Source organism: Streptomyces sp. SYP-A7185, assembly GCF_046103685.1.
GTDB lineage: Bacteria > Actinomycetota > Actinomycetes > Streptomycetales > Streptomycetaceae > Streptomyces.
In genome coordinates this window covers 4,577,679-4,632,848 of sequence record NZ_CP122310.1, presented here as the reverse complement: position 1 = coordinate 4,632,848, position 55,170 = coordinate 4,577,679, and the positions used below count along the sequence as shown (strand labels likewise).

53 protein-coding genes, 1 tRNA gene and 1 pseudogene (2 of these 55 running past the window's edge) are annotated in these 55,170 nt (G+C 71.2%); 31 read left to right on the top strand and 24 right to left on the bottom strand.

All coding sequences use genetic code 11. From position 1 onward, the window contains the following. Positions 1–1,867, top strand: the 3' portion of a protein-coding gene (locus tag QBL25_RS20200) for a phosphotransferase (RefSeq protein WP_409058439.1). The gene continues 101 nt to the left of window position 1, outside the view; 1,867 of the gene's 1,968 nt are visible here — the last part of the coding sequence; its start codon lies beyond the left edge, outside the window; it ends in the stop codon at positions 1,865–1,867. 76 nt (positions 1,868–1,943) lie between these two features. Here QBL25_RS20200 and QBL25_RS20195 read toward each other — a convergent pair whose 3' ends face one another. Together QBL25_RS20195 and QBL25_RS20190 are read right to left on the bottom strand one after the other, a co-directional pair. After that, on the bottom strand, positions 1,944–2,690 hold the full coding sequence (locus QBL25_RS20195) for an ABC transporter permease (RefSeq protein ID WP_409058438.1): 747 nt from the start codon (positions 2,688–2,690) through the stop codon (positions 1,944–1,946). Next, complete coding sequence (locus tag QBL25_RS20190; protein WP_409058437.1) at positions 2,683–3,669, bottom strand: ABC transporter ATP-binding protein; 987 nt, start codon at positions 3,667–3,669, stop codon at positions 2,683–2,685. The genes QBL25_RS20195 and QBL25_RS20190 overlap by 8 nt, the downstream gene beginning before the upstream one ends. 126 nt (positions 3,670–3,795) lie before the next feature. Here QBL25_RS20190 and QBL25_RS20185 point away from each other — a divergent pair, with 126 nt between their 5' ends. Next, positions 3,796–4,605: a TetR/AcrR family transcriptional regulator gene (locus QBL25_RS20185; RefSeq protein ID WP_409058436.1), complete on the top strand. Its 810-nt coding sequence runs from the start codon at positions 3,796–3,798 to the stop codon at positions 4,603–4,605. Between the two features lie 172 nt (positions 4,606–4,777). Here QBL25_RS20185 and QBL25_RS20180 read toward each other — a convergent pair whose 3' ends face one another. After that, complete coding sequence (locus QBL25_RS20180; protein ID WP_409062721.1) at positions 4,778–5,404, bottom strand: TetR/AcrR family transcriptional regulator; 627 nt, start codon at positions 5,402–5,404, stop codon at positions 4,778–4,780. 263 nt (positions 5,405–5,667) lie between these two features. Between QBL25_RS20180 and QBL25_RS20175 the strand changes: the two genes are divergently transcribed. The 3 genes from QBL25_RS20175 (at position 5,668) to QBL25_RS20165 (ending at position 9,146) form a co-directional block, all read left to right on the top strand. Beyond that, positions 5,668–7,770, top strand: a complete 2,103-nt coding sequence (locus QBL25_RS20175; protein ID WP_409058435.1) for a HelD family protein — start codon at positions 5,668–5,670, stop codon at positions 7,768–7,770. A gap of 128 nt (positions 7,771–7,898) precedes the next feature. Further along, complete coding sequence (locus QBL25_RS20170; protein WP_409058434.1) at positions 7,899–8,282, top strand: ArsR/SmtB family transcription factor; 384 nt, start codon at positions 7,899–7,901, stop codon at positions 8,280–8,282. Positions 8,283–8,288: 6 nt separating this feature from the next. Continuing rightward, a complete protein-coding gene (locus QBL25_RS20165) occupies positions 8,289–9,146 on the top strand; it encodes an SRPBCC family protein (RefSeq protein WP_409058433.1) in 858 nt (285 codons plus the stop codon). Between the two features lie 90 nt (positions 9,147–9,236). Here QBL25_RS20165 and QBL25_RS20160 read toward each other — a convergent pair whose 3' ends face one another. Together QBL25_RS20160 and QBL25_RS20155 are read right to left on the bottom strand one after the other, a co-directional pair. Then, on the bottom strand, positions 9,237–10,712 hold the full coding sequence (locus QBL25_RS20160) for a peptidoglycan D,D-transpeptidase FtsI family protein (protein WP_409058432.1): 1,476 nt from the start codon (positions 10,710–10,712) through the stop codon (positions 9,237–9,239). A 238-nt stretch (positions 10,713–10,950) separates the two neighbouring features. Continuing rightward, on the bottom strand, positions 10,951–11,889 hold the full coding sequence (locus tag QBL25_RS20155; RefSeq protein WP_409058431.1) for an NAD(P)-dependent oxidoreductase: 939 nt from the start codon (positions 11,887–11,889) through the stop codon (positions 10,951–10,953). Positions 11,890–12,020: 131 nt separating this feature from the next. Between QBL25_RS20155 and QBL25_RS20150 the strand changes: the two genes are divergently transcribed. Together QBL25_RS20150 and QBL25_RS20145 are read left to right on the top strand one after the other, a co-directional pair. Further along, complete coding sequence (locus tag QBL25_RS20150; protein ID WP_409062720.1) at positions 12,021–13,160, top strand: helix-turn-helix domain-containing protein; 1,140 nt, start codon at positions 12,021–12,023, stop codon at positions 13,158–13,160. A gap of 49 nt (positions 13,161–13,209) precedes the next feature. Next, positions 13,210–13,671 (top strand): pyridoxamine 5'-phosphate oxidase family protein, encoded by a 462-nt coding sequence (locus QBL25_RS20145; protein WP_409058430.1) that lies wholly within the window; start codon positions 13,210–13,212, stop codon positions 13,669–13,671. A 79-nt stretch (positions 13,672–13,750) separates the two neighbouring features. Here QBL25_RS20145 and QBL25_RS20140 read toward each other — a convergent pair whose 3' ends face one another. From QBL25_RS20140 to QBL25_RS20130, 3 genes and pseudogenes are all read right to left on the bottom strand, one after another. Next, positions 13,751–14,167 (bottom strand): VOC family protein, encoded by a 417-nt coding sequence (locus QBL25_RS20140; protein WP_409058429.1) that lies wholly within the window; start codon positions 14,165–14,167, stop codon positions 13,751–13,753. Positions 14,168–14,177: 10 nt separating this feature from the next. Beyond that, positions 14,178–14,597: a helix-turn-helix transcriptional regulator gene (locus QBL25_RS20135; RefSeq protein ID WP_409062719.1), complete on the bottom strand. Its 420-nt coding sequence runs from the start codon at positions 14,595–14,597 to the stop codon at positions 14,178–14,180. 273 nt (positions 14,598–14,870) lie between these two features. Next, positions 14,871–15,347: pseudogene (locus tag QBL25_RS20130) on the bottom strand (hypothetical protein); the annotation flags it as partial. Between the two features lie 334 nt (positions 15,348–15,681). Here QBL25_RS20130 and QBL25_RS20125 point away from each other — a divergent pair. The 3 genes from QBL25_RS20125 (at position 15,682) to QBL25_RS20115 (ending at position 17,399) form a co-directional block, all read left to right on the top strand. Next, positions 15,682–16,215 (top strand): helix-turn-helix domain-containing protein, encoded by a 534-nt coding sequence (locus QBL25_RS20125; RefSeq protein ID WP_409058428.1) that lies wholly within the window; start codon positions 15,682–15,684, stop codon positions 16,213–16,215. Positions 16,216–16,314: 99 nt separating this feature from the next. Beyond that, on the top strand, positions 16,315–16,911 hold the full coding sequence (locus QBL25_RS20120; RefSeq protein WP_409058427.1) for a hypothetical protein: 597 nt from the start codon (positions 16,315–16,317) through the stop codon (positions 16,909–16,911). A 152-nt stretch (positions 16,912–17,063) separates the two neighbouring features. Next, complete coding sequence (locus tag QBL25_RS20115) at positions 17,064–17,399, top strand: DUF2516 family protein (RefSeq protein ID WP_409058426.1); 336 nt, start codon at positions 17,064–17,066, stop codon at positions 17,397–17,399. Positions 17,400–17,557: 158 nt separating this feature from the next. Here the strand turns inward: QBL25_RS20115 and QBL25_RS20110 are convergent, their stop codons facing one another. The 3 genes from QBL25_RS20110 to QBL25_RS20100 all read right to left on the bottom strand — a co-directional run bounded on the left by QBL25_RS20110 (position 17,558) and on the right by QBL25_RS20100 (position 21,834). Beyond that, positions 17,558–18,994 carry a SpoIIE family protein phosphatase gene (locus QBL25_RS20110; protein WP_409058425.1) on the bottom strand — a complete coding sequence of 479 codons (1,437 nt, stop codon included), beginning with the start codon at positions 18,992–18,994 and terminating at the stop codon, positions 17,558–17,560. Between the two features lie 664 nt (positions 18,995–19,658). Next, on the bottom strand, positions 19,659–20,684 hold the full coding sequence (locus tag QBL25_RS20105; protein ID WP_409058424.1) for an NlpC/P60 family protein: 1,026 nt from the start codon (positions 20,682–20,684) through the stop codon (positions 19,659–19,661). A 352-nt stretch (positions 20,685–21,036) separates the two neighbouring features. Beyond that, positions 21,037–21,834, bottom strand: coding sequence for a class I SAM-dependent methyltransferase (locus QBL25_RS20100; RefSeq protein WP_409058423.1), 798 nt, complete (start codon positions 21,832–21,834; stop codon positions 21,037–21,039). A 297-nt stretch (positions 21,835–22,131) separates the two neighbouring features. On the opposite strand from QBL25_RS20100, the gene mshA reads away from it, so the two are divergent. From mshA to QBL25_RS20080, 4 genes are all read left to right on the top strand, one after another. Beyond that, the gene (gene mshA / locus QBL25_RS20095) at positions 22,132–23,478 is read left to right on the top strand and encodes a D-inositol-3-phosphate glycosyltransferase (RefSeq protein ID WP_409058422.1); all 1,347 of its coding nucleotides are present in this window, start codon (positions 22,132–22,134) and stop codon (positions 23,476–23,478) included. A 67-nt stretch (positions 23,479–23,545) separates the two neighbouring features. Next, complete coding sequence (locus QBL25_RS20090) at positions 23,546–24,034, top strand: YbjN domain-containing protein (protein ID WP_409062718.1); 489 nt, start codon at positions 23,546–23,548, stop codon at positions 24,032–24,034. 218 nt (positions 24,035–24,252) lie between these two features. Then, a complete protein-coding gene (locus QBL25_RS20085; RefSeq protein ID WP_409058421.1) occupies positions 24,253–25,971 on the top strand; it encodes a glycoside hydrolase family 55 protein in 1,719 nt (572 codons plus the stop codon). 153 nt (positions 25,972–26,124) lie between these two features. After that, the gene (locus QBL25_RS20080) at positions 26,125–26,340 is read left to right on the top strand and encodes a hypothetical protein (RefSeq protein WP_409058420.1); all 216 of its coding nucleotides are present in this window, start codon (positions 26,125–26,127) and stop codon (positions 26,338–26,340) included. Positions 26,341–26,442: 102 nt separating this feature from the next. Here the strand turns inward: QBL25_RS20080 and QBL25_RS20075 are convergent, their stop codons facing one another. Next, positions 26,443–27,204: a phosphoglyceromutase gene (locus QBL25_RS20075; RefSeq protein WP_409058419.1), complete on the bottom strand. Its 762-nt coding sequence runs from the start codon at positions 27,202–27,204 to the stop codon at positions 26,443–26,445. Positions 27,205–27,391: 187 nt separating this feature from the next. Between QBL25_RS20075 and QBL25_RS20070 the strand changes: the two genes are divergently transcribed. Continuing rightward, positions 27,392–28,690 carry an MDR family MFS transporter gene (locus QBL25_RS20070; RefSeq protein WP_409058418.1) on the top strand — a complete coding sequence of 433 codons (1,299 nt, stop codon included), beginning with the start codon at positions 27,392–27,394 and terminating at the stop codon, positions 28,688–28,690. A gap of 49 nt (positions 28,691–28,739) precedes the next feature. On the opposite strand, the gene QBL25_RS20065 is transcribed toward QBL25_RS20070, so the two are convergent. Beyond that, positions 28,740–30,731, bottom strand: coding sequence for a YncE family protein (locus tag QBL25_RS20065; protein WP_409058417.1), 1,992 nt, complete (start codon positions 30,729–30,731; stop codon positions 28,740–28,742). A gap of 259 nt (positions 30,732–30,990) precedes the next feature. Between QBL25_RS20065 and QBL25_RS20060 the strand changes: the two genes are divergently transcribed. Beyond that, positions 30,991–31,149, top strand: a complete 159-nt coding sequence (locus tag QBL25_RS20060) for a hypothetical protein (protein ID WP_409058416.1) — start codon at positions 30,991–30,993, stop codon at positions 31,147–31,149. A 142-nt stretch (positions 31,150–31,291) separates the two neighbouring features. On the opposite strand, the gene phoU is transcribed toward QBL25_RS20060, so the two are convergent. After that, positions 31,292–31,972: a phosphate signaling complex protein PhoU gene (phoU, locus tag QBL25_RS20055; RefSeq protein WP_409062717.1), complete on the bottom strand. Its 681-nt coding sequence runs from the start codon at positions 31,970–31,972 to the stop codon at positions 31,292–31,294. Between the two features lie 283 nt (positions 31,973–32,255). Here phoU and QBL25_RS20050 point away from each other — a divergent pair, with 283 nt between their 5' ends. Then, on the top strand, positions 32,256–33,515 hold the full coding sequence (locus QBL25_RS20050) for a sensor histidine kinase (protein WP_409058415.1): 1,260 nt from the start codon (positions 32,256–32,258) through the stop codon (positions 33,513–33,515). Next, positions 33,512–34,192: a response regulator transcription factor gene (locus tag QBL25_RS20045; RefSeq protein WP_018527980.1), complete on the top strand. Its 681-nt coding sequence runs from the start codon at positions 33,512–33,514 to the stop codon at positions 34,190–34,192. Before QBL25_RS20050 ends, QBL25_RS20045 begins: the two co-directional genes overlap by 4 nt. A 107-nt stretch (positions 34,193–34,299) precedes the next feature. Here QBL25_RS20045 and QBL25_RS20040 read toward each other — a convergent pair whose 3' ends face one another. Next, positions 34,300–35,013, bottom strand: coding sequence for a DUF461 domain-containing protein (locus QBL25_RS20040; protein ID WP_409058414.1), 714 nt, complete (start codon positions 35,011–35,013; stop codon positions 34,300–34,302). Positions 35,014–35,681: 668 nt separating this feature from the next. Between QBL25_RS20040 and QBL25_RS20035 the strand changes: the two genes are divergently transcribed. The 7 genes from QBL25_RS20035 (at position 35,682) to QBL25_RS20005 (ending at position 42,799) form a co-directional block, all read left to right on the top strand. Beyond that, positions 35,682–36,164, top strand: a complete 483-nt coding sequence (locus QBL25_RS20035; protein ID WP_003953493.1) for a CarD family transcriptional regulator — start codon at positions 35,682–35,684, stop codon at positions 36,162–36,164. 359 nt (positions 36,165–36,523) lie between these two features. Next, entirely contained in the window at positions 36,524–37,252 is a 729-nt protein-coding gene (gene ispD / locus QBL25_RS20030) for a 2-C-methyl-D-erythritol 4-phosphate cytidylyltransferase (protein ID WP_409058413.1), read from the top strand. Further along, entirely contained in the window at positions 37,242–37,748 is a 507-nt protein-coding gene (gene ispF / locus QBL25_RS20025; protein WP_409058412.1) for a 2-C-methyl-D-erythritol 2,4-cyclodiphosphate synthase, read from the top strand. The genes ispD and ispF overlap by 11 nt, the downstream gene beginning before the upstream one ends. 226 nt (positions 37,749–37,974) lie before the next feature. Beyond that, on the top strand, positions 37,975–38,379 hold the full coding sequence (locus tag QBL25_RS20020; RefSeq protein WP_409058411.1) for a PPOX class F420-dependent oxidoreductase: 405 nt from the start codon (positions 37,975–37,977) through the stop codon (positions 38,377–38,379). 110 nt (positions 38,380–38,489) lie between these two features. After that, entirely contained in the window at positions 38,490–39,890 is a 1,401-nt protein-coding gene (gene cysS / locus QBL25_RS20015; protein ID WP_409058410.1) for a cysteine--tRNA ligase, read from the top strand. Positions 39,891–40,024: 134 nt separating this feature from the next. Then, the gene (gene rlmB / locus QBL25_RS20010; RefSeq protein ID WP_409058409.1) at positions 40,025–40,984 is read left to right on the top strand and encodes a 23S rRNA (guanosine(2251)-2'-O)-methyltransferase RlmB; all 960 of its coding nucleotides are present in this window, start codon (positions 40,025–40,027) and stop codon (positions 40,982–40,984) included. Positions 40,985–41,152: 168 nt separating this feature from the next. Continuing rightward, positions 41,153–42,799: a DoxX family protein gene (locus tag QBL25_RS20005; protein ID WP_409058408.1), complete on the top strand. Its 1,647-nt coding sequence runs from the start codon at positions 41,153–41,155 to the stop codon at positions 42,797–42,799. A gap of 141 nt (positions 42,800–42,940) precedes the next feature. Here QBL25_RS20005 and QBL25_RS20000 read toward each other — a convergent pair whose 3' ends face one another. The 3 genes from QBL25_RS20000 to QBL25_RS19990 form a co-directional block, all read right to left on the bottom strand. Next, positions 42,941–43,672, bottom strand: coding sequence for an NDP-sugar synthase (locus tag QBL25_RS20000; RefSeq protein WP_409058407.1), 732 nt, complete (start codon positions 43,670–43,672; stop codon positions 42,941–42,943). Positions 43,673–43,698: 26 nt separating this feature from the next. Continuing rightward, positions 43,699–44,157 carry a hypothetical protein gene (locus tag QBL25_RS19995; protein WP_409058406.1) on the bottom strand — a complete coding sequence of 153 codons (459 nt, stop codon included), beginning with the start codon at positions 44,155–44,157 and terminating at the stop codon, positions 43,699–43,701. Positions 44,158–44,369: 212 nt separating this feature from the next. Next, on the bottom strand, positions 44,370–45,506 hold the full coding sequence (locus QBL25_RS19990; RefSeq protein WP_409058405.1) for an ABC transporter ATP-binding protein: 1,137 nt from the start codon (positions 45,504–45,506) through the stop codon (positions 44,370–44,372). 198 nt (positions 45,507–45,704) lie between these two features. Here QBL25_RS19990 and QBL25_RS19985 point away from each other — a divergent pair. Both QBL25_RS19985 and QBL25_RS19980 read left to right on the top strand, forming a co-directional pair. Beyond that, a tRNA-Thr gene (locus QBL25_RS19985) sits at positions 45,705–45,778 on the top strand. A 130-nt stretch (positions 45,779–45,908) separates the two neighbouring features. After that, positions 45,909–46,253, top strand: a complete 345-nt coding sequence (locus QBL25_RS19980; RefSeq protein WP_409058404.1) for a hypothetical protein — start codon at positions 45,909–45,911, stop codon at positions 46,251–46,253. Here the strand turns inward: QBL25_RS19980 and QBL25_RS19975 are convergent. Then, positions 46,250–47,644, bottom strand: coding sequence for an NAD(P)/FAD-dependent oxidoreductase (locus QBL25_RS19975; RefSeq protein ID WP_409058403.1), 1,395 nt, complete (start codon positions 47,642–47,644; stop codon positions 46,250–46,252). The genes QBL25_RS19980 and QBL25_RS19975 overlap by 4 nt on opposite strands. Before the next feature lie 119 nt (positions 47,645–47,763). On the opposite strand from QBL25_RS19975, the gene QBL25_RS19970 reads away from it, so the two are divergent. After that, on the top strand, positions 47,764–48,522 hold the full coding sequence (locus QBL25_RS19970) for a DsbA family protein (RefSeq protein WP_409058402.1): 759 nt from the start codon (positions 47,764–47,766) through the stop codon (positions 48,520–48,522). Here the strand turns inward: QBL25_RS19970 and QBL25_RS19965 are convergent. Then, positions 48,500–49,207, bottom strand: coding sequence for a rhomboid-like protein (locus QBL25_RS19965; protein WP_409058401.1), 708 nt, complete (start codon positions 49,205–49,207; stop codon positions 48,500–48,502). The genes QBL25_RS19970 and QBL25_RS19965 overlap by 23 nt on opposite strands. 7 nt (positions 49,208–49,214) lie before the next feature. Here QBL25_RS19965 and QBL25_RS19960 point away from each other — a divergent pair, with 7 nt between their 5' ends. Further along, positions 49,215–50,156 (top strand): aminoglycoside phosphotransferase family protein, encoded by a 942-nt coding sequence (locus QBL25_RS19960; RefSeq protein WP_409058400.1) that lies wholly within the window; start codon positions 49,215–49,217, stop codon positions 50,154–50,156. A 106-nt stretch (positions 50,157–50,262) separates the two neighbouring features. Continuing rightward, on the top strand, positions 50,263–50,748 hold the full coding sequence (locus QBL25_RS19955) for a GNAT family N-acetyltransferase (protein ID WP_409058399.1): 486 nt from the start codon (positions 50,263–50,265) through the stop codon (positions 50,746–50,748). On the opposite strand, the gene QBL25_RS19950 is transcribed toward QBL25_RS19955, so the two are convergent. After that, positions 50,738–51,790 (bottom strand): zinc-binding dehydrogenase, encoded by a 1,053-nt coding sequence (locus QBL25_RS19950; protein ID WP_409058398.1) that lies wholly within the window; start codon positions 51,788–51,790, stop codon positions 50,738–50,740. The genes QBL25_RS19955 and QBL25_RS19950 overlap by 11 nt on opposite strands. Positions 51,791–51,891: 101 nt before the next feature. Next, entirely contained in the window at positions 51,892–53,064 is a 1,173-nt protein-coding gene (locus tag QBL25_RS19945; RefSeq protein ID WP_409058397.1) for an NAD(P)-binding protein, read from the bottom strand. Positions 53,065–53,486: 422 nt separating this feature from the next. Here QBL25_RS19945 and QBL25_RS19940 point away from each other — a divergent pair, with 422 nt between their 5' ends. Beyond that, entirely contained in the window at positions 53,487–54,185 is a 699-nt protein-coding gene (locus QBL25_RS19940; RefSeq protein WP_409058396.1) for a pentapeptide repeat-containing protein, read from the top strand. A gap of 149 nt (positions 54,186–54,334) precedes the next feature. Here the strand turns inward: QBL25_RS19940 and QBL25_RS19935 are convergent, their stop codons facing one another. Together QBL25_RS19935 and QBL25_RS19930 are read right to left on the bottom strand one after the other, a co-directional pair. Further along, entirely contained in the window at positions 54,335–54,832 is a 498-nt protein-coding gene (locus QBL25_RS19935; RefSeq protein WP_409062716.1) for a hypothetical protein, read from the bottom strand. Between the two features lie 35 nt (positions 54,833–54,867). Beyond that, a protein-coding gene (locus QBL25_RS19930; protein WP_409058395.1) for a response regulator crosses the window boundary here: on the bottom strand, positions 54,868–55,170 show its 3' portion. The gene runs 357 nt beyond the window's last position; 303 of the gene's 660 nt are visible here — the last part of the coding sequence; the start codon falls outside the window, past its right edge; it ends in the stop codon at positions 54,868–54,870.

The window sequence follows — 55,170 nt, the reverse complement described above, 5'->3', positions numbered from 1 at the left end:
GGCGCTGCGCTACACGGTCGGCGTACCCCTGGAGCGGTTCTGCGAGGACGGCAAACCGGTCGACTCCGGACAGATCAGGTCCCTGGCCGAGCTGGTGGCGCAGCTGGTCCTGGTGCGCAAGGAGTCGCTGCCGACCCCTGCCGGCGCCTGGCCGCACGACGAGAAGGACAGCGGAGGGTTCCTGCGGGAACTCGCCCGGCACCTGCACGAGCGAGACGTGCAGTCCAATTGGGCTGAATTCGGCGGATTGTTTGGCGCCTTCGGGATCGCACCCGACGCGCTGGTCCAGTGCGCGGCACGCGCGCCCTCGATGGCCAGGCGCCCGTACAGCCTTCTGAACACGGATCTGCGCCGGGCCACCGTCCTCATCACGTGCGACCGGGAGCAGCCGGTCAGCCTGGACTGGTCCCAGGCGACGTACGGTGACCCCGCCTACGACCTGGCGTCGCATCTGGTGCGTATGCGCTATCCCGAATTCCAGTGGCAGGAGGTCGTCGAGGCCTGGGTGTTCGCCATGCGCAAGAGGAGACCCGCGGCCGTCACCAGGGTCGGGAAGGACGTCTGGAACTACATCGCCCTGGAACAGGTCCGTGCCGTCCATCTCGAAGTGATGCGAGCGGCCCGCTCGCTCGGGGACACGCTCGACAGCACGCGGCTCGGCACGGCCGCCGAATCCGTGCGCCAATGCCTGCACGCGGCGGAGAACGTCCTTGGCCTCACGGTCCTGCCTGAGGTGAGCGCGGTCGAGCAGGCGCTCTTCCGCTGGCAGGCGGCCCGCATCGAGCGCCGGCACGCGGCAGCGGCGGTCAGCGGACCGCCGATCGTGACCGCTGTCTCCTGGCAGCCCGACGACCGCGTGCCCGAACGTCCCGACTTCCCCCGGACCGCGGTTCTCCAGGCCCTGGCGGCCGAGGGCGCGGCACAGCAGCACCGGGTGTTCAAGGGCACGGCCCACCTCAACACGGTGGTGCGGGTGGACGGCGTGGAACATCCCGTCGTGGTGCGGCGGAAGGCAGGCGGTGTGCCCCGCCGCGAGGGCGGATTCCTCAGCGAACACGCCGTACTCGCCGCCATCGAGAAGTCACGGGCCGGGGTCAGCGCGCCGAGGATCCTGGCCCTCGGCTCCAGCGACCGGGGCGGCCCGTTCGCGGTCCACTCCTACGAAGGCCCGCTCGGTGGCGAGCAGCCGCCGAACCACCCGGTCCACGGTCTCTCGCCCAGCGAGGCGGACAGCCTCGTGGACCAGCTCCACGCACTGACCCGGGTCGACTGCCGGGGGCTCGATCCCGCCGCGCCGAAGACCGACTTCTACGGCTGCCTCAGCAGGGAACTGGTCCGCTTCGTGCACTCGCTGCCCAAGGAGACCCAGCGGCAGGCCAGGTCCCGGGGGCTTCCGAACGGATGGCGGCTTCAGGAGATCCTCGAAAGGCACGTGACCACGGCGCGCACCCCGGTGCTCCTCCACGGCGACCTCAATCCCTGGAACCTCGTGCGGTCCGAGTCCGGCGGGCGGCTCACCATGATCGACTGGGAGCTGGCGATGATCGGAGATCCCCTCTACGACCTGGTGCGTCATCTGCACCTCACGCCCACACGGGTCGAGATCCGGCAGCGCATGTTCGCGCGGTGGGCCCGCGTGCTGGCGCCCGAGTACACCCGGGGCTGGGAGAAGGACTGGCCGGTGTACCGCTGGATCGAACTCGTCCGGTCGGCCTACGTGGACCTGGACCGGCTCGCGACCGGAGCCGCCCTGGACAGCCCGAACGTACGGCGCGCGGTCGATTCGTACGCGATGACGCTGGACGCGGCGAAGGCCTCGCTGGGGCTGCACCGGGCGCATTCGGCCCTCAAGCGGTCCGCCTCCTGAAGTCTCAAGCGGTCCGCCACCTGAAGCCTCACGCCGTACGCCACCTGAAGCCTCACGCCGTACGCCACCTGAAATCTCACGCCGTACGCCACCTGAAGAGGGCGCCTGAGGCTGCCACCGAGGCTGCCAGGATTCCTGTGCACCAGGTCAGGGCCACCCACGGGGTCGTGCCCGCTGGTTGGTCGAGGAGCAGGGCCCTGAGGGTTTCGATCACCTGGGTCACCGGTTGGTTGTCGGCGATCGGGCGGAGCCATGTGGGCATGGTCGATGTGGGGACGAAGGCGCTGCTCGGGTAGGGCAGGAAGCTCACGAAGAACGTGAAGCCGCCGGCCGCCTCGGGGGACTTGGCCAGGAGGCCCACCGCCGCCGAGAGCCAGGACAGGGCCAGGATGAAGGCCAGGAGGATGCCCGCTGCCGCCGCCCAGCCGGGCAGGGTCGCCGAGGGGCGGAAGCCGATCGCGAAGGCCAGGGCCAGGACCAGGGTCGTCGCGATCAGGTTGCGGGCCACCGAGGCGAAGACGTGGCCCGTCAGGATCTGGGTGCCGCCGATGTCCAGGGACCGGAAGCGGTCGATGATGCCGCCCTTCAGGTCCTCCGTCACGGCCACCGCCGTGTTCGCCGAGCCGAAGCCTGCGCAGAGCAGGAGCACTCCGGGGACCACGTACGTCACGTACGCGCGGGTGTCCGTCTTGATCGCGCCGCCGAAGAAATAGACGAAGATCAGGAGCAGCATCACCGGGAGGGCCATCGCCGTGATCAGGGCGTCCACGTTGCGGCGGCTGATGCGGATCGCGCGGCCGGTCATGATCAGGGCTTCAGACATGGGTCAGTCCCGGGGTGGTGGGGGCCGGCCCGGGGGCCGGGGTGCTCGTGAGGCTCAGGAACACGTCGTCCAGCGTGGCCGTGCGGATCGTGAACGCCGCGAAGTCCGTGCGGCCGGGGTCCAGTTCGTCCAGCAGGGCCCGTACGTCCGGCGCCGTGCCGTCCGTCGGGAAACCGAGCGTCAGGGTCTCCGGGGCGTGGTGCGTGGCCCGGTCGGTCAGGCGCAGGTAGGCCTCGCGGGTGGTGAGCGTCGCCTCCAGACGGTGGCCGGACGCCAGCGACTTCAGGGTCGACGGTGAGCCCTCCGCCGCGATGACCCCCTCGTGCAACACCGCGATCCGGTCGGCCAGTTGGTCCGCCTCCTCCAGGTACTGGGTCGTCAGGAAGACCGTCGTGCCCTGTGCCGTGAGGTCGCGCACCACCTCCCACATCTCCTGGCGGCTGCGCGGGTCGAGGCCCGTCGTCGGCTCGTCCAGGAAGATGACCTCCGGCTCGCCCACCAGGCCCGCCGCGAGGTCGACGCGGCGGCGCATGCCTCCCGAGTACGTGCGGACCAGGCGGTCGGCCGCTCGCGTGAGGTCGAAGCGGGCCAGGAGTTCGGCGGCCCGTGCGCGGGCCGCGGCGCGGGGGAGGCCCGCGAGCCGCGCCATCATGCGGAGGTTCTCCGCGCCGGTCTGCGTCTCGTCGACCGCCGCGAACTGTCCCGTGAGGCTGATCGCGCGCCGGACCTCGCGACGCCCCGTACGGATGTCGTGGCCCGCCACCCGTGCCGAGCCCGCGTCGGGCGTGGTGAGCGTGGTGAGGATGCGGACGGCGGTCGTCTTGCCGGCGCCGTTCGGGCCGAGGAGCGCGAAGACCGTGCCGGGCGGGACGTGCAGGTCGATGCCCCGGAGCACGGGGACGGGGGCGGCTCGGCCGCCGGGGCGGCCGTAGGTCTTGGTGAGGGCCGTCGCCTCGATGGCCGCCGGTGGAAAGGGCATGAGGGCTTCTCCGTCTCGTGGCCGCCTCGTCACTGCGTAAGTATTACGCATGGTTGTGTAAGCCTTACGCAGAACTACGATGTGCGTCAAGCACGGCAGCTCAGGAGGAGGAGGCGACGGCGGATCATGGCGGCGGACGGTGAGGGCGCGCAGGACGACGGCGTGAGCAAGGGGTTTGGGGGGCGCGGCGACGTGGGCGGTTCGGGGCTCTCCGCGACTCTCGAAACCGCCTGGGGGCTGCGCGAGCGGCCGTCGAAGGGTCCCAAGCCCGGCCTGAGCCTCGACCGCATCGTCGACGCGGGCATCGCCGTCGCGGCCGCGGAGGGCATCGGCGCGGTCACCATGGGGCGGGTCGCCAAGGCGCTGGGCGCCTCGCCGATGTCCCTCTACCGGTACGTCTCCGCCCGGGACGAGCTGTACGTCCTCATGCAGGACGCGGCGACCGGGGCTCCGCCCGAGATGCCCGCCGACGTCACGGGGTGGCGGGCGCGGCTGGAGTGGTGGGCGCGGGCCCAGCGCGATCTCTTCCGCCGCAACCTGTGGCTCGTACGCATGCCCGTCACGTCACCGCCCGCGTCCCCCCACTACCTGGAGTGGATGGAGCAGGGCCTCGCCGCGCTCGACGGGAGTGGCCTCGAAGAGGGCCGGAAGATCTCCGTGCTCATGCTGGTGGGCGGCTTCGTGCGCAACGAGGTCTCGCTCATGGCCGACCTGGACCACGCCATGCGGGCGGGGGGCCAGGAACCCGACGAGGCGATGCGGCGTTACGCGCGCACCGTCGACGCCCTGACCTCCGACGCCCCCGAGAGGTTCCCGGCGCTGCGGCGGATGCTCGCGGCGGGCGTCCTCGACGTCGCTGACGCAGAGGACACGGAGTTCGACTTCGGGATCGAGCGGGTGCTGGACGGGGTGGCGGTGCTGGTGGGGGATCGGTGAGGTGGGGGTGCGGGGCCGCCGGGGTGGGGGATCGGTGAGGTGGGGGTGTGGGGCCGTCGGGGTGTGGGATCGCTGACGTGGGGGCGCAGGGCCGACGAGGTGGGGGATCGGTGAGGTGGGTGTGCGGGGCCGACGAGGTGGGGGATCGGTGAGGTGGGGGCGGCCCGCGTTCTTAGGCGTACCGCGCGAGCCCCGACCGTAGTTGGCTGAAGGCTCTGTTCGTCGCCGCCACCGCGTCAGGCCACACCGTCTCGGCGCTTTCGCCCGCGTCGATGCGGCGCCAGTTCTCCAGGGCGAGGATGCGCTGTACGGCGATGATCTGGCCGGCGGCCAGGCGTGCGGGCAAGGGGTCCGGCTCCGGGGTCGGCCGGCCGCTGGCCGGCTTGGCTGCTGCCGCCGCCTCGCTCAGGGCCTCGCCCAGGGCCGCCTCCGACCGCTCCTGGTACGCGTACAGCCGGGCCACCAGTGACGGCGTCCCGTACAGCAGGCGGTGGAAGGCCAGTACGTGGACGTTGTCGCACAGGCCGGTCACCGGGTCCTGGCGCTCCAGGCCGTCGAGGAAGTTGCGCTGGAGGGCGTCCAGGGGGGAGCGCCTCGCGGGGCGCGCGGCCACCACTCTCGCCGCCTCGTCGACGTGATCGGCGAACCGGTGCAGTACGAGGTCCTCCTTGGCCGGGAAGTACCGGAACAGGGTCGGCTTGGAGATCTCGGCGGCTGCCGCCACCTCCGCGACGGACACCTTCTCGAAGCCCTTCTCCAGGAAGAGCGCGATGGCCGCGTCGGAGACCGCTTGGTACATCCGCTGCCGCTTGCGTTCGCGGAGGCCGGGGGTGGGGGCGTCTGCTTTCGCGCGGGTCTCCGCAGCCGCAGCCGCAGCCGCAGCCGCAGCCGCAGCCGCAGCCGCTTCCGTTCCCGCTCCCGTTCCCGCGCCTGCTTCCGCGCCCGCTTCTTCGTCCGTCATGGCGGGAGCCTATCGCACGTCTGAGTCGTGGTAACGAATCTGACCTAGTCATGGAATTAACCAGGCAACAAATTTAACTCGGTTACATTATTCTCGACGTCATGACGCGACCCGACGAAGCCCTCGCCCAGGAACGCCGCTTTCACGACACCTGCCGTACCGCCCTCACCGGCATGGTCGACGGCGCCGAGCAGCAGGTCGTCAACGGCGCCGACGTCTCCGCGTCCGGCGCCGACGCCGAAGTCCTCGGCTACCAGTTCCGCAGCCACGCCAAAGCGATGCGCGAACTCCCCGACGCGCCCCTCTTCTTCGGCCGTCTCGACTTCGCCGCCGACGGCCCGGCAGCCGCCGAAGCCGGTGATCACCGCGGGCAGAGCTACCACATCGGCCGTCTCCGCATCACCGAACACCCCTCGGCCCCGCCCCTCGTCGTCGACTGGCGCGCCCCCGTCTCCCGCGCCTTCTACCAGGCCGGATCCCGCGAACCCCAGGGCGTCGCCGTCCGCCGCCGCTTCGGCTGGGCCCCCGGCAGCAAGGGCGATTCCGACGACCTGACAGGACTGGAGGACGAACCCCTCACACCCCTCACACCCCTCGCACCCCTCACACTCACCTCGGCAGCCGAATCGCACACCCCGGTCCAGGGAGTCGGCGGCAGCCGCATCCTCGCCGGGGAGATCGAGCGCCCCCGCGTCGGCCCGATGCGCGACATCGCCGCCACCATCCAGCCCGAGCAGGACGACCTCGTCCGCGGCGAACTCACCGCCTCCGTCTGCGTCCAGGGCGCCCCCGGCACCGGCAAGACGGCGGTCGGCCTGCACCGCGCCGCGTATCTGCTCTACACCCACCCCCAGCGCGTACAGCGCACCGGGCTTCTCATCCTCGGCCCCAACCGCACCTTCCTCCGTTACATCGCCGAAGTGCTCCCCTCCCTCGGCGAGACCGGCGTCCGCCAGTCCACCGTCGCGGACGAGATCGCCCGGCCCACCGCTCCGGTGCGGGCCCGTGACGACGCGGCCGCGGCCGCCGTCAAGCACGACGCCCGTATGGCGGAGGTCCTGCGCCGCGCGCTCTACTCGCGCGTCACGGCGCCCACCGACTCCATCGCTGTGCCGGACGGTTCGTACACCTGGCGGGTCGCCCTCGACGACCTGGAGCGGATCATCGCGGACGTGCGCGCCGAGGAGCCTCCCTACGCCGTCGGCCGCGAGCGCGTGCGCACCCGGGCCGTCCGGCACATCCGGGAGCAGGCCGAGCGCCGCGCGGGCACCGCGAACAACGCCTGGCTCCAGAAGATCTCCCGGGCCCGTTCCGTCTCCGCCTTCGTCGACGCGGCCTGGCCCAAGGTCAAGCCGGAGGAGGTGCTCGCCGAGCTGCTCGCCGACCCGGCCGCCCTCGCCGCCGCGGCCGACGGCATCCTCGACGCGGGCGAGCGGCGCGCGATCGGCTGGGTCAAGCCGCCGCGTTCGTACAAGTCGGCGAAGTGGTCCGCGGCCGACCTCGTGCTGCTCGACGAGATCGACGGGCTGCTTGAGCGGCCCGACGGGTACGGGCACATCGTCGTCGACGAGGCCCAGGACCTCTCCCCGATGGAGGCCCGCGTCATCGCCCGCCGCGCCGGCTTCGGCTCGCTCACCGTCCTCGGCGACCTCGCCCAGGGCACCACCCCGTGGGCCGCCCGCGACTGGCCCGGGCTCCTCGCCCACCTGGGCAAACCCGACGCCACCGTCACACCCCTGACCACCGGTTTCCGCGTCCCGAAGGCCATCGTGGGGCTCGCCAACCGCGTCCTCGCCTCGCTCGACGTCGACGTACCGCCGGCGCGTTCGCTGCGTACGGACGGTGAGTTGCGGATCCGGCAGGTACGGGACGTGGCCGCCGCCACCGTCGAGGCGGTGCGGGGCGCGCTGGCCCGCGAGGGCTCGGTCGGCGTCATCGCCGCCGACAACGACACCGGTCGGCTGCGCGCCGCCCTCGCCGCGGCCGGCGTCGAGAGCGCGGGGCCGGACGACCTGGGCGCGCGCGTGACGGTACTGCCCGCGTCCATGGCGAAGGGCCTGGAGTACGACCACGTGGTGGCCGTCGAACCCGCCGCCATCGCGGAGGCGGAGAGCCGCGGGCCGAGTCGCCTCTACGTGGTCCTGACCAGGGCGGTATCGCGGCTCGACGTGCTGCATGTGAGGCCCTTGCCGTGGGAGGTCTGACTGAAGGCCGAAGGCCGAAGGTCGAAGGCTGGGGGCTGGGGATGGGGGTTGCGGGCTGAGGGCTCAGTGGCGGTGGGACTGGGTGTATGCCGTTGCGGTTATATATCCATGGGAGTATGTTCGGGGGCATGCCCATACCGTTCGACGTCCTCGCCGAGCCGAGCCGCCGGAAGATCCTCGATCTGCTGGTCGAGCGTCCCCATCTGGTCGGCGAGATCACCGAGCGGCTCGGTCTGAGCCAGCCCGGCACGTCCAAGCACCTGCGGGTGCTGCGCGACGCGGGTCTCGTACGGGTGCGGCAGGACGCGCAGCGCCGGTGGTACGAGCTGCGGCCCGAGCCCCTCGCCGAGCTCGACGCATGGCTCGCGCACTACCGGCACCTCTGGACGGACCGACTCGACGCGCTCGAAAGGCATCTCGCGGCGGCCGAACCGCATCTCGCGGCGGACGAACGATACGTCGCGGTGGATGAACGGCGCCTCGCGGTGGATCCTGATGACCATGGACGGTGACCCCTCATGAACCCGCACTCCGACACCCTGAGTCCCGACGAGGACGGCGGCCACAGCGTCCTGCGGATGGAGCGCCGTCTCGCGCACCCGCCCGCCGAGGTCTGGGCCGCGATCACCCGGCCGGAGCACCTCGCCCAGTGGTTCCCCTCCGAGGTGACGCTGGAGCTGCGGCCCGGCGGCGCGATGGGCTTCCACTTCCCCGGTGACGAGGGCCCCGGCATGACCGGCGAGGTCACCGACGTGGACGAGCCCCGGCTCTTCGCCTTCACCTGGGGCGACGACCACCTGCGCTGGGAGATCACCCCGGACGGCCCCGACGGCCGCGGCTCGCTCCTGACCCTCGTCCACACCTTCGGCGACCGTTTCGGCGCCCCGAGCTTCGCCGCGGGCTGGCAGCTGTGCGTCTCGGCGCTCGGCCAGTTCCTCGACGGCGGGCGGGCCGAGGTGAGCCGGGACGCGGGCGAGCTGCACGAGGCGTATCTGGAGCAGTTCGACCTGGGCCACGGGCAGATCACCGAGGACGGCATCCGCTTCGAGCGCCAGCTCGTGCGGTCCGCGGACGCGGTGTGGGCCGAACTCTGCTCCGGCGAGGTTCCGTTGGAGGGCGACACCGCGCCCGACGGCTTCCTGGCGGACGGCGTGTCCGCAGGTCCGGTCACCGCGCTGCGGGAGCCGGTGGCCCTCACGTACGCCGTGCATCCCAAGGGGGAGGTGCGCTGGGAGTTCGGCGAGGGCACGGGGTACGGCACCCGGCTCGTCCTCACGCAGACCGGCCCCTTCGACGGCGCGAGGGCCAGGGACGAGGCGCTCGCCCACTGGCACGCCCGCATCGAACGACTGGCGGGCCGGCTCCTGGAGGACTGACGGGCCGGCGGCCCCCGGCGGAAGAGACCGGGAGCCCGCGGCCGACCTCAGTCGTTCGGGATCGGAAGTCGTTCGGGATCGGGGCCGACCTCAGTCGTTCAGGACCGCCTCCATGACCGCCTTCGCGATCGGCGCGCCCAGCTTGCCGCCCGCGATCTCCGAGCGCGGGATGTTCATGTCCTTCGGGTCGACGAAGACCGCGACCGCGACCGGCGACGAGCCGTCGTCCTGCTTGGCGTACGAGACGAACCAGGCGTACGGCCGCTCGTCGTTGACGTTCGAGCCGTGCTGGGCGGTGCCGGTCTTGCCACCCACCGTCACGCCGTCGATCTGCGCCTTGTTCGCCGTGCCCTTCTCGACGGTGTTCTCCATCATCTCCTGCACCTTGCCCGCGGTGTCCTCGGAGACGGCCTGGCCCAGCTCCTGCGGCTTGGCCTTCTCGATCGTCGTGAGGTCCGGGCCGCGCAGCTCCTCCACCATGTAGGGCTTCATCACCTTGCCGTCGTTGGCGAGGCCCGCCGCGACCATCGCCATCTGGAGCGGCGTGCTGGTCACGCTGCCCTGGCCCATGCCGGTCAGGGCGGTCTGCGGCTTGTCGAGGCCGTCCGGGTAGACGCTCGCGTTCGAGCGCACCGGGATGAACTGCTGCTTGTTGAAGCCGAACTTCTCCGCCGTCTCGCGCATGTCGTCGTCACCGACCTTGAGCGCGGCGTCGAGGAAGACGTTGTTGCACGACCACTGCATGCCGACCTTCAGGGAGGCCTTGTCGCAGGGGGCGCCCGGCACATCGTTGCCGATCGTCGTCGAGCTGAGCGGCAGCTTGTAGGGGGTCTTGGCGCCGGTGGGCTCGTCGATGTCGTCGATCACGCCGTGTTCGAGGGCGGCCGCCGCGGTGAGGATCTTGAAGGTGGACCCGGGCGGGTAGATCTCGCGCAGCGCCCGGTTGGAGAGCGGCTGGTTCTTGTCCTTCCGGAGCTTGGTGAACTCCTTGCTCTCCTTCTGCGAGATCCCGGCGAAGACGGAGGGGTCGTACGAGGGGGTGCTCGCCATCGCGAGGACCTTGCCGGAGCGCGGGTCGAGCGCGACGACCGCGCCCCGGGCATTGAGATCCACCAGGCCCTGGTAGGCGGCCCGTTGGGCCTTGGCGTCGATGGTCGTGATGACGTCGCCGCCCTTGCGCTTCTCGCCGGTCAGCATGTCCAGGGTGCGGCGGATGAAGAGGCGGTCGTCGTCGCCGCTGAGGACGTCGTTCTCGACGCCCTCCAGGAAGGTCGCGCCCTGGGCCTGCGAGAAGTAGCCGGTCACCGGCGCGTACATGGGGCCGTTCTTGAAGACCCGCTGGTACTTGAAGTCGGTGCCGCTGACTTCCTTGGAGCCGGTGATCGGCTTGCCGCCGACGATGATGTCGCCGCGGGGGTGGGAGAAGGCCTCGATCTGGACGCGCCGGTTCTTGTCGTGCTTCGCCAGCGACTCGCCCTCGGCGAACTGCACCCAGGTCGCCCGCAGGAGCAGGGCGAGCGTGAGCACCCCGCAGAAGAGAGCTATGTGGCGCAACGGCTTGTTCATCCGGTCCCCCCAAGACCCATCACGTACCGAGAACCATCACGTACCGAGATCACGTACCGAGATCACGTACCGAGACCCATCACGGACACGACCCCAGGCTGCCATCAGGTTGCCACGACGCACCCCAGGATGTGGCGACGCTTCATCATGCGCCCGGGTTCATGGTTCTTCTCCCCTTTGTTGCCGAACGGTCACACGCGAGGGGGGCCCGGCTGCCGCCCGCCGGGGTGCGCGGCCGTCATGCGCCGGCACCCTCCCGTTGCTGCCCGCGGAGGACCTCGATCACGCTTGCATAGCTGTCGGAGCCATATCCGGCGGCGCTCGTCCGCTCCATGGTGGCCTTCAGGAGCCGGGGCAGCGCATTGTCGATGCCCCGGTCGTCCGCCGCGTGGATGAGGTGCCCGATCGCCGCGATCTGTACGTCGACGGTGGCGTCGTCCCCCGGGTAGTGCCCGGCGTCCACCTGGGCCGCGTAGGTCTCCAGGAATCCGGCGACCGCGTGCCGCAGCCAGCGGACGGCGACCGGGGTGAAGTCCGTGGCCCGGGTCGCCTCCGCGCCGACCAGGGCGGTGCCGTGCAGCCAGCCGGTGAACGTGGACCACATCAGGCCGAGCAGCGCGGCGTCGTAGAGCGAGGCGCGGCCCGTCTCCTCACCCAGGTAAAGCGGGTCGCCGAGGGCGGCGAGCGTGGGGCGGTGCGTCTCGAACACCTCGGCGGAGCCGCTGTAGAGGAACATCATCTCGGGGTTGCCGACCCCCGGCGGCGTGGTCATGATCGCCCCGTCGAGGTAGCCGAGCCCCAGGGAAGCGGCCCACTTCGCCGCGTCGGCAGCCTGCTCCGGGGAGCCGGAGACGACGTTGACGAGGGACTTTCCGGTGAGGGAGCCGGGATGGGCCTCGACCACGGGGTCGAGGACGGCGTGCAGGGCGGTGTCGTCGAGCACGCAGGCCACGATCAAGGGGCTGGCGGCGACGGCCTCTTCGGGGGTGGCGGCGAGGCGGGCGCCCCGGGCGGTGAGGGGGGCGGCCTTGGCGGGGGAGCGGTTCCAGACGGTGGTGGGGTGGCCGGCCTCCAGGAGGGTGGCGGCGAGGGCGGCGCCCATGTTGCCGAGACCGATGACGGTGACGGGGGTCTTCTCGGTGTTCTGCGGGGCGGAGGTGCTGTTCTCTGCGTTCATGTGGACCACGCTCGCAGCGGGCGGCGGCGCTGGACAGTGACAGGGATGACGGTGACCGCCAAATTCCTGCCACGCGCTGAAACGGTTCGGGCGCGGCTTACGCTCGGCGTATGAGCGCTGGTTCCGTGGCCTTGGTCGTGACCGAGGAGATAGCCATCCCGTCCTGGGATCTGTACGAACTGAGCATCCCTTGCACGGTGTTCGGCAAGCCGCAGCCGGACCTGTCGGACCACTGGTACGACTTCCGGCTGTGCAGGGCGTACGAGGGTGAAGGCGAGGGCGGTGACGCGCGTGGCGGTGGCGCGGACGGTGACGCGCGTGGCGGTGGCGGTGGCGAGGGCGGGGCGGGGAGCTTCGGTCTGACAGTGCGTACGCCGCACGGCCTGGACGACCTCGTCGGGGCGGACACGGTCATCGTCACGTCCGTGCCGGACGCCTGCGTGGAGGAGGGCCGCCCGCTGCCGGACGGCTTGGCGGCGGCGCTGCGTCGCGCCCACGAGGCGGGTGCCCGCATGGTCTCCCTGTGCACCGGCGCCTTCGCGCTGGCCGAGGCGGGGCTGCTCGACGGGCGCAGGGCCACCGCGCACTGGATGCATACGGCCCAACTGGCGGCGCGCTACCCGAAGGTGGAGGTCGACGACTCCGTCCTGTACGTGGACGACGGCGACGTCCTGACCAGCGCGGGCGTCAGCGCGGGCCTGGACCTGTGCCTGCATCTGGTCCGCCGGGACCTGGGCGCGCACGTGGCCAACCAGCTGGCCCGCCGCATGGTCGTCCCCGCCCACCGCCCGGGCGGCCAGGCCCAGTTCATCGACCTCTCCGTGCCCGCGACGGACGACGAGGGGCTCGGGCCCGTACTCGACTGGGCGCGTGCCCGCCTCGACCGGCCGCTGACGGTCGACGACCTGGCCCGGCGCGCGGCGATGAGTCCGCGCACCCTCTACCGCAGGCTCCAGGCGGCCACCGGCGCGACGCCGCTCCAGTGGCTCCTGAACCAGCGCCTGGCGCGTGCGCAGAGCCTCCTCGAATCGACGTCGGCCCCGATCGACAAGATCGCCGAACTGAGCGGCCTCGGCACGGCGAACAACCTCCGGCACCACTTCCTCAAGCAGGTGGGGGTGTCGCCGGGGGACTACCGGCGGGCGTTCGGTGCGGGTGCGGGTGCGGGTGTCGGCGTGGGCGAACGCGTCGGTGCTGGTGCTGGTGCTGGTGCTGGCGTCGGTGGCGGCCGCGACGCGTTCGCCGGCACCGGAGTCGGTCGCGAGGAGTAGGTCCCGGGCCCCATGCGCGGTGCGGAAGCGCTGGCTAGGGTCGGTGATCATGCGGAACACGGAGAGCGTCCGACGCGAGGGCCCCGAGCGCAGGCGCGCGACGCTGGAGCGCCTCGACCGGGAGCGGGACATCTGGCTGTCGACGGCTCACCCGGAGCACGGGCCGCACCAAGTACCCCTGTGGTTCCGCTGGGACGGCCGGGCGGTGTGGCTGTGCACCGGCGGGACCTCCGTGACGGTCCGCAACGCGCGCGAGGAGCCCCGGGTGCGCCTCGCACTGCCGGACACCTTTGACGTGGTGCTCGTCCAGGGCGAGGCGGAGTGCTTTCCGGCGGGCGAGGTACCGGCGGACGCCGCGGACGGGTTCGCGACCAAGTTCGGCTGGGACCCGCGCGCGGAGGACGGCTCCTACGTGTACCTGCGCGTGACACCGCGGACGGTGCGCGCCTGGCGCGGCGAGCACGAGCTGAGCGGCAGGCTCCTCATGCGTGACGGGGCATGGCTGACGTAAGGCTTGCCACGCCCCGGCCGCCGCCTCCCTCTGCTTCCCTTTCCCCAGAGGTTCCAGAGGTTCCAGAGGGGCCGGGCCCCTACTTCTCCCGCGGCTGGTTGAACCGCAGCATGTTCCCGGACGGGTCGCGGAAGGCGCAGTCGCGGACGCCGTACGGCTGGTCCATCGGCTCCTGGAGCACTTCGCCGCCCGCGGCGCGGATCCGCTCAAAGACGCCGTCCACGTCGGTGGTCCGGAAGATGACACCGCGCAGCATGCCCTTGGCCATGAGCTCGGCCACGGCCTGCCGGTCGGCGGCGGAGGCGTTCGGGTCGGCGAGCGGGGGTTCGAGGACGATCTCCACGTCGGGCTGGGAGGGCGAGGCGACGGTCACCCAGCGCATGCCCTCGAAACCGACGTCGTTGCGCACTTCGAGACCGAGCACGTCGCGGTAGAAGGCGAGGGCCTTGTCGTGGTCGTCGACGGCGATGAAGCACTGTGCGAGGTTGATTTCCATGGGTCCGACGCTACGTACCCGCGTCGGGTTTCGCTTCTCCGTTCCTGACCGGCCTGGTGTGGATCTTGGCGACGCAGGCAGGGATGGCGGCACCGTCGCCGTGGTCGCGGGCGCGGTACGCGCTGGGGCTCTCGCCGACCAGCTCGGTGAAGCGCGAGCTGAAGGAACCGAGCGACGTACAGCCGACCGCCATGCAGACCTCCGTCACCGACAGATCCCCGCGCCGCAGCAGCGCCTTGGCCCGCTCGATGCGGCGGGTCATGAGATAGCTGTACGGCGTCTCGCCGTAGGCGGCGCGGAAGCTGCGCGAGAAGTGCCCCGGCGACATCAGGGCGGCCCTGGCCAGCGCCGGGACGTCCAGGGGCTCCGCGTAGTCGCGGTCCATCCGGTCGCGGGCCTGGCGCAGGCGGACGAGGTCGGGAAGGGACACAGACGCAGACACACGAGAAACGTTACCGACCGCCGCGGACAAGCGGCGGCCGGCGACGCGGGCGGAGGCCTGGAGGGAGAGGGAAGGTCAGGCCGCCGGGCAGAGCGCGGCGGTGGTGGCGGCCCGGGCCGGGGCGGGGGACATGGCCGTCTGCACGGGGCGGGAGGTGCGGGGAGAGGCAGCGGCCTTCGTCACCGTCGGACGCGCCGTCGCAGGCACACGCGCCGTCGCTGTCGCACGCGCCGTTGTGGTCGTCACCGTCACCGTCACCGGCACCGTCTTCGTCGCCGTCCTCGCCACTGGCACCGCCGCCATGGTCTGCGAGCGGTGGGTGCGGGCGAAGACGACCAGGCGCAGCACCGCGAACCGGGCGACACCGGCGAGCGCGGATGCCGAGAGGTAGACGACCTGTTCGAGCAGCGCGCCGGGCGAGGCGACCAGCTGCTGGAGGACCAGCATCGCCAGGCAGGTCACCGCGTACGCGTCCGCCGCCGACCCGGCGGACTGCGCGTGCTGACGCCCGGTCGCCCGGCCGCCCGCACCGAAGGTGAAGCGGGCGTGCAGCTCGGTGGCCAGGAGAGTGGAAACCACGGTGATCAGAGCGTTGGCGATGGCCCAGGGGAGCCAGGTGGCAAGGCCCGCCACGGCGAAGCTGGAGGCGACCCCCACCCCGCCGCCGCAGAGCACGAAGCGGGCGAAGGAGGTGAAGGCGCCGGGTGCCGCCGACCGCCGATCCTGTGCTGTCCGCATGATCCGGCCCCTTCCTCTTCTTCCGCTTCCGGTTAATTCGGTTTCCTCGACCGGTTCCGGCGGCTCTACTGACTGACTGATGCGGCCCCGTGAACTCGTCGCGCCCAGCTGCTTCTTGAGCAGTTCCTGTGCGGTGATGCCATCGTGGCACACGAGTGGTGCCATGTCGAGTTCTTTATGGCGTCACGCGTGGTGCGATGTGGCGCGGTGTGGCGCCATGTGTGTCCTGCGTGGCGCCAGGCGTGCGGCCGCGAGGGGGTGACGATCAGTGGCGTGGCGCACTTTTGCAAGCAGGCGCTTGCAATAGTTAGCAAGGGGCGTGCAGTATCGACGCATGGCATCACTCAACGTCGGCAATCTCGGTGAGTACCTGCGGGAGCAGCGGCGCAACGCCCAGCTCTCGCTCAGGCAGCTCGCCGACGCCGCCGGAGTGTCCAATCCGTATCTGAGCCAGATCGAGCGCGGCCTGCGAAAGCCGAGCGCCGACGTGCTGCAACAGGTGGCCAAGGCGCTGCGGATCTCCGCCGAGACGCTGTATGTCCGGGCCGGGATCCTCGACGAGAAGGAGCGGGACGAGCTGGAGACGCGCGCCGTCATCCTCGCCGACCCCTCCATCAACGAGCGGCAGAAGCAGGTCCTGTTGCAGATCTACGAGTCGTTCAGAAAAGAGAACGGCTTCGAGGTCTCGGAGTACGCCGACGACTCGTCGTACGCGGATGACACCGCGTACGCGGACGAATCGGCGTTCGTGGACGACAAGGCTTACGCGGACGAGGGCTTGTCCGCGGATGACCTGGACGCCACCGCTGACGGCCCCCGCACGGCCGACGGCAGTGATGCCCGTACCAAGGACCACCCCTCAAGCTGACCGCGCTTGAGCAAGCCGTATGAGCTTGAACAAGCTGACCGCGCTTGAGCACGCTGACCGAACTGACCGAGCTGACGCGAATCCGGGAGGACCATCGCCATGGCCATCAAGGACGACCTGCGCAACACCCTCACCGACACCACCCCCGCCTACTTCGTCGTCGGCACCGCCGACCTGGCCTTCCAGCAGGCGAAGAAGGTTCCGGGCGCCATCGAGCAGCTGATCGCCGAGGCCCCGGCCCGTTTCGACGCCGTGCGCAACACCGACACCAAGGCCGTCCAGGACAAGGCCGTCGCCCGTGCCAAGGAGGCGCAGGAGACCATCCAGGCCAGGTTCTCCGAGCTGTTCGGCACGCTCGACACGGACCTGAAGAAGCTGAGCGAGAGCGCCCAGGGCCTCGCCCTCAGCTCCGTCGGTGTCGCCGCCGAGTACGCCGTGAAGGCGCGCGAGAAGTACGAAGAGGTCGCCGAGCACGGCGAGCAGGCCGTGCGCACCTGGCGCGGCGAGGCCGCCGAGGAGATCACCGAGCTCGCCGTGGCCGTCGAGCCGGAGCCGGCCACCGCCGACTCGGGCACGTCGGAGACCGCCACCTCCACGGCCACGCCCGAGGCCGCGGCCTCGGCGAAGAAGCCCGCAGCCAAGAAGGCCCCGGCCCGCAAGCCGGCGGCGAAGAAGACCACGCCGCCCGCCAAGTAGGCGCGTGGCAGGGCGCTTGTCACGGGGACGGGCCGGGCACTCTCGAAGTGCCCGGCCCGTTCTCCGGGTAGCGGGTACGGTGTCCGCGTACTGAAGAGCTTCGACGATGTGTATGGCTTCAAAAGCCGAGACTGGTGGTGGACGTTGTGCTGATGCAGGGGTTCGCGAACTTTATGTGGCTGCTGTCGTTGGCGCTGATCGTCTTCAGCGGCTTCGCGCTCGCCGACGCGGCCATCCGTCGTGAGGACGCCTATCGCGCGGCGGACAAGAAGACCAAGCCGTTCTGGCTGATCATCCTCGGGCTCGCCTTCATCGTGAACCTGATCTTCAACATCCTGTCGTTCCTGCCGATCATCGGGCTCATCGCGACCATCGTCTACATGGTCGACGTCCGGCCCGCGCTGCGGCAGATCACCGGCGGGGGCGGCGGCGGACGCCGCGGCTCCAGCAGCGACGGTCCGTACGGGCCGTACAACGGCGGCCGCTAGAGACGGCGGGCCCCGCCCAGTTCAAGGACTCCGCGGTCCCGTCCAGTTCAAGTGCTCCGCGGCCCCGGCCCCGTCCAAGGACCCCCGGCCTCGGCCCCGTCCAAGGACCCCGGCCCCGGCCCCGTCCAAGGACCGCCGGCCCGGCCCCGCTCAAAGACTCAGGTCCAGGTCCCGGTTCCGGTCCAGTCCCGGTCAAGGAGCAGCACGGCCACGTCGTCGGTCAGATCGCCGCCGTTGAGCTCGCGCGCCTCGTTCACCGCGGCCTCCAGGAGCTCGTCGCCCCGCAGGCCCGCGGCGATCTGGCGGCGCAGCATCGCCACCATGCCGTCCTGGCCCAGGCGCTGGTTGCCCTGGCCGATGCGGCCCTCGATCAGGCCGTCCGTGTAGAGCATCAGGCTCCACTTGCCGCCCAGCTCCACCTGGCGGCGCGGCCAGCGGGCGTTCGGCAGGAGCCCGAGCGCCGGGCCGTTGTTCTCGTACGGCAGCAGCTCGGCGAGGTGGCCGTCGCGCGCGATCAGCGGTGACGGGTGGCCCGCCAGGCAGAGTCCGGCCCGGCGGCCGTCCGGGGCGATGTCGACCGTGCAGAGCGTCGCGAAGATCTCGTCGTCGGCGCGCTCGTGCTCCAGGACCTTTTGCAGCGTGCCGAGCAGCTCGTCGCCGCACAGGCCCGCGAAGGTCAGCGTCCGCCAGGCGATGCGCAGCTCGACGCCGAGGGCCGCTTCGTCCGGGCCGTGGCCGCAGACGTCGCCGATCATGACGTGCACGGAGCCGTCGGGGGTGCGCACCGTGTCGTAGAAGTCGCCGCCGAGCAGGGCCCGTGACCGTCCCGGGCGGTAGCGCGCGGCGAACCGCAGCGGCGAACCGTCCAGGAGCGGCGTCGGCAGCAGGCCGCGCTCCAGCCGGGCGTTCTCCTGGGCCCGCAGCCGCGACTCCGTCAGCTGGCGCTGGGCGGCGTCCGCGCGCTTGCGCTCCACGGCGTACCGGATGGCGCGGCTGAGCAGCCGCCCGTCCAGCTCGTCGCGGAAGAGGTAGTCCTGGGCGCCGACGCGCACGGCCTCCGCGCCGCCCTCGGTGTCGCCGCTCGCGGTGAGCGCGAGGACGGCGTGCCGGGGCGCGAGGCGCAGGACGTGCTTGAGCGTGGCGAGCTCGTCCTCGTCCTCCTCCGGGGAGGCGGCGGGGACGGCCAGGGCCAGGTCGAGCAGGATGCAGTGCACGTCGTCGGTGAGCAGCCGCTCGGCCTCGGTGAGGTTGCGGGCGGTGCGGACCCGGATGGGCTTTCCCGCGGAGTCGAGCATCTGCGGGACGGTCAAGGAGCCCACCGGATCGTCCTCGATCACCAGGAGGCTGAGGCCGGGGCCGCTCGCCTGCTGGCCGGTGTCCCGGGCTTCCGGGTCGGTGTCCCTGACGTCCGGGTCGGTGTCGCCGGCCGGCCGACCGGTGTCCTTGGACGTCGGCAGGTGCCCTACGGGTGCGGGTACGACTTCGGGAGCCTGCACGGGCGCCGGTGCAGGCGTCTGGGTCGGCGTGGGCAGAGCGTGAGCCTGACCGCCTTCCGCGGCCGGGATCGCTCTCTGCCGCGGTATGGGTACGGGCATGGCTTCGGTTTCCTTCCCTCCCCCCGAGGGCATGGTGGATCGACGGTCGAACGCTCCACCGACGGGGACCATAGCGTTAGCCGAGGCCCGATTGGAATGGCGCTCGGCAAAGAGCCAGCGTCATATGCCGCATCTAGGACCGCAATTGGGCACGACTACCCCTGACAGGGATGACGAACATCACGCCCGGAGGGTTGAGCGGCGGGCCGAGGGTGCGGTGGGTCACATGACGTGGCCCACAGGTCGACTCCCGGACCCCGGGCACGTCCCCGAAACCGCCCCGGCGGCAGTCGGAAGCCGCGCCGGAGGCACCTGGAACCCGTGCCGGCGGGCACCTGGAACCCGTGCCGGCGGGCACCTGGAACCCGTGCCGGCGGGCACCCGGAACCCGCGCCGAAGGCGCCTGGAGACCACCCCGTCGGCGCCCGGAACCCGCTCCGGAGGCGCTCGGAGACCGCCCCGGCAGCACCCGGAGACCACCCCGGCAACGCCCGGAGGCCGTCCCCGAGGCGCCCGAAAACCGCCCCGGCGACGCCCGGGAGGCCCCCGGAACCCACCCCGGCGGCGCCCGGAAACCACCCCCGTCGCCGCCCGGGGGCCCCGGAAACCGCCCCGGCGGCCCCCGGAAGCCGCCCCGGCGGCCCCCGGCAACCGCCCCGAACGCCTACTTGTCCGGCCGGACGACCCCCAGGATCTGCATCGATCCCGCGCCCGCGACGGTCACGTCACGTCCCGGTCGCGGCGCGTGCACGATGGCGCCGTCGCCCACGTACAGCCCGACGTGGCTGGCGTCCGCGTGGTAGATGATCAGGTCGCCGGGGCGCATGTTCTTGATGTCGACGCGCGGGAGCTGCTTCCACTGCTCCTGTGACGTACGCGGAATTCCCTTGCCGGCGGCGGCCCAGGCCTTGGAGGTGAGGCCGGAGCAGTCGTACGACGAGGGGCCCTCGGCGCCCCAGACGTACGGCTTGCCGATCTGGGCGGTGGCGAACTCGATGGCCTTCTTGCCCGGCCCGGTCGCCTTGCCCTTCACGTCCTTCAGGACGCCCGAACTCACCCACGCCGACTGCTTCTTGAGCTGGGCCTCTTCCTCCAGCTTCCGGAGCCGCTCGCGCTCCTTCTTCTCGAGGCCCGATTCCATCTTCTCGGCGTCCGCGATCTTCTTCTTGATCTTCTTCTTCGACTCGGCCTTCGCCTTGCGGTTGGCCTCGAGCTTTTTCCACTGGGCGGTGGCGTCCTTGGCGTAGATCCGCAGGTCCTCCTGCGTCCGCTCCATGTCCGTCATCATGCCCTTGGCGGCTTTCTGGCCCTGCCGCATCCGTCCGGCGCCGTCCAAAAACTCCTGGGGGTCGTCGCTCAGCATCAACTGGGCCTCGGAGGAGACCCCGCCGCTGCGGTACTGGGCGCGGGCGGCTGCCGCCGCTTGCGACTTGAGCTTGTCCAGCTTCCGCTGGCCCTCGGTGATGGACCGGGCCAGCTTCACGATCTGCTTGGACTGCTTCTCGCTCTTCTCCTCCGCCGCGTTGTACGCGTCCGTGGCGACGCCCGCGTCGTGGTAGAGCTTCTCGATCTCCTTGCGCACGTCCTCAAGGGACTTGTTCTTGCCGGGCGTTGGCTTCGCCGGACTCGCGTAGGCCGCGCCCGGCGCGCTCAGCACCACTGCCGCGCAGATCAGCGCCAGGCCAGCCACAGTCGAACTCCGCTTGCCGGTCACGTCCGCCTCCCCCAAAGCTGATTTACCGTCAGTAACTTACGGTTGCCCGGGGATGGTGCCATGCCGACGCGCAATGCGACAGAGCGCCACGGCAACTCCGATCCCCACCCGTCCCCTGTGACGAACGGCACTCGTAGATCGTTCCCTCCGCGGCACACCGCACGGGGAGTTCACCCACCGGTGTCCCCCGCATTCACCCGCCGGTGTCCCCCCGCATTCACCCGCCGGTGCGCGGCGCATTCACCTGCCGGCGGCCGACCCGTTCACCCGCCGGAGGCCCACGCGTTCTTCCGGCGGCACCCCGTGCCTGCCTCCGAACGGCCTCCGCTCACCTCTGAAGCGGGGCCAACGCTTCCCACGGCAGGGTCACTTCGCCCTGCCGCCACCGTGCGGGGCGGTCCGCCACCGGCCAGTCCGCGGTCAGGGTCCGTACCGCCCTGATCCAGCGCTGCCGGGCGCCGTACGAGGCGTAGGGCGCGGCAGCCGCCCAGGCCCGGTCGAAGTCGCGCAGGAACGCGTGCACCGGCTCGCCCGGAACGTTCCGGTGGATCAGCGCCTTGGGCAGGCGCTCGGCGAGGTCGGACGGCCGGTCGAGCGAGCCGAGGCGGGTCGCGAAGGTCACCGTGCGCGGCCCTTGTGGTCCCAGCGCCACCCAGACGTGGCGCCGTCCGATCTCGTCGCACGTCCCCTCCACGAGCAGCCCGCCGGGTGCCAGCCGCCCGCACAGCCGCTCCCACACGGCGGCGACCTGCTCCTCGTCGTACTGCCTGAGCACGTTCGCGGCCCTGATCAGCAGGGGCCTGCCCGGCAGCGGGACCTCGAAGCCGCCGTGCCGGAAGGAGAGCCCCTCGCGCTCGTACGGCCGCGCGGCCTCGACCCGCGCCGGATCGATCTCGACGCCGACCACGCGCGCGTGCGGGGCGGCGGTCCTGAGACGGGCCAGCAGTTCGACGGCCGTCCAGGGGGCGGCCCCGTAACCGAGGTCGACGGCGACGGGCTCGGGGGAGCGGCGCAGCCGGGCCCCGTGCGTGGCGGCGATCCAGCGGTCCATGCGGCGCAGCCGGTTGGGGTTGGTGGTCCCGCGCGTCACCGTTCCCACGGGGCGGGAAGGGGTGCGGGAGGCCATGGGGAAAGGGTATGCGCCGTGGGGGAGGGGGTACGCGTCGAGCCGTGTGACGCGGCGGGAACCGTGTGAGGCCACGGGGGCCATGCGAGGCCACGGGAGCCGCGTGAGGCATAGGCGCCCCCTGAGGCAAACGCGTCGCCTGAGGCATAGGCGTCGCCTGAGGTAATCGGTTGAGACGCAACCAGTAATGATTTGGCAAAGAGGAAATGGAGCTGCTCCTTCCGATGTTCTCCCTCTGGAGGACCGTGCACGCCCTCCCTTAAGCCATGCCCGCGCGCGCACAAGGAGGACCGCCACGTGAGCCAGTACGTGACCAGGCTCGGCCGTCGCTCGCCGGCAGTGCCCAGCAGGCTGCGGCTCCCCGGCTCCCACCGGCGCCCCCGCCGGGTCGCCATGCTCAGCGTGCACACGTCCCCGCTGCACCAGCCCGGCACGGGCGACGCGGGCGGCATGAACGTCTACATCGTGGAGCTGGCCAAGCGCCTCGCGGCCATCAACATCGAGGTCGAGATCTTCACGCGCTCCACGACGGGCGCCCTGCCGCCCACCGTGGAACTCGCTCCGGGCGTCCTCGTGCGCCACGTCGACGCGGGTCCGTACGAAGGCCTGGCGAAGGAGGAGCTGCCCGCCCAGCTCTGCGCCTTCACGCACGGCGTGATGCAGGCCTGGGCGGGCCACCGCCCCGGCCACTACGACCTGGTCCACTCCCACTACTGGCTCAGCGGTCACGTCGGCTGGCTCGCCGCCGAGCGCTGGGGCGTGCCGCTGGTGCACGCCATGCACACGATGGCCAAGGTCAAGAACGCGGCGCTGGCGGAGGGCGACACCCCGGAGCCCGCGGCCCGCGTCATCGGCGAGACGCAGATCGTACGGGCGGCCGACCGGCTGATCGCCAACACCTCCGAAGAGGCCGACGAACTCGTACGCCACTACGAGGCCGACGCGGGCAAGGTCGCCGTCGTCCACCCCGGCGTGAACCTCGACCGCTTCCGCCCCGCCGACGGCCGCGCGGCGGCCCGCCACCGCCTCGGCCTGCCGCAGGACGCCCTGGTCCCGCTCTTCGCGGGCCGCATCCAGCCCCTCAAGGCGCCGGACGTACTGCTCCGCGCGGTCGCAGTCCTCCTGGACCAGCGCCCCGAGCTGCGCTCGAACATCGTCGTCCCCGTGGTGGGCGGCCCCAGCGGCAGCGGGCTCGCGAAGCCCGAGGGGCTCCAGAAGCTGGCCGCCCGGCTGGGCATCGCGGACGTGGTCCGCTTCCAGCCGCCGGTGGGCCAGGAGCAGCTCGCGGACTGGTTCCGCGCGGCCTCGGTCCTGGTGATGCCCTCGTACAGCGAGTCGTTCGGCCTGGTGGCGATAGAGGCGCAGGCGGCGGGCACTCCGGTGCTCGCGGCGTCGGTGGGCGGTCTGCCCGTCGCCGTACGCGACGGGGTGACGGGCTTCCTGGTCGACGGCCACGAACCGGCCCACTACGCGCGCGTGCTGCGCGATTTCGCCGAGAACCCCCACCTCGTGGACCGCATGGGCGACGCGGCGGCACGGCACGCGCAGTCCTTCGGCTGGGACACGGCCGCGTCGGCCACGGCCGACGTGTACACGGCGGCCGTGCACGAGCACAGGCGTCGCGTACGCTCGCATCATGGCTGATGAGGCGGCGAGGGACGCGGCATCCAAGGGCGCGGCGGTGAACGAAACGGCGGCGCGGGACGCGGCGGTGAAGGACGCGGCGGCGATCATCGAGGGGACGCTGACCGAGGCGGACCTGGCGTGGGAGACCCCGGAAGCCGGCTCGTACGTGGTGACGCTCCCCGGAACCCGCAAGCTCTCCACGACCCTCTCCCTCAAGGTCGGCAAGCACGCGCTCACGCTGATGGCGTTCGTGATCCGGCACCCGGACGAGAACCACGACGCGGTGCACCGCTGGCTCCTGGAGCGGAACCTCCGCCTGTACGGCGTGAGTTACGCGATCGACTCCCTCGGCGACATCTACCTCACCGGCAAGCTGCCGCTCGCGGCGGTCACGCCGGAGGAGCTGGACCGTCTGCTCGGCTCGGTCCTGGAGAACGCGGACGGCTCCTTCAACACCCTCCTGGAGCTGGGATTCGCGTCGGCGATCCGCAAGGAGTACGCCTGGCGGGTGTCGCGGGGGGAGTCCACGCGGAACCTGGACGCGTTCAGCCATCTGACCCAGCCGCAGGGCTAGTAAATCCCCGATGAGCCCCTGAGCCCCTGAGCCCCAGAGCCCCAGAGCCCCAGAGCCCCAGAGCCCCAGAGCCCTCGTGTCCCTGCGGAACATGCGCGCCGTTCCCTGCGGAACATGCGCGCCGTGCGGGACATCTTCCCCGCGTGGAGCTCCCGTGGCATGCTCGCCGCCATCGCAGACATGAATGGTGTTCACATCCATGGAAGGTGGCGGCGGGCATGGACAGGGGTACGGGCGGCAAGGGTCAGCCCAGTAGGCGGGGCGTGCTCGGTGGGGCGATAGCCGTGGCGGCGGTGGCCGCGACGGGGGCGACCGGCGGGACGGCGTGGGCGGCCGGAAACGCGGCGGGGGCCTACGCGGGTATGGCGGGGCCCGGCGAAACCCCGGCCCTGTGGCGGGAGTTCAGGGCGACCCCGTACACCCACCCGCAGATCCCCTACGTGGCCCGAGCGGGCGCCCGTGCCGGCGCCCGGCGCCTGCCCCGCCCCAAGGTGGTCGCGAACGTGCGGGATTACGGGGCGAAGCCCGACGGAACCGAGGACGCGGCACCCGCGATCAACCGCGCGCTGGCGGACGCGGGCGCGCGGGGAGGCGGCACGGTCCTCGTCCCGCCCGGCAGGTACCGCATCGACGACGTGATCCGCATCGCCCACGACGACGTGGTCCTGAGGGGAGCGGGCAGCGCCCGCACCACCCTGCACGCGACGAAGAACCTCACGGAACTGATCGGCCCCTACGGCTCGCGCTACGGCGGCGACAAGTCGAGCTGGTCCTGGGCCGGCGGCCTCATCTGGCTCTGCCCGCGCTCCCGTTGGGAGTCGCTGACGGAGGCGATCAAGGCGAAGGCGTGGCCCTTCGAGGGCTGGACGGGCAACAAGCGTGACGAGTGGCGGACGCTGACGACGGTCGCCCCCGCGAGGCGGGGCGACCGCACCCTGAGGGTCACGGACCCGTCCGCACTCCGCCGCGGTGACCTGGTCCTTCTCCGCCTGGCGGACGACGCGGACCACACGCTTCTGGAGCACATGGCGGGCGGGGGCGAGGGGCCCGAGGCGTACACCTGGGACGACAAGACGAAGCTGACGTCGTACGTCCCGTACGAGTGGCCGGTGAGGGTGACGTCGGTGAAGAGGAGCAGCGTCACGCTGGAGCGCCCGCTCCCCCTGGACGTACGCGAGGAATGGGACCCGCGGCTGACGACGCACGTGGGGGCGCTGACGGGGGCGGGGGTGGAGGCGCTCACGCTGGAAGCGGTGGAGACCCCGCAGTCACCCCACCTCCTGGACCGGGGCTATAACGGGGTCACGTTCCAGTGCGCGTACGACTGCTGGGCGGACGACGTGGTGGTGCGTCACGTGGACAACGGCTTCGGCCTGGTGGCGGCTTCGGCCTGCACGCTGCGGCGCACGCGCGTGGAGGGCAGGGGTGCGCACCATCCGTACTTCTGCCGGGAGGGTTCGCACGACAACCTGACCGAGGACTTCCGCGTCGCGCGGCGCACGACTCCGGCGCCGCCGGGCACCCAACTCCACGGCATCAACGTGGAAGGCCTCTCCTCCTACAACGTCTGGTCGCGGGGCGAGATGGAGATGGGCACGTTCGACAGCCACCGGGGCATGCCGTTCGCGAACGTCCGCACGGACATCACGGTCGAGAACAACGGCCGCCACGGCGGAGACGCCAGCGCGGGCCCCCTCTTCGGCGCCCGCTTCACCCACTGGAACATCCGCGTGACGAACGAGCGGGCGGGCCTGATGAAAATAGACGGCCTGGCCCCGTACAGCGCGACGGTGGGCATCAACGAGGTCCGCGAGTTCGACCAGACCGACGTACCGGACTTCACCGGCCCTCTCCACGCCCGCCTGGAGCTGTACGGAACGACGGGCACGGTCCGCCCCCGCAACCTGTACGAGGCGCAGCGCGAGCTGCACCCCTGACCTGACAAGTCCACCGATTCGGCCCCCGACGGACGTTTTGCCGCCAACCCACACTCAACTGCGTGCGCCCATCACGGAGTTCCGGCTAAACAGGAAAGCTGGGGACGTAGCTGGGACGTTCTTTCCCGAAGGCCTGATGGGGAGGGCTGGCCGATGGTGTTGACGATCAACCTCGCGGTTCTGCTGGCGGTCATCATCGTCGTGCGACTACGCAGGCGCACCCAGGCCCGCAAACGGACCGACGAGCAGCTGACGGTGGCCATCGTCCTGGTCTTCGGCGTCCTGATCGCCCCCACGGCCTTCGGCCAATGGATCCTGAACGCCGTGGGCCAACTGGCCCAGGGAATAACAGACGCAGGCACCCCCTGACCCCAGGCACCCCCTGACCCCAGGCACCCCCTGACTCCAGGCAACAGCAAAAAGCCCCCTACCAGCGGAGAACCCGCAGGCAGGGGGCCCGAAGCCGTGGGCTTACTTCTTCTTGCCCTGGTTCTTTACTGCCTCGATGGCTGCCTTTGCTGCCTCTGGGTCCAGGTACGTGCCGCCCTGCTTCAGGGGCTTGAAGTCTTCGTTCAGTTCGTACGACAGCGGGATGCCCGTCGGGATGTTCAGGCCCGCGATGTCCTCGTCCGAGATGCCGTCCAGGTGCTTGACCAGGGCGCGCAGCGAGTTGCCGTGGGCCGCGACCAGGACCGTCTTGCCGGTCAGGAGGTCCGGGACGATGCCGTCGAACCAGTACGGGAGCATGCGGACGACGACGTCCTTGAGGCACTCCGTCTGCGGGCGCAGCTCCGGCGGGAGCGTCGCGTAGCGCGGGTCGGAGAACTGGGAGTACTCCGCGTCGCGGTCCAGCGCCGGCGGCGGGGTGTCGTACGAGCGGCGCCAGAGCATGAACTGCTCCTCGCCGAACTCGGCGAGCGTCTGCGCCTTGTCCTTGCCCTGGAGCGCGCCGTAGTGCCGCTCGTTCAGGCGCCAGCTGCGGTGGACCGGGATCCAGTGGCGGTCCGCGGACTCCAGCGCCAGCTGGGCCGTGCGGATCGCGCGCTTCTGGAGTGACGTGTGGACCACGTCGGGGAGCAGGCCGGCGTCCTTGAGCAGCTCACCGCCGCGGACCGCCTCCTTCTCGCCCTTCTCGTTGAGATTGACGTCCACCCAGCCGGTGAACAGGTTCTTCGCGTTCCACTCGCTCTCGCCGTGACGGAGGAGGATCAGCTTGTACGGTGCGTCGGCCATGCCCCTGAGCGTAATCGAACCCCCGGGTGCCCCGCGCGTCCGCCCGCAGCCCGGACAGCGCGGCCACCGGCTCGCGGACAGTTGACGGGTTCTGTTAATCCGCTGGCTCTTCCGCACACGGAAGTCGTAATGTTCGCTCGTCGCTAGCGACACTTACATGCTTGCCGCTGATCCTGTGGGGGACCCGATGCCACTCGCCGCCCTGAGACGTGCCGCCAAGGAGTCCGTCTCCGGTCTTCCCCGCGAGTTCTGGTGGCTGTGGACCAGCACCCTCGTCAACCGCCTCGGCGCCTTCGTCGCCACCTTCATGGCGCTCTATCTGACCCTCGACCGCGGCTACTCCGCCACGTACGCCGGCCTCGTCGCCGCCCTGCACGGCCTCGGCGGCGTCATCTCCTCGCTCGGCGCGGGCGTGATGACCGACCGGCTCGGGCGGCGCCCCACCCTCCTCATCGCCCAGGCCTCCACCGCCCTGTCCGTCGCCCTCCTCGGCTTCATGAAGGACCCCCTGGCCATCGCGGCCGTCGCCTTCCTCGTCGGCATGGCCAGCAACGCCTCGCGCCCCGCCGTCCAGGCGATGATGGCCGACATCGTCCGCCCCGAGGACCGGGTGCGGGCCTTCTCGCTCAACTACTGGGCCATCAACCTCGGCTTCGCCATCTCGTCCACCGGCGCCGGTTTCATCGCCGAGTTCAGCTACCTCGCCGGATTCCTCATCGAAGCCGCGATGACCATGGTCTGCGCCGTCGTCGTCTTCGCGAAGCTGCCGGAGTCGCGGCCCGTGCGGACCGCCCTGGAGAAGGAGGCGGAGCCGGACGTCGGGCTCGGGACCGTCCTGCGCGACGGGCGCTTCATGGGCGTCGTCGGGCTCTCGTTCCTCATCGCGCTGATCTTCATGCAGGGTTCCGTGGGCCTGCCCGTCGCCATGGGAGAGGCCGGGTTCACGCCCGCCGACTACGGCCTCGCGATCGCCGTCAACGGCGTCCTGATCGTCGCCCTCCAGATCCCCGTCACCCGGTTCATCGAACACCGCGACCCGCAGCGCCTGCTCGTCGTCTCCGCGCTGCTCGCCGGCTACGGCTTCGGGCTCACCGCCTTCGCCGGGTCCATCGGCGTCTTCGCCCTGACGGTGTGCGTCTGGACCCTCGCCGAGATCGTGAACGCCCCGACGCAGACCGGCCTCGTCGTACGGCTCTCCCCGCTCCACGGCAGGGGCCGCTACCAGGGCATGTACACGCTGTCCTGGGCCGTCGCCGCGCTCGTCGCCCCGCTGATGTCCGGCTTCGTCATCGACCGCTTCGGAGCGGAGTGGCTCTGGGGCACCTGCGCGGTCATCGGCACCGTCGCCGCCCTCGGCTACTGGTCGCTGATGAGGGGGTTGCCCGAAGAAGAGACGGTGGGTGCGGTGCCCGCATCCACCGTCCCCGCACCCACCGTCCCCGCACCCGACGCGGTCGCCGACAGCATCCCCGGTGTCACCCGGTGAAGCGTTCGGTCACCGGGTGAAGCGATCGGTCACCCGGTGAACCGATCGGTCACCGGGTGAAGTTCAGGTACCTCCACGACCCGTGCGTCGTCGAGTTCACGTTGTCCCCCGACGACCCGTTCACGTACGACGCACGCATCCGCGCCCGGATGCCCGACTCGCCGGGAGCCTCCAGGCGCACCGCGGACTTGCCGTTCGTGCCGAGGCCGAAGTACTCGGAAGCACCCGCGGAACGCCACCTGCCGTCCACGCGCACCTCCAGCTGGAAGCGGTGCTTGCGGCCCTGGTAGTACGTCATCGACGTCGTGAGGACCGGGTCGGTGTTCTTGTGGAAGTAGTAGTACTTCGTGGAGCCGATCTTGCCCGTCTTGTAGTGCTTGGAGACGGCGGTGGAGACCTGCACCTTGGCGCCCGCCGTGGACGTGGCCTTCTTGGAGGCGTAGCGGGCGTCGCCCGCGAAGACGGCGGTCACGGTCGTGTCGCGCTTCATGTCGACCGTGGCCGACAGGTCGCCGCGCGAGTTGACGACCCCCTTCTTGACCAGCTTGTTCGGCTTGTCGGAGCCATAGGGATTGGCCCAGATCTCGACCGTACGGTTCTTGTACGTGCTGCCCAGGTGCGCGGTGAAGGAGACGTCGGCCCCGTACGAGTAGACGTTGCCGTTCTTGTTCAGCGTCAGCGTGGTCTTGGACCGCGAGACCTCGACCGTGTCCGAACCGGAGGTCGCGGCGTGCGAGGCGTCACCCGCGTACGCGACCTTGTACGTCACCTTGCCGCCGGCGGGCGGGGTGTCGGTGAACGAGAAGGAGCCGTCCGCCTTGGTCTTCACCGCGGGCAGCTTCTTGCCGTCCGGGGAGTCCACGTCCTTGCGCGTGACCGTCAGTTCGGTCCCGGCGGGCAGCGGCGTCGCCGTGTCGGCGAGCTTGCCGGTGACGGTGAGGGACTTGGCGCGGGGCGCCTGCGCGGGGGCGGCGACCGTGAGCTTGGGCAGGGACTTGCCCGGCTCGGTCAGGACCCGCAGCGAGAAGACCCCCTCGCTGTTCTCGGAGACCGCGAAAAGGCGGCTGCCGTCCGGGGCCCAGGCCAAGCCGCCGTCGACGAGCGTGTCCGAGCCGCTGCTGTTGCCGGTGTTCGGGAAGTCGTACTCCCGCACCTTGGACCACTTGCCCTGGCGGTAGATGTGCACGTCCGGCCCATACCAGGAGGAGGTGCCCGCCGCCACGGTGCCGTCCGGGGCGATGTCCACGGCGGTTCCGTAGTCCCCGGAGTCGTAGCGGCCCAGGGGAGCGAGGTCCGTGGTGGAGTACACCGGGTGGTAGTACGGGGAGCCGCTGGCCGTGACGACCTGCGTCCCGTCGGGGGATACCGCGATGTCGTCGAAGAAGCCGCCCTCCACCGGCTTGGAGACCTTCAGCTCGGCCTTCGGACCCGACACGTCGTACACGGTCAGGGCGTCGCTGCTGGTGTCCTTCTCGCCGGCGACGAGGACGCCCGAGTCGGGGTCGGAGCCGAGTTCGGGAGCCGAGTAGAAGCTCGCGTCGCCGTCCTGGCCGAGCGTGACGACGGGTTCGGCGCCGGAGAGGTCGAGCGACCCGATGCCGCCTGCGGCGGACGGGCCGTAGCCGAACCACAGCTTGCCGCTCGCCAGGGCGAGCGTGCGCGGCTTCTCGGCGCCGTCGAGGGCGTAGCTCGCGCTCTGGGTGTACGAGGACGTCTCCACGGAGACGATCTTGTTGAGCCCCGCCACGGCCGCGTACACCTGGCCGGAGTCGGGCGAGAGGGCGAGGCCCTCGACGTCCGGCAGCCCGTCCAGGGTGGCCTTGACGACGCCGGTGTAGTCCGTGACGACGATCTTGCCGCCGCGCGGGTCGGAGACGTAGACGCGCTGGTGCTCCCCGTCCACGAGCACGTCGCCCGCCGACTTCACGTTCAGGAGCTTCCACGAGTCCGCCGCGGCCGGGGCGGACGTCACCGCGACGAGCGCCGCGGAGCTGAAGAGGACCGCGAGCGCTGTCGCGGTCGAGATGGTGCGCGTACGCACGTTATGTGACCCCCCACATAAGAAGAACCCAGGTCAGACGCCTGGGCCTTGAACCCCGATCACGGGGCCCTCACAGTAAGGCATCCCCGTGAAGGTTGTGGAGGGAGTTTCACGAGTGGGTTTTGGGACTCCGGGACCGGTGTGGAGCGTCCGCGTCCGGTGCGGCGGGGTCTCGGCACGCGCGTGTGCGCCGTTGGTGCGCCCCTCTCCGGTGGGCATGGAACGGGCATCAGGCAGTACGCCCTCGAGGAGGAGACCCATGGCCGCGTCCCCCAAGACCGAATCCGTGCCCGAGCAGTCGGTCGTCACGCCGGGCCTGCCCACGCTCGTGCTCCTTGGCTCCTGCGGCTGCGGCTCGGGCTGCGGCTGCGGCTGCCAGTCGGGCGGATCGTGCCAGTGCGGCGGCGGCTGCGGCTGACGCCCACGGAAGCGCGGAAACACGGAAGCGCGGAAACACGGAAGCGCGGAAACACGGAAACGGGGTGTGTCCCGCACCATCGGTGCGGGACACACCCCGTCACGCGCGCAGCCACGTCGCGTGAAGCCGCGCCAAACCAGCCTCAGGCGCCCTCGACCGGCGTCCCCGTCGGCTGCATCTCGTCCGCGTGCTCGCCCGTCACCAGGTAGACGACCCGCTTCGCGACCGACACCGCGTGGTCGGCGAACCGCTCGTAGTAGCGGCCCAGGAGCGTCACGTCCACGGCCGTCTCGATGCCGTGCTTCCAGCGGTCGTCCATCAGGTGCTGGAAGAGCGTGCGGTGCAGCAGGTCCATCTCGTCGTCGTCCTGCTCCAGCTGGAGCGCGAGGTCGACGTCCTTGGTGATGATGACCTCCGCCGCCTTGGCCATCAGCCGCTGCGCGAGCTGCCCCATCTCCAGGATGGTCGCGTGCAGGTCGTGCGGAACGGCCGACGACGGGAAGCGCAGCCGGGCCAGCTTGGCGACGTGCTGGGCGAGGTCGCCCGAGCGCTCCAGGTCGGCGCTCATCCGCAGCGAGGTGACGACGATGCGCAGATCGGTGGCGACCGGCTGCTGGCGCGCGAGCAGGGCTATCGCGCGCGCCTCCAGCTCATGCTGGAGATCGTCGACCTTCTGGTCGGCGGCGATCACGCTCTCCGCCAGCTTCAGGTCGGCGTCGAGCATGGCCGTCGTGGCGCGCCCGATCGCGGACCCGACCAGACGGGCCATCTCGACCAGGCCCTCGCCGATCGAGTCAAGTTCCTCGTGGTACGCGTCCCGCATGTGGATGTCCCTCTCTAGTACGTCCCGGGGGGTGACCCCCACGCTCCCACGGTGCGGCCCCGACGCGTCCGTTTCCGGCATCCGGAGTGAACCGCCCCTGTCACCGAGGTGAACTGTGGGCGACGGGCAGCGCCCCGCCCGGATCCGCGCCGGTGCGGTCCCGGGCAACCCGTTCGGCCGAAGTGAACCAACACGGTCCCCTCGGTGAACTCTGGGCGACGAGTGTTCGAGCGGGCACCCGGATGGCTGGGGCAGGTGCTCGTCCGGCGCATAACCTTGAGGCATGGACGTGAACGCGGCGGTCGCCGCAGCGGCAGCGATCGCCGGGGTGTGCACCGGTGTCATCGCCATGCTGGCGTTCCGCTGGAGCGAGCGCGACCTGAAACGCCCCACCCGGACCTCCCTGCACACCGACCCCGTACTGCCGCCGGGCGTCGACACGGTTCTCTCCGTGCTCCGCTCGTCGGCCGTCGTGCTCGACGAGGCGGACAGCGTCGTCAAGGCGAGCTCGGCCGCGTACGCGCTGGGCCTGGTCCGCGGCGGCAAGCTCGCCGTGGAGCCCATGCTCCAGATGACGCGCGACACCCGCCGCGACGGCGAGATACGCCAGGTCGAGCTGGACCTGCCGCGGCGCGGCACCGGCCGGGGCGAGGCCCTGGCCGTCTCGGCGCGCGTGGCGCCCCTCGGCTCCCGGCTGGTCCTGCTCCTGGTGGAGGACCTCACCGAGGCCCGCCGCATCGAAGCCGTACGACGCGACTTCGTCGCGAACGTGAGCCACGAGCTGAAGACCCCGGTGGGCGCGCTCTCCCTGCTCTCCGAGGCCGTCATGGACGCCTCGGACGACCCCGAGGCGGTCGAGCGCTTCGCGGGCCGCATGCAGATCGAGGCGACCCGCCTGACCAACCTCGTCCAGGAGCTCATCGACCTCTCCCGGGTCCAGAACGACGATCCCCTGGAGGACGCCGAACCCGTCCGTGTCGATGAACTGGTGGCGGAGGCGATCGACCGCAGCCGCCACCAGGCCTCCCACAAGCAGATCACCATGGCCGCGGGCGGCACCGCCGACCTCCAGATATGGGGCAACCGCGGCCAGCTGGCGGCGGCCCTCGGCAACCTCGTCGAGAACGCCGTCAACTACTCGCCCGCGCGCACCCGGGTCGGCATCGCCGCCCGCAGGGTCAACGCGCCGGGCGGAGACTTCATCGAGGTGGCCGTCACCGACCAGGGGATCGGCATCTCCGACAAGGACAAGGAGCGCATCTTCGAGCGCTTCTACCGCGTGGACCCGGCCCGCTCCCGGGCCACCGGCGGCACCGGCCTCGGCCTCGCCATCGTCAAACACGTGGCCGCCTCGCACGGCGGGGAGGTCACCGTGTGGAGCTCCGAGGGACAGGGCTCCACCTTCACCCTGCGGCTGCCCGAAGCAGCCGCGTACCGCGACCGCGGATCCGGTCACGGCGGAGACGGCAGTGAAGCCGGCACCGCACGGCCCGACGAGATCACTGCGTACGAACCCATCCCTGCCCCGGAGGTCCTTCCGTGACCCGAGTGCTCGTCGTCGAGGACGAGGAATCCTTCTCCGACGCCCTCTCCTACATGCTTCGCAAAGAGGGCTTCGAGGTCGCCATCGCGGCCACCGGCCCGGACGGACTCGACGAGTTCGAGCGCAACGGCGCCGACCTCGTCCTGCTCGACCTGATGCTGCCCGGCCTGCCCGGCACCGAGGTCTGCCGTCAGCTGCGCGGCCGCTCGAACGTCCCGGTGATCATGGTCACCGCCAAGGACAGCGAGATCGACAAGGTGGTCGGCCTGGAAATAGGAGCCGACGACTACGTCACCAAGCCCTTCTCCTCGCGCGAACTGGTGGCCCGCATCCGCGCGGTCCTGCGCCGCCGCGGCGAGCCCGAGGAGGTCGCCCCGCAGGCCCTGGAGGCCGGCCCGGTCCGGATGGACGTGGACCGTCACGTCGTCACGGTCTCCGGCTCCAAGGTCGACCTGCCCCTCAAGGAGTTCGACCTCCTGGAGATGCTCCTGCGCAACGCGGGCCGCGTCCTGACCCGTATGCAGCTCATCGACCGCGTCTGGGGCGCGGACTACGTGGGGGACACCAAGACCCTCGACGTCCACGTCAAGCGCCTGCGCGCCAAGATCGAGCCGGACCCGGGCGCCCCGCGCTATCTGGTGACGGTCCGGGGCCTGGGCTACAAGTTCGAGCCGTAGAGGGCCCCACGGCAGCCGCGTGAGCCGCTGCCGGACACGCGAAAGGGCGGGAACCCGGCACCGGGTTCCCGCCCTTTCGTCGGTACGCGAGGCGTACGGCGAGTCGGTCAGCGCTCGGCGGTGTCGCCCCCGGCCGGCGACGAGGCCGCACCGGACGGCTTGTCGCTCGCGCCGCCGGCGGGCGTGCCCGAGGCGTCCGAGGAGGGCGAGCCCGACGGGTCGGCCGACGCGCCGTCGGACGGCTTCGTGGACGTGCCCGAGGACGGCTTGGCGTCCGGGGCCTCCGGCACCTCGCTCGGGCCCCACTTCTTGAAGTAGCTCTCGGCGGGCACGACGAAGGTCTTCATCTTCACGTCGCCGGTCTTGCTGAAGGCGAAGGTGACCGGCTGCGCGTTGCCGTCCTTGACGGCCTCGCGGCTGCTGGGCAGGACGGCGGTGGCGTTGTCCTTGCCGCCGATGATGACCGAGCCGCCGGCGGGGATGGTCAGCGGACCGCCCCGCTTCGACTTCTTGTCGTCCTTGGCCGGGGTGATCTTGGCCTTCTTGCCGGTGCCGTCGACCGCGATCTCGTCCAGCGTCTGGTCGGTGGTGCCGTTGTTGAAGATCGTGGCGGCGACCACCGCGGGGCCCGTCGACTTCAGGTCGGGCTGGGTGATGACCATGGCGTTCTGGATCTTGATGTCGCCGACGGCGGTCGCGGCGTTGTCCGGCTTGATCTCGTGTGTCTGGGCGTTGTTACCGGCGCCGCACGCGGCGAGCGACGCGAGCGAGAACGCGATGGCGGTGGCGGCGATGGCGCCACGTCGAAGGCTGCGGCTCACGGCGGCGGCAACTCCTTGAACGAGGGCGGAACGGAAGGGGCGGACGGCCCGGAAGCCGTCCTAAGCGTGTGTCAGCGGGCTTAGGTTACCGAGCCGTTCCCGTGCCGCCGCACCCGACCCGCCCCTACGGGTGGTGAGCCTGACTCCCACGGCTCGTCTTGGGGCGCGTGCGCCTCTGGTGTCACGTCCACGCCATTGACCCCTCGTTCACCATTCACTTAAGTGCCGTCAAGAGTCATCGGGGCCCGTCCTGCGGATTTCCGGTAAGGAATGCATGGCGGTCCGGGGAAGTCCGGGGAAGTCCGGGGAAGTCCGGGGAAGTGCGGGGAATTGATCACCGGGGGCGCTTGATCAATTCCGGATTTCCGTCGAACGCGGGCTCGCATGTGTCCCCGGTCTCCGAACGGAGTAGCGGAAGTTCACCGTTCGGAACCCGGCAAACCGGGACGTTCGGCATCCGGGAGCGCTCTCGGAGGGCGTGTGACGGGCGTGTTTCTGCTTCCCCGAAGAGCCGCTCCCACCTGCGAATACCTCGCTCCACTAGCCCTTCGCAGCACGTTCTTGTTGCTGTTGTCAAGCCCCGAGATATGCCCTGACCTGCGAAAACGCCATTCAGAAGAGGCGATTCTCGTGTTAGGATGGATAGCCACGGAAGGGGTACCTGTCACATGACGTTCAAGGTTGGCGACACCGTGGTCTATCCCCATCACGGGGCCGCGCTGATCGAGGCCATTGAGACTCGCCAGATCAAAGGCGTGGACAAGACCTACTTGGTGCTGAAGGTCGCCCAGGGCGACCTGACGGTACGTGTGCCTGCGGACAATGCGGAGTTCGTCGGCGTGCGTGATGTGGTCGGTCAGGACGGGCTCGACCGGGTCTTCGAAGTACTGCGCGCGCCGTACGCCGAAGAGCCGACGAACTGGTCCCGTCGCTACAAGGCAAATCTCGAGAAGCTCGCATCGGGCGATGTCATCAAGGTCGCGGAAGTCGTGCGTGACCTGTGGCGTCGTGAGCGTGAGCGCGGACTGTCCGCGGGTGAGAAGCGCATGCTCGCCAAGGCTCGCCAGATCCTGGTGAGCGAGCTCGCCCTCGCGGAGAACACGAACGAGGACAAGGCCGAGGCCCTGCTCGACGAGGTCCTCGCGTCCTGATCGCGTCCTGACATACGCATACGTCTTGGCGCCATGAATGCCGCGGTGCCCGCTGACCCTCAATGGAGTCGCCGGGCGCTGCGGCATGTTCATACCCAGACGCCGTCCCTGCCGGACGCAGACGCAGAGACTTCTGCGAGACATCTGCGGACGCAGGAACGGTCTCACATTCTTACGTCGTACTCGTGTCGTACTCGTCGGGCCGTCAGGCTCGTCTTGCTCGGTGCTGTCAGGTGTTGCGTGCCGGGCGAGCAGCTGGCTCGACCAGAGGTCACGGAAGGGTCCGGTCAAGGCTCGCGCCCGGCACTCCTCCAAGGCCATACCCAGCCCTGCCGAGCACACAAACCTGAACGGAAGCGATGTCTGAGGAATCCCGCACCGCGGTCGTGATCCCCGCCGCCGGACGCGGCGTACGGCTCGGCCCGGGCGCCCCCAAGGCGCTCCGCGCGCTGAACGGCACGCCCATGCTCATCCACGCCGTACGGGCCATGGCCGCCTCCCGCGCGGTCTCGCTCGTCGTCGTCGTGGCCCCGCCGGAGGGCGCCGCCGAGGTCAAGACCCTGCTGGCCGACCACGCGCTGCCCGAGCGCACCGACTTCGTCGTGGTCCCCGGCGGCGAGACCCGCCAGGAGTCCGTGAAGCTCGGCCTCGACGCCCTGCCGGACGGCATCGGCGTCGTCCTGGTGCACGACGCGGCCCGCCCGCTCGTCCCCGTCGACACCGTCGACGGCGTCATCGAGGCCGTGCGCGAGGGCGCCCCCGCCGTCGTCCCCGCGCTGCCGCTCACCGACACCGTCAAGCAGGTCGAGCCTGCGGAGCCCGGCGCGCCCGAGCCCGTGGTCGCCACGCCCGAGCGGTCCCGGCTGCGAGCCGTGCAGACCCCGCAGGGCTTCGACCGCGACACCCTCGTCCGCGCCCACGCGACGGTCACCGAGAACGTCACGGACGACGCGAGCATGGTCGAGCAGCTCGGCCTCCAGGTCGTCGTCGTGCCCGGCCACGAAGAGGCCTTCAAGGTCACGCGGCCCCTCGACCTCGTCCTGGCCGAGGCCGTGCTCGCCCGCAGGAGGGCCAACGATGGCTTCTGAGCACCAGCCGCAGCGGCTCCGCCTTCCGCAGGTCGGCATCGGCACGGACGTGCACGCCTTCGAGGAGGGGCGCGAGCTGTGGTGTGCCGGGCTCCTCTGGGAGGGCGAGAGCGCGGGCCTCGCCGGGCACTCGGACGGTGACGTCGCCGCGCACGCCGCCTGCGACGCCCTGTTCTCCGCCGCCGGCGTCGGCGACCTCGGCGCGCACTTCGGCACCGGCAGGCCCGAGTGGTCCGGTGCCTCCGGGGTGACCCTGCTCGCCGAGGCGGCCAGGATCGTGCGCGCCGAAGGCTTCGAGATCGGCAATGTCTCCGTCCAGGTCATCGGCGTACGGCCCAAGGTCGGCAAGCGGCGGGACGAGGCGCAGAAGACGCTGAGCGCCGCCGTCGGCGCCCCGGTTGCGGTGTCCGGCACGACGACGGACGGGCTCGGCCTCACCGGCCGCGCCGAGGGCCTCGCCGCGATCGCGACGGCCCTGGTCGTACGGACCGGCTGACCCCCCGCGGCCGACGGATGAAATGCCGCGGGGACGGGGTGCGTTGAGCGGTACGGGGAACGCGTCCCTACAGCTGGACCGCAGCACGGCGACCGCAGCACGGCGACCGCAGCACGGCGACCGCCGCGCGCCGGCCGTCGACGTATGAGAGACGCACGCCGACCGTCGACGTACGAGAGACGCGCGCCGGTCGGCGTACGAGAGATACGAGAGAGAGGCACCCGCCATGGCCGCAGAACTGTCCGACAAGCTCAAGGCCCTGCTCGACACCCCCGTCTTCGTCTCCGTCGCCACGATCCAGCCCGACGGCAGCCCTCAGGTCTCACCGGTCTGGGTGAAGCGTGACGGCGACGACTTGCTCTTCTCGACCACGCTCGGCCGCCGCAAGGAGAAGAACCTGCGCCGCGATCCGCGCGTGACGGTGCTGCTCCAGCCCTTCGACGCCCCGTACACGTACGCCGAGATCCGCGGTGAGGCGACGGTGACCACCGAGGGCGGTCAGGAGCTCATCGACGAGCTGGCGCTGAAGTACACGGGCCTGAAGTACGCGGAGTTCAACAAGAAGTCCGACCAGGACGGCACCCGCGTCGTCGTCCGCGTCACCCCGCGCAAGGTCGTCGGCCGCCTCTGAGGCCTTCCCGCGCCCGTTCCGCGCCTTTCCACACCCCGCATGTCACAGTTCCGTGCCCTGTTGCCCCCGGAGGTCGCAGGGCACTGTCCTGCGACCACTACCCTGGAGTGGTGACGATTCGCCTGTACGACACCAGCGCCCGGCAGATCCGAGACTTCAGCCCGCTCATCGACGGTTGTGTCTCGATCTACCTGTGTGGCGCGACGGTCCAGGCGGCCCCGCACATCGGGCACATCCGGTCGGGCCTGAACTTCGACATCATGCGCCGCTGGTTCACCCACCGGGGCTACGACGTCACGTTCATCCGGAACGTCACGGACATCGACGACAAGATCATCCGGAAGTCGGCCGAGCAGGGCCGCCCGTGGTGGTCGATCGGGTACGAGAACGAGCGCGCCTTCAACGACGGCTACGACGTCCTCGGCTGCCTGCCGCCCACGTACGAGCCGCGGGCCACCGGTCACGTCACCGAGATGGTCGAGATGATGCGCGGCCTGATCGAGCGCGGCCACGCGTACGAGTCGGACGGCAACGTCTACTTCGACGTGAAGTCCTTCCCGGGCTATCTGGAGCTCTCCAACCAGGACCTGGACGACCTGCGCCAGCCCTCCGGCGAGGGCGAGACCGGCAAGCGCGACCCGCGCGACTTCGCCATGTGGAAGTCCGCCAAGGAGGGGGAGCCCAGCTGGGAGACCCCCTGGGGCCGCGGCCGTCCGGGCTGGCACCTGGAGTGCTCGGCGATGGCCCACAAGTACCTCGGCCGTGAGTTCGACATCCACGGCGGCGGCATCGACCTGATCTTCCCGCACCACGAGAACGAGATCGCCCAGGCCAAGGCCTTCGGCGACGCGTTCGCGCGGTACTGGGTGCACAACGGCTGGGTCACCATGAGCGGCGAGAAGATGTCCAAGTCGCTGGGCAACTCGGTCCTCGTGTCCGAGATGGTCAAGAAGTGGCGCCCGATCGTCCTGCGCTACTACCTGGGCACCCCGCACTACCGCTCGATGATCGAGTACAGCGAGGAGGCCCTGCGCGAGGCCGAGTCCGCGTTCGCGCGGATCGAGGGCTTCGTGCAGCGCGTGGTGGAGAAGGCCGGGGGCGTCGTGGAGCCCGCCGCCGACGTGCCGCCCGCCTTCGCCGACGCCATGGACGACGACCTGGGCGTCCCGCAGGCGCTCGCCATCGTGCACACCACGGTCCGCCAGGGGAACTCCGCCCTCGCCGCCGACGACAAGGAAGCCGCGGTCGAGCGGCTCGCCGAGGTGCGGGCCATGCTGGCCGTCCTCGGCCTCGACCCGCTCGACCCGCACTGGGCCGGCGACGGCGACCGCGGCGACGACCTCCACGGGGCCGTCGACACCCTCGTACGCCTGGTGCTCCAGCAGCGGGAGGCGGCGCGTGGGCGCAAGGACTGGGCCACCGCCGACGCCATCCGCGATCAGCTCAACCAGTCCGGTCTCGTCATCGAGGACAGCCCGACCGGACCGCGGTGGACGCTCGGCCCGCGCTGAGCGGCCGGGTCCCCCGGGACGCGCGATGTGCCGCCCGGCGACCCGGGCGGCACACTTCATATACGTACGCAGTCACGCAGTGGGCAGCCATGCAACAGGCAGGCAGCCGCACGCATCACAGAGACAGGTAGGTCATGGCCGCTAACAACCGCCGCATGTCCGGCAAGAAGGGCGCGCAGGTCGGCAGCGGTGGAAATCGGCGCCGCGGCCTTGAGGGCAAGGGCCCGACGCCGCCCGCCGAGGCGCGCAAGGGACACAAGAAGAACCGCATCGCCGCCGCCCAGGCCAAGAAGGCCGCCGGCGGTCCCGGCGGCGGCCGCCGTCCCGGCTCCGTGAAGGGCCGCGGCAAGGGCACCTCCGAGATGGTCGTCGGGCGCAACTCCGTCGTCGAGGCGCTGCGCGAGGGCGTGCCCGCCTCGATGCTCTACGTCCAGCAGTTCATCGACAACGACGAGCGCGTCCGCGAGGCGTTGCAGATCGCCGGTGAGCGCGGCGGCATCCACCTCATGGAGGCCCCGCGCCCCGAGCTGGACCGCATGACCAACGGGCTCAACCACCAGGGCCTCGTGCTCCAGGTGCCGCCCTACGAGTACGCTCACCCCGAGGAGCTCGCGGCGGCGGCGTACGACCTGGGCCAGGACCCGCTGATCGTCGCGCTCGACGGCGTGACCGACCCGCGGAACCTGGGTGCCGTGGTGCGTTCCGTCTCCGCCTTCGGCGGCCACGGCGTCGTCGTCCCCGAGCGCCGGGCCGCGGGCATGACCGCGGGCGCGTGGAAGACCGCGGCCGGTGCCGCGGCGCGTACGCCGGTGGCGCGGGCCACGAACCTGACCCGTGTCCTTGAGGCGTACAAGAAGGCCGGGCTCGCGATCGTCGGCCTCGCGGCGGACGGCGAGCACGAGGTCGGTGACCTGCCGGCGCTGTCCGGGCCCGTGGTGGTCGTCGTCGGCAGCGAGGGCAAGGGCCTGTCGCGGCTGGTCGGCGAGACCTGCGACTACCGCGTGCGGATCCCCATGCCGGGCGGCACGGAGTCCCTGAACGCCGGTGTGGCCGCGGGCGTCGTGCTCTACGAGGCGTCCCGCAGCAGGCGATAGCCGTTCTCCCCGGCGACAGCCGTCCTGCCGGACCCCGGCCGGCCCCGATTCCGCGGGCCGGCCGGGGCTCGCGGGAGACCGTGTCGGGGATGCCCTGGGAGATCTTGACGCGGTCCGGACATTTCCCCGTGGTCAAGGCAGTGTCCTAAACACACATCACTCGGTTAGATGAGTGTGGACACCAGAACACCCCGCAATCCCACGGGGGGAAGCTCGTCAGGGTTCGACGAAGCTCCCGCGCTGAGCATGGTGAAGGTGCCGAGCGACCCGGCGCAGGTCATCGTGAATCACGCGAGCTTCCGCGTGCAGCTCCCCACCGCGCAGCGGACCCAATCCCCGCGTATCGCACGGCACTTGAGCACTGCCGACGACACCGTGCGCATCCCCGCGGTCGGCTCCGCCGCCCGGCGGCGCGCGCCGGTCGTCTGGAGCGGGAAGTCCGAGCCGGGCGACCCCGGAGCCACCGGCCTGCTCCAGGCGGTGCGTGGCACGGGCGTGCGCCATTCGGCCGAGGCCGGGGGCGCTTCGTACGATGACGCGGGCGCCACGCAGGTCATTCCCCGCGTCGAGGACGACCTGGAGAGCACGCAGGCCACGCCTGCCGTCATCGGCCCCCGCAACCCCGATCCCGAGACCCGGCTCATTCCGCGCATGCCGGCGTCGGAGAGCGACTTCGACGAGCGCCTCCCCTACGGGGACGACGATTTCGACGACGACGGGGACGACCGCCAGGTCGTGCGGCGGCACGGGGCGGATCCCGTCCGGCACGCCTACTACCCCGGTCGCCGCATGAACCTCGGCGTCGTGCTGCTCCCGCTGCGCGTCTTCCTCGGCTTCATCTCCATCTACGCCGGCATGGGCAAGCTCTGCGACCCCGTGTACTTCGACGGCGGCGACCGCGGCTCCATGGTCAAGTGGCTCAACTCGCTGCACCCCTGGGCGCTCGCCGAGCCGCTGCGCGACTTCGCCCTCTCGCACCCGGTGGGTGCGGGGCTCTGCATCGCCTTCCTCCAGATCATCGTGGGCGTGCTCACGGTGCTCGGGCTCTGGCAGCGGGTCGCGGCCAGCATCGGCGTGCTCCTGTCCGCCGCGCTCATCGTCACCGTCAGCTGGAAGACCGTCCCCGCCTACGACGCGCCGGACATCATCTATCTGGCCGCGTGGTCGCCGCTGATCATCGCCGGTGCGCCCGTGTACTCCGTGGACGGACGCCTCGCCGGAGAGGCCTGGCGGACGCTCGGCCCGCGCGTGGACATCTGGGAGCTGCGGCGCCGTGTGCTGCGGCGCGGCGCGCTCATCGGGTCGCTCGTCGTCGGGCTCACGCTCCTGATCGGCTCGATGCTCGGTGGTGCCGTGCGGGACGCCGACCGCGTGACGGTGCCGGGTCCCGGTGAGGCTCCGCGCAACGAACTGCCCGGCTCCCCGCTCCCGCAGGACCCCGCGAAGCAGCGCCAGCGCCAGGGCCAGTCGCAGAGCCCCTCGGCTTCCGACGGCTCCCAGGCGCCGACGCAGGGCAGCTCGGCGAGCCCCACGCGGGGCGCGGACGGGTCGGCGGCCACCCCGGGCGCGGCTCCCGAGACCGCCACCGCGGGCACCGGCGCGCAGCAGCCCACCCAGACGCAGGGCACCACCGGCCAGGCTCCGCCTCAGCAGTCGTCGCCCCAGCAGCCTCCGGCCTCGGCCACCGCGGGACCCACGTCCAGCGGCGGCGGTGGTGGCGGTGCGCCCGAGAACGCCACGAGCGGCGGCAGCACGGGGGGTGGCGGCGGTGGCCGCAACGACCGGCTCGTGGGCGGCCTGCTCGGCGGCGGCTGACCCGGCTCTCCCGCCCGTACGCGAACGGGGCCCCGCACAGACACTGTGCGGGGCCCCGTCGGCGTAGAGGGAGCCCGGAGGTGCAAGGGGGCTCGGGGTTGCAGGGGAGAACTCGGAGGCGTAGAGGGAGCCGGAGGTGTCTCAACCCGCCTGTGCCGCGAGCTCCTTGGCCGCTTCGGTGAGGTCCTTGGCGGTGTCGATCGCCCGCCAGTAGGCGCCCTGCGGCAGCGGGAAGCCCGCCAGGCTCTTCTCGCGGGCCAGGCGCGGGAACGTGGTGCGCTCGTGGTCGCCGCGGTCCGGCAGGAGGCCGGTGAAGGAGGCGGAGAAGACGTACACGCCCGCGTTGATCAGATAAGGGGACGGCGGGGACTCGATGAAGTCCGTGATGTGACCGAACGCGTCCGTCTCGACGGCGCCCCACGGGATGCGGGGGCGGGCCAGGGCGAGGGTCGCGGTGGCGTCGCGCTCGGCGTGGAAGGCCGCCATGTCGCGCAGCGAGAAGCGGGTCCAGATGTCGCCGTTCGTCGCGTACCAGGGGCGGTCCGCGTGCGGGAGGTGGCGGGCGGCGTACTTCAAGCCGCCGCCGCGGCCCAGGGGTTCGTTCTCGACCACCGTGGTGACGTTCAGGGGGAGATCGGCCGACTCCAGCCACTCCTGGAGCACCTCGGCGAGATGGCCGCACGAGACGACCGCGTCCGTCACGCCCTCGGCCGCCAGCCAGGAAAGCTGATGGCCGATGATCGGGGTCCCCGTGCCAGGGATCTCGACCATCGGCTTGGGCCGGTCATCGGTGTACGGACGGAGGCGCGAGCCCTGGCCACCGGCCAGGACGACGGCCTGCGTGGGCCTGTGAGCGTGAGGGTCGCCGGTCATGCCGGAAACCCTACGTGCCGGCCGGATCAGCCGTTCTGGTGGGCGGCGACGCCCGTGGCGAAGGACGTGTCGCAGACCGGGCGGGCGAACGACTGGGCGCGTGTCGGACCGTACGCCCGGACGGCGGCGCGGCCGAGGGCACGGGCGATGGAGACGCAGTGCTTGGCGAGCGACGGGTGGCGGTTCACCTCCTGCTGGAGGTGGGTCAGCGCGACGCCCGGGTTCTTCTCCTGGAGCTCCAGGAGCAGCCGGTCGCGCAGGAGGTCCTGCGGCGCGCGGGACTTGGCCGGTGCGGAGAGGTCGTCGGCGGATGCGGTGAGCATCGAATCCGAGGAGTTGCCGGACCAGTTGACGCTGGTGACCGCTAGGGTCCCGGAGAGCACCAGCATCACGGGCAGGACGAGGGCGAGCGTGCGGCCGATGCGTCGGGCGGGGCCTCGGTGGGCTCGGCGCGGCTTCTGGGTGTAGTTGGCGGAGTGCGTCACGCGAGTGAGCGTAGCGGTCGGTGATGATTTGGCGACATTACGTCACTCGGTCGAGGGATGGGGAATGAGGTTTCTCTGGAGCGGTGTTGACGGGGCCGCGGCGAAATGACCGGTCTGCCGGGGTATTTGTCGACACCGTGGACGAACGCGCAGGGCCCCGCACCGAGGTGCGGGGCCCTGGTCACGCCGGTGAGGCGTGTGGTCGTGCGGGGTCAGTCGGTGAGGCGCTCGCCCGTGGACGTCGAGAACACGTGGATCTCGCCCGGACGGGGCACGACGTGGAGCTGGGTGCCCTTCTCCGGGACGCGGCGGCCGTTCACGCGGACCACGAGGTCCTTGTGCTCGCCGCCGACCTCCGCGGAGCCGTAGACGTAGCCGTCGGCGCCGAGCTCCTCGACGACGTTCACGGAGACGGCGAGGCCCGCCGGGGCGTCCTCGGTCGTCTTCGAGAGGGTCTTCGCCGTGGCGCCGTCCTGCTCGATGATGTCGAAGTGCTCCGGGCGGACGCCGACCGTGACGGTGCGGTCGCCCTTGTCGGCCGCGGCGGACAGCGCCTCGCGGTTGACCGGCACGACGGAGTTGCCGAACTTCACGCCGCCGTCGGTGATCGGGACCTCGACGAGGTTCATGGCGGGGGAGCCGATGAAGCCGGCGACGAAGAGGTTGGCCGGGCGGTCGTACATGTTGCGCGGCGAGTCGACCTGCTGGAGCAGACCGTCCTTGAGCACGGCGACGCGGTCACCCATGGTCATGGCCTCGACCTGGTCGTGGGTGACGTACACGGTGGTGATGCCGAGGCGGCGCTGGAGGGACGCGATCTGCGTACGGGTGGAGACACGCAGCTTGGCGTCGAGGTTCGAGAGCGGCTCGTCCATGAGGAAGACCTGCGGCTCACGCACGATGGCGCGGCCCATGGCGACACGCTGGCGCTGACCGCCGGAGAGGGCCTTCGGCTTGCGGCCGAGGTACTCGGTGAGGTCGAGGATCTTCGCCGCGTCCTCCACCTTCTGGCGGATCTCGGCCTTGTTGACGCCCGCGATCTTCAGGGCGAAGCCCATGTTGTCGGCGACCGTCATGTGCGGGTAGAGCGCGTAGTTCTGGAACACCATGGCGATGTCCCGGTCCTTGGGCGGCAGGTGCGTGACGTCGCGGTCACCGATGCGGATGGCGCCGGCGTTCACGTCCTCCAGGCCCGCGAGCATGCGCAGGGAGGTGGACTTTCCGCAGCCGGAGGGGCCGACGAGCACGAGGAACTCGCCGTCCGCGACGTCGAGCTGGAGCTGGTCGACGGCGGGCTTGTCGCCACCCGGGTAGATGCGGGTCGCCTTGTCGAACGAAACAGTGGCCATGGTGAGGGCCCCTTCCACCGGCAGGAACGTGCCGGACGATCCGAGTAGAGGGAGTGGTGTAGTCCACCTGGGTGAACTGCTCGGACGGTACCCCGGGGGGGACCGCTCTGTCAGTACTCAGGCACCCGCGACCTTCGAGGAAATTTTCGACGGGCCCACCGGCGGCGTTGGTTACACTGCACGGGCACGCCGGTGCACGCCTCCTTAGCTCAGATGGCCAGAGCAACGCACTTGTAATGCGTAGGTCGTCGGTTCGAATCCGACAGGGGGCTCCCCTGAAACCCCGGCTCGGATCGCTCTGAGCTGGGGTTTTGTTGTTCAGTGCATGACGGGTGGGCGCGTGGCCGGGATTGTGTCGGCCGTCACTTCCCTGCGGCGGCGCCGGTGGCGATCATGGGGTTCATGGTGTCGAGCATCGTCGTTCAGTACACGGATCTCCTGCGGACCAGCGAGTACGACCTCTGGCGCAGGTTGCGGGAGCTGTTGACAGGCCAGGGGCTCGACCCGGACCGGACGGTGGTCGTCGATCTCCTGCAAGAGGGCCCGGACCACGAGGAAGGGCAGGTCATCTCCGCCGACGGCAGGGTCTTCGCGTTCAGTCTCCATTACGACCAGGCGGCCGAGAACGGTGCCGAGAGCGCGGTGCTCCGCGGCTGGACCGATGTCACCGACCACTGGCGGACCGGATCACGGGCCGGTCTCACCGCGGGCGCCTTCGCGTGGATGGCCCAGCTCGAAGCCGACTAGTTCCTCCCCGACAGGCGGTTTGCGAGGCGGGCCAGGGGTGGGGGTGTGGTGGTGGGGGTCGTCAGTTCTTTGCGGTCCGCGTTGCGGTAGGTCGCGTACATGCCCTGGACGCCCAGCCAGCGGAAGGGTTCTGGTTCCCATTTGCGGACCTTGTGGTTGACCCAGGGGAGGGTCGTCAGGGCTGTGGGGCCCGCTTGGCCCGAGTCCTGTTGGACCAGGTCGCGCAGGGTGCGGGCCGCGAGGTTCGCGGTGGCCACGCCGGAGCCGACGTAGCCGCCCGCCCAGCCCAGGCCCGTGGCGCGGTCCAGGGTGACCGTGGCGCACCAGTCGCGCGGGACGCCCAGGACTCCCGACCAGGCGTGGGCCACCTGGATTCCGGCCAGTTGGGGGAAGAAGCGGGTCAGGATCTCGTGCAGGGCCTCGATCGTCGCCGGCTGGGTGCGGCCGTCGTTGTCCGTCTTCGAGCCGTAGCGGTACGGGACGCCTCGGCCGCCGAGTGCGATGCGGCCGTCGGCGGTGCGCTGGGCGTACATGTACGCGTGCGCCATGTCGCCGAGCGTCTCGCGGCCCTCCCAGCCGATCGACTCCCATTGGGAGGCCGACAGCGGTTCCGTCGCGATCATCGAGGAGTTCATGGGGAGCCAGGTGCGGCGCTGGCCCTTCAGGGACGCCGTGAAGCCCTCCGTGCAGCGCAGGACGTACGGGGCGCGGACCGTGCCGTACGGCGTGATGGCGTGCTTCGGCTTGATCTCCGTGACCGGGGTCGACTCGTGGATCGTGACGCCCAGGGCCTCGACCGTCGCCGCCAGGCCCTGCACCAGTTTCACCGGGTGCAGACGCGCGCCGTGCGGGGTCCACGTGGAGCCGACGGCGCCGGCCACGCGTACGCGCTCGGCGGTCTCGCGGGCGCCGTGCAGGGTGCGGTCCTTCTCGCCGTACGCGAGCTCGGCCGCGTGGAACTCCTTCAGGCGCGCCAACTGGGCCGGGGTGTAGGCCACTTCGAGTACGCCGCCGTGGTGGACGTCCGCTTCGATCCCTTCGGCCTTCGCCGTCTCGATCACCTCGGTGACCGTGTCGTTCATCGCCTCCTGGAGGCGGATGGCCGCCTCCCTGCCGTGCAGGCGGGCGTAGCGGTCGCGGCCCGCGATGCCGTTGTAGAGCCATCCGCCGTTGCGGCCGGAGGCGCCGTACCCGCAGAACTTCTGTTCGAGGACGGTGATGCGGAGGAAGGGGGCGGCCTTCTTCAGGTAGTACGCGGTCCACAGGCCCGTGTAGCCGCCGCCGACAATGCAGACGTCGGCACTCTCGTCGCCCGGCAGGGGTTCGCGGGGGGCCGGGGTGCCGTGGTCCGCGTACCAGTACGAGATGCCGCCGTTGATCGTGCTGCTCATGTTCCGGACGTTACTGCGCTGGTGGGGGCTTTGGGGAGGGGTCTGGGGGAGGCCGTTCCGATACGTTGATCCGGCACGTGGCGGAGCGCCGTGTGCGGAGATCCAGGAGGACTGTTCAGATGGCCGTACGCAAGGCCGGGCGCATCGTCGCCGCGGTGGCAGCCACCGCACTCGTCGCCGGTGGCGCAGCCGCCTGCGGGCCCGAGGACCTCACGGGCGGGGGCGACGGCAAGGAGTCCGCGTCGGCCTCCGGATCCGCGTCCGCCGGCGGCCCCGAGGCGAAGGAGCCGCCGGCCGGCACCGACGCGCTCGCGAAGGCACCCGCCACGGTGAAGGGCGGCGTGATCACGGTCGGCGACCCGAAGGCCGGGCACACGGTCAAGCTGTACGAGGACGCGCGCTGCCCGATCTGCAAGAAGTTCGAGGAGACGGGCGCTCAGGCGCTGGTGAAGCCCGTGGCCGAGGGCAAGGTGAAGGTCGAGTACACGCTCGCCTCGTTCCTCGACAAGAACCTCGGCGGCAGCGGCTCGGTGAACGCGGCCAACGCGCTGCGGGCCTCGGTGGACGCGGGCAAGTTCCCGCAGTACCACGCCGCGGTCTTCGCCAACCAGGCCGAGGTCGAGACCGACGACGCCTACACGCCCGCCTTCCTGCTGAAGATCGCCGACCAGGTGGACGGCCTGCGGGGCGCCGGGTTCGACAAGGCGGTGCGGAAGGGGACGTACGAGAAGTGGGTCGGTGAGGCCATGCAGGCCTTCACCGACGACGGCATGCAGGGGACGCCGACCGTCGTCATCGACGGCAAGAAGGCGGAGAGCGAGTCGCTGTTCGACCAGAGCGCGTTCGCCGAGGAGCTCAAGGCTTCCGGGATCTCCTGACCGTCCGTCCCCTCGGTGCCGGGCGTACGGCGCTCCGGGTCAGCGGGTAGCAGGCCAGGCCGATCAGGACCGCCGTGAAGTGGCCCAGGTCGGTGAAGGTCCTGCCGGTGAGCAGCGGAAGGCCGTACACGGCGGCGACGATCAGGAGATACGCGTACCGCCAAGGGCTCGGCACCCAGTAGGTGAGGACGGCGACCACCCCGGCGAGCGCGTAACTCACCCCGACGTCCAAGGTGTTGACGGAGGACGTCGGGGCGGCGCCGTGCCGGATCGCGAGGGCGAGGACGCCCTCGCTGATGAGCGTGGCCATGACGTGCGCGCCCGCCGCCACCGCGAGCCAGCGCGCGGTGCCGAGCCGGCGTTCTGCGGTGGCGTGGAAGAGGGTGTAGAGCACGGCGTACGACAGCCAGGTGCCGCCGTCGGTCCAGAACGCGCTGGCGACCAGGACCCGGACGGGGTTGCGCGACAGCTCGTGGATGTTCGTGGAGCGCTGGAGCAGGAACTCCTTCTCGAACTCCGGTGACATGTGGTGCATCGCGACCGTCGTGAGGAAGAGGACCGCGAGCCAGATGTACGTCCCGGGGGCGCTGCGGACGTAGGAGCCGACCGCCCGTGCCGTGGACCGAGCCGCGGCCCGTGGCGCGGTCCCTGGCGTGGACCGGTCCGTGGACCTTGTGCGCCGCATAATCCCCATGCGGCGATTCACCCACGGCGGTAGCGTCGCGGGCGTGATCGACATTCGCATTCCGGACGGGCTGATCGAGTCGCAGTACGAGTACGCCGGGGAGCCGGGCCGCGCCTTCATCGCGGCGCTGCCCGCCCGCGTGACGGAGTTCGTGGAGCGGTGGGACCTGCGGGTCGACGGGCCCTCGATGCACGGCATGGCCGCGCTGGTGCTGCCGGTGGTGCGGCGGGACGGGACGCCCGCCGCGGTGAAGTTCCAGCTCCTGGACGAGGAGACCGAAGGGGAGCCGGTAGGGCTGCGGGTGTGGGGCGGCGACGGGGCGGTGCGGCTGCTCGACCACGACGCGGACACGGGCACGATGCTGCTCGAACGCCTGGACTCCGGGCGGATGTTGTCGTCCATGGCGACGACCGTGGAGGGCACCCGGCAGGCGGTGCTCGTCATCGCCGAGCTGCTCGCCCGGCTCACGTCGGTGCCCGCGCCCGCGGGCATGCGGCGGCTCGCGGACATCGCGGGGGAGATGCTGGAGGACCTGCCGGGGGCGTTGAAGGCGATCCCCGATCCGGTCGAGCGGGCGCTCGTGGAGCGGGGCGGGGGCGCGGTGCGCGAGGTGATCGGGGAGCCCGGTGACCGGCTGCTGCACTGGGACCTGCACTTCGAGAACGTCCTCGCGGCCGAGCGCGAGCCGTGGCTCGCCATCGACCCGAAGCCGCTCGCCGGGGACCCCGGTTTCGACCTCTGGCCCGCGCTCAACAACCACTTCGACGCGGAGGACGTGCTGTGGCGGTTCGACGCGATGAGCGAGATCCTCGGCCTCGACCGCGAGCGGGCCAGGGCCTGGACGCTGGGGCGGGTGCTCCAGAACGCCCTGTGGGAGATCGAGGACGGGCGCCCGCTGGACGAGGAGGATCTGGAGGTCGCGCGGCGGCTGTCGGGGGCGCGGGGGTGAGACCCGCGCGCGGGCAGCGGCAGCGGCAGAGGCAGAGGCAGGCGCAGAGGCAGGAGGCAGGGGGGCGTGCGGGGGTGTCCGGCGGCGGGCGTCGTACTCTGCCGGGATGATTCGTGTCGCCACGCCCGCCGATGTCCCCGTCATCCACGCCATGGTGCGTGACCTCGCCGAGTACGAGAAAGCCCTCGACGAGGCCAGGGCCACCGAGGAGCAGTTGCGCGAGGCGCTCTTCGGGGAGCGGCCCGCCGCGTTCGCGCACATCGCCGAGGACGACGCCTCGGGGGAGGTCGTCGGCTTCTCGCTGTGGTTCCTCAACTTCTCCACGTGGCGCGGGGTGCACGGGATCTACCTGGAGGACCTGTACGTACGTCCCGAGGCGCGCGGCGGCGGGCACGGCAAGGCGCTCCTGACCGAGCTCGCGCGGATCTGCGTGGAGCGGGGTTACGAGCGCCTTGAATGGTCCGTGCTCGACTGGAACGAGCCGTCGATCAAGTTCTACCGGTCGCTGGGTGCGCTGCCGCAGGACGAGTGGACCGTGTACCGGCTGACCGACGAGGCGCTGGCCGGGCTCGGGAGGCCCCTCAAGGGATGAGGACCACCTTGCCCGTGGTGCGGCGGTTCTCCAGGTCGGCGTGGGCGGCCGCCGCCCGGGCCAGCGGGTAACGCTGGACCGCCGGGGTGAAGTGGCCCTTCGCCGCCTCGGTGAGCGCCGCGAGCTCCAGGGTGCGCAGGGGGTCTTCGCCGCCCGCCCTCCGCATCATCGCCGGGCCGAGCACGTTCGTCTGCGTGATGCCGCGGGCCGCGAGCTGGTCCTCGGTGAACTCCAGGGGTTCACCGTCGTGCGGGCCCTTGCCCGACCAGCCGAAGACCAGGTGCGTGCCGCCGGGGGCGAGGAGGTCCACGGCGGCGCGGCCCACGTCTCCGCCCACGCCGTCGAAGACGACGGTGGCTCCGGGCACGCCGCCCGTTCCCGTGCCCGTGGTGGTGACGTCCAGCTTCGACAAGTACGCGCGGACCTCGTCCGGCCAGTCCGGGTTCGTCTCGGATCGGTAGTCCACCGCGAGGTCGGCGCCGTTCGCCGCGACCAGGGCCGCCTTCTCCGGGCCGCCGGCCAGGCCGATCACCGTGGCGCCCGCGTGCTTGGCGTACTGGACCAGGAGCGTGCCGATGCCGCCCGCCGCGGCCGGGACGACGGCCACGGACGCGGGCGTCAGGTCGACGAACCCCAGGATTCCCATCGCCGTACGGCCCGTGCCGATCAGGGCGACGGCCTGCGCGTCGTCCAGGCCGTCGGGAATCTCGTGCAGGCGGGACGCCTCCGTGACGACGCGTTCCGCGTAGCCGCCGGGGGCGAAGCCGATGTGGGCGACCACGCGCTTGCCGAGCCGGCTCGCGTCGACTCCCTCGCCCACGGCGTCGACCGTGCCGGACACCTCGCGGCCGGGGATCGTGGGGAGTTCGGGAAGGGCGGGGAGGGGGCCCTTGATGCCTTCGCGGATCGCGGTGTCCAGGAGGTGCACGCCCGCCGCGGTCACCGCGATGCGGACCTGGCCGGGGGCCGGTGCCGGGTCCGGGACCTCCTCGTACGTGAGGTGGTCGGCCGGGCCGAAGGTGTGCAGACGTATGGCGTGCATGGGCTCGCTCCTCGGGCCTCGGGCTGGGCGGGCGGCGCCGGGGCCACCCCGTGGGGGTGGTGCGGCGGCCACTCGGTGCGTGGTGACGTCAGGCTCTTACCTCAAGCGGACTTGAGGTCAAGCCTTGTGGGGGTGAGGGCCAGCGTCACCGCCTCCAGGGCGCTGTTGAAGGACACCTCGGAGAGCAGGCCGGGCGCCGCGACCTGGTCGCCGGCCAGGTAGACGCCGTCGCCGCGGTCGATCGCCGGGCGGTCGCGCCAGGTGGTGCCGGGCAGATCCACCGCGCCGGTACGGCCGTTGGACACGGCGTCGCGGCGCCAGACCAGGCGGTCGCGCCAGCCGGGGAAACCGAGGTCGAGGAGGTGGTCGGCGCGGGCCACGCCGTCCGCCTTGGACTCTTCGGGGGCGAGCGGGATCTGGCCCTGGACGAGTTCCTGGCCCGCGGGGGCGAGGCTGCGGTCCTGGGTGGTGAACCGCTCGATCCAGCCGGTCCGGTCGAGGTCGGAGAGCGCGAAGAGGTCGCCCCTGCGGGAGGTGAGGGCGATGTCCACGAGGGTGGTGCGGGCGCTTTCCCAGCGGAGGGCGTCGTCCTGGAGGAGGTGGCGGGCCGCGGGGAGGGACGTGGCGACGACGACCGGGCCCTTGGCGGCGAACGGGGCGAGGGTGTCGACGCGGGACAGCGTCTCCACGCGTACGCCCAGGTTCCAGGCGAGCGTCGCCATGCGGTCGACGACCGAGCCCCAGCCGCCGCGCGGGTAGTGCGCCTCCGGGGGCAGCTTCGTGGCGCGGCGCAGGCGCTCGTGCGCGAACCGGGCGGAGAGGGAGCCGGGGTCGTGGTGGAAGGTCGCCACGGCGAGGTAGTGCGCGGCGGCGCGGGCGCCTTCCTCGCCGACCTCGCCGGTGGCCCAGGTCATGAAGTCCAGCTCCACGGGCGCCTGTTCGGACTTGCGCCGCAGGAGCTTCACCATCGCCAGGGGTGGGGTGCGGCGGAGCTTGCCCTGGTGGTGGAGGCGCAGGCGGGTGCCTTCGATGGGCGGCAGGGGGGCGAGGGGGCCGATGAGGTCGCGCTGCTTGAGCCAGGCCCAGTGCGGGCCGCCGTTGTAGAGGGCGTGCGGGCCTTCGTTCGTGCGGTACGCGCCTTCGGCGGTGCGGGCTCGGCCGCCGAGGGTGTGGTGGGACTCGTGGAGGGTGACGCGGGCGCCGGATTCCGCGGCGGTGATGGCCGCGGTCAGCCCCGCGAGGCCGCCGCCGATGACGGTGAGGTGGGTGGGCATGGGGTGGGCTCCTGTCGTGTCCGGGTGCGCGGTGCCGGTGAGCGCGCTCATTCGGTACGACGGGTGGGGGTGGCCGGGATGTGACATCGGGGGTGGGGGCGGAGGCGTGGGCGGGTGCGGGGGTGTCGGCTGCGGGGTTGTGGGTGCTGGGGTCGTGGGGCGCGAGGTTGGTGGCTGCTGGGGTGTGGGATGGGGGCACAGAGGTGCCGGTTGCCGGGTGCCGGGCGCCGGGTCGCGAGGTCGGCGGCCGTCGGGGTGTGGCCCGCGGGTCGCGGAGTTGGTGGCTGCCGGGTGGTGGGTCGTGGACTTGGTGGGTGCCGGTCGTGGGGCGCAGAGCCGCCGGGTGGCGGGTGCCGGGTGGTGGGTTGTGGGGCGTCCGTTGGGGCGGGGGTGTTGTCAGTGGGTGGGTGCACGATGGGGGCATGGGACTGAGGGATCGGCAGAAGGACGCGGCAGGGGTGAAGAAGGCCCGGCGGCCCGAGGTGCGGTTGCCCGTGCTGCGGGCGTTCGGGGCCGATGAGGTGGAGGGCGGGGGTGAGTTGGAGCCCGACGGCGACTATGACGGGTTCGCCTTCACCGGCCTCGATCTCGCGGGGCAGGACGGCGGGGGCGCGCTGTTCCTGGACTGTGCGGTCACGGGGTGCGGGGTGACGGAGACCCGGCTCAGCCGGGCACGCTTCGTGGACTCCGTCCTGACGGAGCTGCGGGGCGTCGGCACCGAGCTGGTGGAGGCCTCGCTGCGGGACGTCGAGGTGGTGGACGCGCGGCTCGGGGGCGTCCAGTTGCACGGCAGCGTGCTTGAGCGGGTGGTCGTGCGGGGCGGGAAGATCGACTATCTGAACCTGCGGAAGGCGCGGCTGAAGGACGTCGTCTTCGAGGGCTGCGTGCTGGTGGAGCCGGACTTCGGGCACGCGGTGCTGGAGCGGGTGGAGTTCGTGGGCTGCGTGCTGAAGGGGGCGGACTTCAGCGGGGTCCGCATGAAGGACGTCGACCTGCGGGAGGCGGCGGAGGTGGACATCCTCCGGGGGATCGACTGCCTGGCGGGGTCGGTGATCAGTACGGCACAGCTGATGGACCTGGCGCCGGCGTTCGCGGCGCAGGTAGGAGTGCGGGTGGACTAGCGTCCGGCTTTGGCGGGGGGGGGGTGTGGTCACGCGTGGCTTTGGTGGGGGGTCTGTGGTGACGCGTGGCTTCGGCGGGGGGCCGTTGGTCACGCGTGGCTCTGGCGAGGGGTCTGTGGTCCCCCGCGGCTTTGGCGAGGGGCCCCTGGTTACGTGCGGGGGAAGCGGGATTGGAGGGTCCAGATCGTGGGGTTCTCGGCCAGGTCCTCGTGGAGGTCGATGAGGTCCGCCAGGACGTCGTGGAGGAAGTCCCGCGCCTCGCGCCGCAGCTCGGTGTGGGAGAACGTCAGGGGAGCCTCGTCCTCCCGCATCCAGTCCGCCTCGATGTCCACCCACCCGAACCGGCGGGTGAACAGCATGCGGTCCGTCGACTCCGTGAAGTCGAGCTCGGCGTACTGGGGACGGGACGCCCGGCTGCCCCGGGGATCCTGGTCCACGAGCTCGACGATGTCGCACAGCGCCCACGCGAAGTCGAGGACGGGAACCCATCCCCAGGCTGTGGACAGCTCCCGGTCCGCCTTCGTGTCCGCGAGGTACACGTCCCCGCAGAACAGGTCGTGCCGCAGCGCGTGCACGTCCGCCCGGCGGTAGTCGAACTGCTGGGGGTCGGGAAAGCGGTGGGAGAGGGCGTAGCCGATGTCGAGCACGTCAACGATGGTGTCACGGCTCCGGAGGCCGTACGTCACGGCAGCAGCCGCTGCTCCTTCGCCACCGCCACCGCTCCCGCACGCGTGTCGACCCCGAGCTTGTCGTAGATCCTGCCCAGGTGCGTCTTGACCGTGGCCTCGCTGATGAACAGCGCGCGGGCGATCTCGCGGTTCCCCAGGCCCTGGGAGAGCTGCGCGAGGATGTCGAGCTCGCGGTCGGTGAGGGTGGGCAGCGGCTTGCGCATGCGGGCCATCACGCGGGAGGCGACCGGCGGGGAGAGCGTGGTGCGGCCCTGCGCGGCGGCGTGGATCGCGGCGAAGAGCTCCTCGGGGCGTTC

Excerpts from the sequence above, each read along its gene's own strand:
- QBL25_RS20195 (WP_409058438.1), bottom strand. The coding sequence starts at position 2,690 with ATGTCTGAAGCCCTGATCATGACCGGCCGCGCGATCCGCATCAGCCGC.
- QBL25_RS20190 (WP_409058437.1), bottom strand. The coding sequence starts at position 3,669 with ATGCCCTTTCCACCGGCGGCCATCGAGGCGACGGCCCTCACCAAGACC.
- QBL25_RS20185 (WP_409058436.1), top strand. The coding sequence starts at position 3,796 with ATGGCGGCGGACGGTGAGGGCGCGCAGGACGACGGCGTGAGCAAGGGG.
- QBL25_RS20180 (WP_409062721.1), bottom strand. The coding sequence starts at position 5,404 with ATGTACCAAGCGGTCTCCGACGCGGCCATCGCGCTCTTCCTGGAGAAG.
- QBL25_RS20175 (WP_409058435.1), top strand. The coding sequence starts at position 5,668 with ATGACGCGACCCGACGAAGCCCTCGCCCAGGAACGCCGCTTTCACGAC.
- QBL25_RS20170 (WP_409058434.1), top strand. The coding sequence starts at position 7,899 with ATGCCCATACCGTTCGACGTCCTCGCCGAGCCGAGCCGCCGGAAGATC.
- QBL25_RS20165 (WP_409058433.1), top strand. The coding sequence starts at position 8,289 with ATGAACCCGCACTCCGACACCCTGAGTCCCGACGAGGACGGCGGCCAC.
- QBL25_RS20160 (WP_409058432.1), bottom strand. The coding sequence starts at position 10,712 with ATGAACAAGCCGTTGCGCCACATAGCTCTCTTCTGCGGGGTGCTCACG.
- QBL25_RS20155 (WP_409058431.1), bottom strand. The coding sequence starts at position 11,889 with ATGAACGCAGAGAACAGCACCTCCGCCCCGCAGAACACCGAGAAGACC.
- QBL25_RS20145 (WP_409058430.1), top strand. The coding sequence starts at position 13,210 with ATGCGGAACACGGAGAGCGTCCGACGCGAGGGCCCCGAGCGCAGGCGC.
- QBL25_RS20140 (WP_409058429.1), bottom strand. The coding sequence starts at position 14,167 with ATGGAAATCAACCTCGCACAGTGCTTCATCGCCGTCGACGACCACGAC.
- QBL25_RS20125 (WP_409058428.1), top strand. The coding sequence starts at position 15,682 with ATGGCATCACTCAACGTCGGCAATCTCGGTGAGTACCTGCGGGAGCAG.
- QBL25_RS20120 (WP_409058427.1), top strand. The coding sequence starts at position 16,315 with ATGGCCATCAAGGACGACCTGCGCAACACCCTCACCGACACCACCCCC.
- QBL25_RS20115 (WP_409058426.1), top strand. The coding sequence starts at position 17,064 with ATGCAGGGGTTCGCGAACTTTATGTGGCTGCTGTCGTTGGCGCTGATC.
- QBL25_RS20110 (WP_409058425.1), bottom strand. The coding sequence starts at position 18,994 with ATGCCCGTACCCATACCGCGGCAGAGAGCGATCCCGGCCGCGGAAGGC.
- QBL25_RS20100 (WP_409058423.1), bottom strand. The coding sequence starts at position 21,834 with ATGGCCTCCCGCACCCCTTCCCGCCCCGTGGGAACGGTGACGCGCGGG.
- QBL25_RS20085 (WP_409058421.1), top strand. The coding sequence starts at position 24,253 with ATGGACAGGGGTACGGGCGGCAAGGGTCAGCCCAGTAGGCGGGGCGTG.
- QBL25_RS20080 (WP_409058420.1), top strand. The coding sequence starts at position 26,125 with ATGGTGTTGACGATCAACCTCGCGGTTCTGCTGGCGGTCATCATCGTC.
- QBL25_RS20075 (WP_409058419.1), bottom strand. The coding sequence starts at position 27,204 with ATGGCCGACGCACCGTACAAGCTGATCCTCCTCCGTCACGGCGAGAGC.
- QBL25_RS20070 (WP_409058418.1), top strand. The coding sequence starts at position 27,392 with ATGCCACTCGCCGCCCTGAGACGTGCCGCCAAGGAGTCCGTCTCCGGT.
- QBL25_RS20060 (WP_409058416.1), top strand. The coding sequence starts at position 30,991 with ATGGCCGCGTCCCCCAAGACCGAATCCGTGCCCGAGCAGTCGGTCGTC.
- phoU (WP_409062717.1), bottom strand. The coding sequence starts at position 31,972 with ATGCGGGACGCGTACCACGAGGAACTTGACTCGATCGGCGAGGGCCTG.
- QBL25_RS20050 (WP_409058415.1), top strand. The coding sequence starts at position 32,256 with ATGGACGTGAACGCGGCGGTCGCCGCAGCGGCAGCGATCGCCGGGGTG.
- QBL25_RS20035 (WP_003953493.1), top strand. The coding sequence starts at position 35,682 with ATGACGTTCAAGGTTGGCGACACCGTGGTCTATCCCCATCACGGGGCC.
- ispD (WP_409058413.1), top strand. The coding sequence starts at position 36,524 with ATGTCTGAGGAATCCCGCACCGCGGTCGTGATCCCCGCCGCCGGACGC.
- ispF (WP_409058412.1), top strand. The coding sequence starts at position 37,242 with ATGGCTTCTGAGCACCAGCCGCAGCGGCTCCGCCTTCCGCAGGTCGGC.
- QBL25_RS20020 (WP_409058411.1), top strand. The coding sequence starts at position 37,975 with ATGGCCGCAGAACTGTCCGACAAGCTCAAGGCCCTGCTCGACACCCCC.
- rlmB (WP_409058409.1), top strand. The coding sequence starts at position 40,025 with ATGGCCGCTAACAACCGCCGCATGTCCGGCAAGAAGGGCGCGCAGGTC.
- QBL25_RS20005 (WP_409058408.1), top strand. The coding sequence starts at position 41,153 with ATGAGTGTGGACACCAGAACACCCCGCAATCCCACGGGGGGAAGCTCG.
- QBL25_RS20000 (WP_409058407.1), bottom strand. The coding sequence starts at position 43,672 with ATGACCGGCGACCCTCACGCTCACAGGCCCACGCAGGCCGTCGTCCTG.
- QBL25_RS19990 (WP_409058405.1), bottom strand. The coding sequence starts at position 45,506 with ATGGCCACTGTTTCGTTCGACAAGGCGACCCGCATCTACCCGGGTGGC.
- QBL25_RS19980 (WP_409058404.1), top strand. The coding sequence starts at position 45,909 with ATGGTGTCGAGCATCGTCGTTCAGTACACGGATCTCCTGCGGACCAGC.
- QBL25_RS19975 (WP_409058403.1), bottom strand. The coding sequence starts at position 47,644 with ATGAGCAGCACGATCAACGGCGGCATCTCGTACTGGTACGCGGACCAC.
- QBL25_RS19970 (WP_409058402.1), top strand. The coding sequence starts at position 47,764 with ATGGCCGTACGCAAGGCCGGGCGCATCGTCGCCGCGGTGGCAGCCACC.
- QBL25_RS19965 (WP_409058401.1), bottom strand. The coding sequence starts at position 49,207 with ATGCGGCGCACAAGGTCCACGGACCGGTCCACGCCAGGGACCGCGCCA.
- QBL25_RS19960 (WP_409058400.1), top strand. The coding sequence starts at position 49,215 with ATGCGGCGATTCACCCACGGCGGTAGCGTCGCGGGCGTGATCGACATT.
- QBL25_RS19955 (WP_409058399.1), top strand. The coding sequence starts at position 50,263 with ATGATTCGTGTCGCCACGCCCGCCGATGTCCCCGTCATCCACGCCATG.
- QBL25_RS19950 (WP_409058398.1), bottom strand. The coding sequence starts at position 51,790 with ATGCACGCCATACGTCTGCACACCTTCGGCCCGGCCGACCACCTCACG.
- QBL25_RS19945 (WP_409058397.1), bottom strand. The coding sequence starts at position 53,064 with ATGCCCACCCACCTCACCGTCATCGGCGGCGGCCTCGCGGGGCTGACC.
- QBL25_RS19940 (WP_409058396.1), top strand. The coding sequence starts at position 53,487 with ATGGGACTGAGGGATCGGCAGAAGGACGCGGCAGGGGTGAAGAAGGCC.